Origin of the sequence: Gemmata palustris, assembly GCF_017939745.1 — a bacterium.
Lineage (GTDB): Bacteria > Planctomycetota > Planctomycetia > Gemmatales > Gemmataceae > Gemmata > Gemmata palustris.
The window spans coordinates 747,340-805,010 of sequence record NZ_JAGKQQ010000002.1 but is presented as its reverse complement, the minus strand read 5'-3'; the positions used below and the strand labels follow the sequence as shown (position 1 = coordinate 805,010).

At 66.0% G+C, this 57,671-nt stretch carries 44 protein-coding genes (2 of these 44 only partly in view); 23 read left to right on the top strand and 21 right to left on the bottom strand.

All coding sequences use genetic code 11. The features are described from left to right. Positions 1–2,347 carry the 5' portion of a hypothetical protein gene (locus J8F10_RS37745; RefSeq protein ID WP_210663568.1) on the bottom strand. 398 nt of this gene lie to the left of the window's left edge, so only the first 2,347 of its 2,745 coding nucleotides appear in the window; the start codon lies at positions 2,345–2,347; its stop codon lies beyond the left edge, outside the window. A gap of 218 nt (positions 2,348–2,565) precedes the next feature. Here J8F10_RS37745 and J8F10_RS37740 point away from each other — a divergent pair, with 218 nt between their 5' ends. The 5 genes from J8F10_RS37740 (at position 2,566) to J8F10_RS37720 (ending at position 7,914) form a co-directional block, all read left to right on the top strand. Beyond that, the gene (locus J8F10_RS37740; RefSeq protein WP_210663566.1) at positions 2,566–3,996 is read left to right on the top strand and encodes an MBL fold metallo-hydrolase; all 1,431 of its coding nucleotides are present in this window, start codon (positions 2,566–2,568) and stop codon (positions 3,994–3,996) included. A gap of 91 nt (positions 3,997–4,087) precedes the next feature. Then, the gene (locus tag J8F10_RS37735) at positions 4,088–4,690 is read left to right on the top strand and encodes a TIGR02996 domain-containing protein (RefSeq protein ID WP_210663564.1); all 603 of its coding nucleotides are present in this window, start codon (positions 4,088–4,090) and stop codon (positions 4,688–4,690) included. A 22-nt stretch (positions 4,691–4,712) separates the two neighbouring features. Continuing rightward, on the top strand, positions 4,713–5,465 hold the full coding sequence (locus J8F10_RS37730) for a TIGR02996 domain-containing protein (RefSeq protein ID WP_210663562.1): 753 nt from the start codon (positions 4,713–4,715) through the stop codon (positions 5,463–5,465). Between the two features lie 115 nt (positions 5,466–5,580). Next, positions 5,581–6,270, top strand: a complete 690-nt coding sequence (locus J8F10_RS37725; RefSeq protein ID WP_210663560.1) for a TIGR02996 domain-containing protein — start codon at positions 5,581–5,583, stop codon at positions 6,268–6,270. A gap of 51 nt (positions 6,271–6,321) precedes the next feature. After that, positions 6,322–7,914: a methionine--tRNA ligase gene (locus J8F10_RS37720; protein ID WP_246524798.1), complete on the top strand. Its 1,593-nt coding sequence runs from the start codon at positions 6,322–6,324 to the stop codon at positions 7,912–7,914. Positions 7,915–8,116: 202 nt separating this feature from the next. Here J8F10_RS37720 and J8F10_RS37715 read toward each other — a convergent pair whose 3' ends face one another. From J8F10_RS37715 to J8F10_RS37680, 8 genes are all read right to left on the bottom strand, one after another. Next, positions 8,117–8,698 carry a DJ-1/PfpI family protein gene (locus tag J8F10_RS37715; RefSeq protein WP_210663557.1) on the bottom strand — a complete coding sequence of 194 codons (582 nt, stop codon included), beginning with the start codon at positions 8,696–8,698 and terminating at the stop codon, positions 8,117–8,119. 23 nt (positions 8,699–8,721) lie between these two features. Continuing rightward, positions 8,722–9,069 carry a hypothetical protein gene (locus J8F10_RS37710; protein WP_210663555.1) on the bottom strand — a complete coding sequence of 116 codons (348 nt, stop codon included), beginning with the start codon at positions 9,067–9,069 and terminating at the stop codon, positions 8,722–8,724. 19 nt (positions 9,070–9,088) lie between these two features. Continuing rightward, positions 9,089–11,620, bottom strand: coding sequence for a YidC/Oxa1 family insertase periplasmic-domain containing protein (locus J8F10_RS37705; RefSeq protein ID WP_210663553.1), 2,532 nt, complete (start codon positions 11,618–11,620; stop codon positions 9,089–9,091). A gap of 195 nt (positions 11,621–11,815) precedes the next feature. Beyond that, a complete protein-coding gene (locus J8F10_RS37700) occupies positions 11,816–12,562 on the bottom strand; it encodes a metallophosphoesterase family protein (protein WP_210663551.1) in 747 nt (248 codons plus the stop codon). Positions 12,563–12,707: 145 nt separating this feature from the next. Further along, positions 12,708–13,637, bottom strand: a complete 930-nt coding sequence (locus J8F10_RS37695) for a dihydrodipicolinate synthase family protein (protein ID WP_210663549.1) — start codon at positions 13,635–13,637, stop codon at positions 12,708–12,710. A 138-nt stretch (positions 13,638–13,775) separates the two neighbouring features. Continuing rightward, positions 13,776–15,344 carry a GH3 family domain-containing protein gene (locus J8F10_RS37690; RefSeq protein ID WP_210663547.1) on the bottom strand — a complete coding sequence of 523 codons (1,569 nt, stop codon included), beginning with the start codon at positions 15,342–15,344 and terminating at the stop codon, positions 13,776–13,778. A gap of 115 nt (positions 15,345–15,459) precedes the next feature. Continuing rightward, positions 15,460–16,185: a class I SAM-dependent methyltransferase gene (locus J8F10_RS37685; protein WP_246524796.1), complete on the bottom strand. Its 726-nt coding sequence runs from the start codon at positions 16,183–16,185 to the stop codon at positions 15,460–15,462. After that, entirely contained in the window at positions 16,185–17,030 is an 846-nt protein-coding gene (locus J8F10_RS37680; RefSeq protein WP_210663545.1) for an alpha/beta fold hydrolase, read from the bottom strand. The genes J8F10_RS37685 and J8F10_RS37680 overlap by 1 nt, the downstream gene beginning before the upstream one ends. A gap of 353 nt (positions 17,031–17,383) precedes the next feature. Between J8F10_RS37680 and J8F10_RS40155 the strand changes: the two genes are divergently transcribed. Continuing rightward, positions 17,384–20,368, top strand: a complete 2,985-nt coding sequence (locus J8F10_RS40155) for a DUF1559 family PulG-like putative transporter (RefSeq protein ID WP_210663543.1) — start codon at positions 17,384–17,386, stop codon at positions 20,366–20,368. 130 nt (positions 20,369–20,498) lie between these two features. Here J8F10_RS40155 and J8F10_RS37670 read toward each other — a convergent pair whose 3' ends face one another. Continuing rightward, the gene (locus tag J8F10_RS37670) at positions 20,499–21,629 is read right to left on the bottom strand and encodes a Gfo/Idh/MocA family protein (protein WP_210663541.1); all 1,131 of its coding nucleotides are present in this window, start codon (positions 21,627–21,629) and stop codon (positions 20,499–20,501) included. 313 nt (positions 21,630–21,942) lie between these two features. On the opposite strand from J8F10_RS37670, the gene J8F10_RS37665 reads away from it, so the two are divergent. Further along, positions 21,943–22,659, top strand: coding sequence for a hypothetical protein (locus J8F10_RS37665; protein WP_210663539.1), 717 nt, complete (start codon positions 21,943–21,945; stop codon positions 22,657–22,659). A gap of 142 nt (positions 22,660–22,801) precedes the next feature. Continuing rightward, on the top strand, positions 22,802–23,386 hold the full coding sequence (locus tag J8F10_RS37660) for a hypothetical protein (RefSeq protein WP_210663537.1): 585 nt from the start codon (positions 22,802–22,804) through the stop codon (positions 23,384–23,386). Positions 23,387–23,634: 248 nt separating this feature from the next. Here the strand turns inward: J8F10_RS37660 and J8F10_RS37655 are convergent, their stop codons facing one another. Then, the gene (locus J8F10_RS37655; protein ID WP_210663535.1) at positions 23,635–24,351 is read right to left on the bottom strand and encodes an arginyltransferase; all 717 of its coding nucleotides are present in this window, start codon (positions 24,349–24,351) and stop codon (positions 23,635–23,637) included. Between the two features lie 243 nt (positions 24,352–24,594). On the opposite strand from J8F10_RS37655, the gene J8F10_RS37650 reads away from it, so the two are divergent. Next, positions 24,595–26,838 (top strand): inositol monophosphatase family protein, encoded by a 2,244-nt coding sequence (locus J8F10_RS37650; protein WP_210663533.1) that lies wholly within the window; start codon positions 24,595–24,597, stop codon positions 26,836–26,838. 141 nt (positions 26,839–26,979) lie between these two features. Here the strand turns inward: J8F10_RS37650 and J8F10_RS37645 are convergent, their stop codons facing one another. The 4 genes from J8F10_RS37645 to J8F10_RS37630 form a co-directional block, all read right to left on the bottom strand. Further along, complete coding sequence (locus J8F10_RS37645; protein WP_210663531.1) at positions 26,980–28,185, bottom strand: patatin-like phospholipase family protein; 1,206 nt, start codon at positions 28,183–28,185, stop codon at positions 26,980–26,982. Between the two features lie 213 nt (positions 28,186–28,398). Then, a complete protein-coding gene (locus tag J8F10_RS37640; RefSeq protein ID WP_210663529.1) occupies positions 28,399–28,896 on the bottom strand; it encodes a hypothetical protein in 498 nt (165 codons plus the stop codon). 337 nt (positions 28,897–29,233) lie between these two features. Continuing rightward, positions 29,234–29,980 carry a hypothetical protein gene (locus J8F10_RS39645; protein ID WP_246524794.1) on the bottom strand — a complete coding sequence of 249 codons (747 nt, stop codon included), beginning with the start codon at positions 29,978–29,980 and terminating at the stop codon, positions 29,234–29,236. 169 nt (positions 29,981–30,149) lie between these two features. Beyond that, positions 30,150–32,387, bottom strand: a complete 2,238-nt coding sequence (locus J8F10_RS37630; protein ID WP_210663527.1) for a DUF4139 domain-containing protein — start codon at positions 32,385–32,387, stop codon at positions 30,150–30,152. Positions 32,388–32,661: 274 nt separating this feature from the next. On the opposite strand from J8F10_RS37630, the gene J8F10_RS37625 reads away from it, so the two are divergent. Continuing rightward, positions 32,662–34,065 (top strand): hypothetical protein, encoded by a 1,404-nt coding sequence (locus J8F10_RS37625; RefSeq protein ID WP_210663526.1) that lies wholly within the window; start codon positions 32,662–32,664, stop codon positions 34,063–34,065. A 69-nt stretch (positions 34,066–34,134) separates the two neighbouring features. Here the strand turns inward: J8F10_RS37625 and J8F10_RS37620 are convergent, their stop codons facing one another. Then, positions 34,135–35,427: a beta-ketoacyl-[acyl-carrier-protein] synthase family protein gene (locus J8F10_RS37620; RefSeq protein WP_210663524.1), complete on the bottom strand. Its 1,293-nt coding sequence runs from the start codon at positions 35,425–35,427 to the stop codon at positions 34,135–34,137. Between the two features lie 356 nt (positions 35,428–35,783). Between J8F10_RS37620 and J8F10_RS39640 the strand changes: the two genes are divergently transcribed. Further along, the gene (locus J8F10_RS39640; RefSeq protein ID WP_246522717.1) at positions 35,784–36,953 is read left to right on the top strand and encodes a transposase; all 1,170 of its coding nucleotides are present in this window, start codon (positions 35,784–35,786) and stop codon (positions 36,951–36,953) included. Positions 36,954–37,040: 87 nt separating this feature from the next. Here J8F10_RS39640 and J8F10_RS37605 read toward each other — a convergent pair whose 3' ends face one another. Together J8F10_RS37605 and J8F10_RS37600 are read right to left on the bottom strand one after the other, a co-directional pair. After that, positions 37,041–38,360 (bottom strand): beta-ketoacyl-[acyl-carrier-protein] synthase family protein, encoded by a 1,320-nt coding sequence (locus J8F10_RS37605; RefSeq protein WP_210663522.1) that lies wholly within the window; start codon positions 38,358–38,360, stop codon positions 37,041–37,043. Beyond that, positions 38,357–39,181, bottom strand: a complete 825-nt coding sequence (locus J8F10_RS37600) for an acyl-ACP desaturase (RefSeq protein ID WP_210663520.1) — start codon at positions 39,179–39,181, stop codon at positions 38,357–38,359. The genes J8F10_RS37605 and J8F10_RS37600 overlap by 4 nt, the downstream gene beginning before the upstream one ends. A 1,074-nt stretch (positions 39,182–40,255) precedes the next feature. Here J8F10_RS37600 and J8F10_RS37595 point away from each other — a divergent pair. From J8F10_RS37595 to J8F10_RS37545, 11 genes are all read left to right on the top strand, one after another. Continuing rightward, positions 40,256–41,263: an HAD family hydrolase gene (locus J8F10_RS37595; protein WP_210663518.1), complete on the top strand. Its 1,008-nt coding sequence runs from the start codon at positions 40,256–40,258 to the stop codon at positions 41,261–41,263. 93 nt (positions 41,264–41,356) lie between these two features. Continuing rightward, complete coding sequence (locus J8F10_RS37590; RefSeq protein WP_246524792.1) at positions 41,357–43,066, top strand: arylsulfatase; 1,710 nt, start codon at positions 41,357–41,359, stop codon at positions 43,064–43,066. Positions 43,067–43,341: 275 nt separating this feature from the next. Beyond that, entirely contained in the window at positions 43,342–43,587 is a 246-nt protein-coding gene (locus J8F10_RS37585) for a DUF3302 domain-containing protein (RefSeq protein WP_261363282.1), read from the top strand. Further along, entirely contained in the window at positions 43,584–44,714 is a 1,131-nt protein-coding gene (locus J8F10_RS37580) for an HlyD family secretion protein (protein WP_210663514.1), read from the top strand. Before J8F10_RS37585 ends, J8F10_RS37580 begins: the two co-directional genes overlap by 4 nt. Beyond that, the gene (locus J8F10_RS37575) at positions 44,715–45,680 is read left to right on the top strand and encodes an AAA family ATPase (protein ID WP_210663512.1); all 966 of its coding nucleotides are present in this window, start codon (positions 44,715–44,717) and stop codon (positions 45,678–45,680) included. After that, entirely contained in the window at positions 45,677–46,624 is a 948-nt protein-coding gene (locus J8F10_RS37570; RefSeq protein ID WP_210663510.1) for a DUF58 domain-containing protein, read from the top strand. Before J8F10_RS37575 ends, J8F10_RS37570 begins: the two co-directional genes overlap by 4 nt. Next, positions 46,617–47,090, top strand: a complete 474-nt coding sequence (locus J8F10_RS37565) for a DUF4381 domain-containing protein (protein ID WP_210663508.1) — start codon at positions 46,617–46,619, stop codon at positions 47,088–47,090. Before J8F10_RS37570 ends, J8F10_RS37565 begins: the two co-directional genes overlap by 8 nt. Then, a complete protein-coding gene (locus J8F10_RS37560) occupies positions 47,084–48,100 on the top strand; it encodes a vWA domain-containing protein (protein WP_210663506.1) in 1,017 nt (338 codons plus the stop codon). Before J8F10_RS37565 ends, J8F10_RS37560 begins: the two co-directional genes overlap by 7 nt. Beyond that, the gene (locus J8F10_RS37555; RefSeq protein WP_210663504.1) at positions 48,100–49,026 is read left to right on the top strand and encodes a VWA domain-containing protein; all 927 of its coding nucleotides are present in this window, start codon (positions 48,100–48,102) and stop codon (positions 49,024–49,026) included. The genes J8F10_RS37560 and J8F10_RS37555 overlap by 1 nt, the downstream gene beginning before the upstream one ends. Continuing rightward, entirely contained in the window at positions 49,023–49,652 is a 630-nt protein-coding gene (locus J8F10_RS37550) for a tetratricopeptide repeat protein (protein WP_210663502.1), read from the top strand. The genes J8F10_RS37555 and J8F10_RS37550 overlap by 4 nt, the downstream gene beginning before the upstream one ends. Continuing rightward, a complete protein-coding gene (locus J8F10_RS37545; protein WP_210663501.1) occupies positions 49,649–50,935 on the top strand; it encodes a BatD family protein in 1,287 nt (428 codons plus the stop codon). The genes J8F10_RS37550 and J8F10_RS37545 overlap by 4 nt, the downstream gene beginning before the upstream one ends. A 9-nt stretch (positions 50,936–50,944) precedes the next feature. On the opposite strand, the gene J8F10_RS37540 is transcribed toward J8F10_RS37545, so the two are convergent. Continuing rightward, positions 50,945–54,214: a YncE family protein gene (locus J8F10_RS37540; protein WP_210663499.1), complete on the bottom strand. Its 3,270-nt coding sequence runs from the start codon at positions 54,212–54,214 to the stop codon at positions 50,945–50,947. Between the two features lie 1,013 nt (positions 54,215–55,227). Here J8F10_RS37540 and J8F10_RS37535 point away from each other — a divergent pair. Continuing rightward, positions 55,228–56,229 (top strand): DUF1559 domain-containing protein, encoded by a 1,002-nt coding sequence (locus tag J8F10_RS37535; protein ID WP_210663497.1) that lies wholly within the window; start codon positions 55,228–55,230, stop codon positions 56,227–56,229. Between the two features lie 246 nt (positions 56,230–56,475). Here J8F10_RS37535 and J8F10_RS37530 read toward each other — a convergent pair whose 3' ends face one another. Both J8F10_RS37530 and J8F10_RS37525 read right to left on the bottom strand, forming a co-directional pair. After that, positions 56,476–57,429 carry an inorganic phosphate transporter gene (locus J8F10_RS37530; RefSeq protein ID WP_210663495.1) on the bottom strand — a complete coding sequence of 318 codons (954 nt, stop codon included), beginning with the start codon at positions 57,427–57,429 and terminating at the stop codon, positions 56,476–56,478. A 6-nt stretch (positions 57,430–57,435) separates the two neighbouring features. After that, positions 57,436–57,671, bottom strand: partial view of a sulfurtransferase gene (locus J8F10_RS37525; protein WP_210663493.1) — the final stretch only. 730 nt of this gene lie beyond the right edge of the window; the window shows 236 of its 966 coding nt (coding positions 731–966); its start codon lies beyond the right edge, outside the window — the gene reads right to left on this strand; it ends in the stop codon at positions 57,436–57,438.

The window sequence follows — 57,671 nt, the reverse complement described above, 5'->3', positions numbered from 1 at the left end:
ACACCACCGAGGTGCGGTCCCCGAGGTTCCACACCGTGCCGTACTCGAGGAACGAGAACTGGTGCCCGAAGTTGTCGCGCTTGGCGTCCGGGAAGTACGACGCGGACACGTCGAACGTGAGGAAGTCCACCGTGTGCTCCATCCCCGGGTACCCGCGCTTCGTCTGGAACCGCTGCCGGGCGTCCACCTGGAGCACGTTCATGTTGTCGAGCGTGTCCGTGCGGCTCTCCACCAGGCGCCGGATCGCGTACTGCTGCGGGTCGAACACCGGCGAGTTCATGAGCGCCAGCCCGTCCGGTCCCGGCAGGACCTGTGACTGGATCGGTCGGAGGTTGCGGTACGACTGGTCCACCGCGTCGTCGTTGAGCCGGTCGAGCATCGGGAACCGCGTGTACGGCTCGTTCGAGCGGGCGTACAGGTAGTTGGCCCCGAAGACGATTTTGTGGTTCAGCCCGCGCAGGTTCAGCAGCTCGCTGCTCACGTCGCCGTAGAGCCGGGAGAACGGCAGGCTCGCGCGCGTGCCCCCACCGCCGTACACGCGGCCGATCTCGTTACCGTTAACGTCGCTGGTGTACTCGGTGAGGTCGAGGACGCCGTAGGGGGCGAGTTTCACCGGGCCGAGGGCGAACGGGACGCTCAGCTCCTGCCACAGGTCGAACCGGCCGGTGTCGACGCGCCGGTCCGTGGGGAGCAGCGCGAACGGGGCCGCTTCCGTGGGGCGCGCCTGGGCGTAACCCGCGCTCGCCCGCGCGCTGTACACGAATAGGTCGTCCAGGAACGTCTGCCCCAGCAGGTGGCCGTCGACCCGCGGGAGCCAGTTCGTCTCGCTCACCCACTGGCGGTTGAGCCGGTCCTGGAGCAGCGCAGTCGCGCCGTAGTTCTGCCGCTGCCACGTCAGGTACGCGAACGTTTCCTGGTTCGGACCCATGTCGAATTCGTTCTTGTAGTACTGCTCCAGGAAGTTCTTGTCGCTCAGGTACGCGAACTGCCCCTGGAAGTACATCCCCTCCATCACTTCCTGCTGGTGCCGCCACAGGGCGCGCCCGCGGAACGACGGCTGCGTCGGCTCGATCCCGCGCGGGCCGCCGAGGATGTCCAGCCCGTCGTCCTGGATGCCGTACAGTTTGATGAGGCCGGCGACCGGGTACTCGCCCGGTTCCGTGGACGGGATGCGGTACGTGTAGTCGGTGCCGCCCGCCGGACCGCGCCGGCTCAGGTAGTCCAGGTTGAGGCGCCAGTTGTGGCCCGGAGGCGCGCGCAGCGCGAGCAACTCGTAGATGTCGAAGGACGAATAGAACTGCGTCCCGAAGATGCGGTTCTGGCTGAACCCGAGCCCGGTGACCGGGCCGAGCGGGTCGGTCGCGTCGAACCGCATCTTGGGCAGGTAGAACACCGGGACGCCCCCGAGCCGGGTGACCACGTTCGTGCCCGTGACGATCTGCTCCAGCCCCTCCACCGGCTCGCCGGTCCGGGTGTCGCGGTACGGGATGCCGAAAATGTTCCGCCGGACCAGGCGCCGCTGGCTCAGCGTGAAGCGCTCCGAATCGAGCCGCAGCCCGGGGTCGCTGGGCAACTTGCTCGCGTTCGAGGAGCCGGTCAGGATCTCCCAGTTCTCCAGGTCCAGCCGGCGCACCTCCTCGCCCCTCAAGTGGAAGGCGTCGGGGACGCTCGGGAGCGCCATTTCGAGATCGGCCCGGAGCGCGATCGCGCGGTTCTGCGTGGCGTCGTAGTACACCTGGGCGGCCCGGAGCGTCCGCGTGATGGGCGCCTTGCCCTTGCCCCCCTGGGTCGTGCGGACGATGACGTTACCCGACAGGTAAACTTCGACCTCGGTCCTGCCGTCCCCGGCGGTGACGAACCCGTCCTTCTCGTCCTGTGTTTTGTTCCGGACCCACATCACCGCTTCGTCGGTCGCGAACTCGGTCGTCTGGTCCCCGTCTTCCCCGGAGACGTTGATGATGATCCCGCCGGTGAACAGGATGCGCTCGGTGCCGTCGGCCAGCTTGACCGAGTCCTGGGTGTAGGTGGTCGTCGCGTACCGCGGCAAGTATTTGACGTTTCGCTTCTTCGATTGCGGGGTGGGGATCACCGTGCCGCTGGGGAGCGGGTCCGGTTCGTAGGGGGAACCGGCGTCGCGGGGCGGCTGGTACGCGGTGCGCGGGGGCACCGGCTGGACCGGCGCCATGAGCCCGTCGGTGGGCAACGAAAACGTGCCCGACGCCGGGTCGTCGGGCAGCCGCACCGTGGGGCGCGCGGACGGAAACGGCTGGGCGCGGGTCGCCGGTGCGCTTACCAGGAGCGCGGAGACCACCAGCCCGGCCCAAATTATCGCTCGCCCGCTGAACACGCGGTGTCCCTTCAATCGGCGCGCGGCGGAATGAGTGTCCCACCGCGCGAAGCGGTCACGCCGAAACGGTTCGTCTGCACTGAAGGGCGGGACTATAAGCCGGGCGCCGGGCGAATCAAGGCTGACTGCGCGGCGCGCGGGCGCGGCCCGGCGGGCGCCCGCAACCTCACACCGCGCATCGGGTTTGTGCTTGTCGCCCCGCGGGTTAGAATGGGTGAATGAAACCCACAAATACACCCGCGCCGGGCGCCAGCGATCCCACGCTCACGTTCTGGGGGGCGGCCGGCGGCGTCACCGGATCGATGCACCTCATCGAAACCGGGAACCACAAGATCCTGCTCGATTGCGGCTTGCACCAGGGGCGGCGCGAAGAAGCGCGCCAGCGGAACGGGCACTTCCCGTTCCACCCCACGCAGATCGACGCGGTCATCGTCAGCCACGCCCACATCGACCACTGCGGTAATTTGCCCACGCTCATCCGCCAGGGGTTCGACGGCCCCATTTATTGCACCCCGCCGACGCGCGACCTGCTCCGGGTCATGCTCGCGGACTCCGCGAAGATCCAGGAAGAGGACGCGGCCCACATCAACATCGCCCGCAACTACGCGGAGCCGTGGGTCCAGCCGCTGTACACGGTCAACGACGTGGAAAAGGTGTTCGGCCGGCTCGTTTCGGTGCCCTACGCGCGCGACACCGACGTCACGAAAACCGTGCGCTTCCGGTTCATCGAGGCGGGGCACGTCCTCGGCTCCGCGATGGTCCACGTCAACGTCGCGGCCCCCGACCGCGATCGGACCCTCACGTTCAGCGGGGATATGGGGCGCAGGGGGTTGCCCATCTTGAAGCCGACCGGCACGATTCCGCCGGCCGACGTGCTGGTGTGCGAGAGCACTTACGGCAACCGCACGCACCGCTCGTTCGCGGACACGGTGGAGCGCCTCTACGCCGCGATCCGCGAGACCGTGGACCGCGGCGGGAAGGTGCTCATCCCGGCGTTCAGCCTGGGGCGCACGCAGCTCATCATCCACATCCTGCAGCAGGGGTTGCGCGAGCGGAAGATCCCCGAGATCCCGGTCTTCGTGGACAGCCCGCTCGCTTCGGAGGTCGCCGGGGTGTACCGCGCGCACCCGAACAGCCTGTCCGACGAAATCGCGCAGGCGCTCCGCGAGGGACACGGGCTGCTCGGCGGAGACGGCGTGACTTACGTGCGCGACTTCGAGCAGAGCACGCTGCTGGCCACGCGCCCGGGGTCGAGCGTCATCATCGCGTCGAGCGGCATGTGCGACGCGGGGCGCATTCAGCAGCACCTGAAGCAACTCGTGGACGACCCGCGCGGCACCATCATCCTCGTGAGCTACCAGGCGTCCGGTACCGTGGGGCGCAAGCTCCTCGATCCGAAGCCGACGGTGCGGTTCCAGGGGCGCGACTGGAACAAGTGGATCGAAGTGCTCCACCTGGACGGCTTCAGCGGCCACGCGGACAAGAACGACTTCCTCGCGTACCTGCAGCCGCTCGTGGGCAAAGTCGGGAAGGTGCGCCTGATCCACGGTGAGTACGAGCAGGCCGATGCGCTGGCCGGCACGCTCCGCAATCTGGGCTTCGACGACGTGGCCGTTCCCGCACCCGGCGACCGGGTGGCGATCGGGTGAGTGCGGCGCCCGGCGTTACACTTGATGGACCGGGTCCGTTCTCCTCGCCGAAAGGCGAGCCCGAACCGCACCCGGAACCGTTGTTCCCGTTATGACGCCAGACAACCCGTTTTTGACGGCGTTACTCGCCGAGCCGGGGGACGACACGCTCCGGCTCGCGATGGCCGATTGGCTCGACGAAAACGATCGGCCATCGCGCGCCGAGTTCGTTCGGGTTCAGATCGAACTGGCCCGGGGTGTGGCCGATCGCGACCGGCTCCGGTACCTCGAGCGGCGCCAGCGGGACTTGCTCGTCGCCCACGACACCGAGTGGGTCGCGCCACTCGCGAACGTGTTGGGGTGCCGACCGGGGCGGTGGGGCGGGTGGGTGTTCCGCCGCGGGTTCGTCGAATACTTCAATTTGCCCGCTGCGGCCATCAACAAGCACGGCCACAAGCTCGCGAAACTCACACCGATCTGCGAACTGTTCCTGCGGCCCGTGAACGCGGCGGCCGTTGTGGAACTGTGCAAGCGGCCGTGGCTGTCGTCGGTCACGCACCTTTATCTCCACGACCTGCGGGCGACGGACGCGGTCGCCACGGCACTACTCGGGAGCCCGTATTCGGGCCGCCTGCGCGTTCTGCAGTTCGGCGGCAGCGATTTCTCCCCGGCCACCCAGCGGATGTTCTGGTCCCGGTTCCCGGTGACCCCGTGACGCCCCAACATCGGACGACCTGATGAACGACACGGAAGCCGCACTCTTGCGGGCCATCGCCGCGCACCCGGACGAGGACACGCCGCGGCTCGTCTACGCGGACTACCTCGACGAGCAGGGCGGGCCGTCGGGCGCCGCCCGCGCGGAATTCATTCGCCTGCACGTTCGCGCCGACCGGCTCCCGGCCGATCACCCGGACCGAAAGGTCGTGGGGCCGCGCATCGACCAGTTGCTCTCCGCGTGGGACACGGTGTGGCAGTACGAGATGCCGCCGGGGTACAAGGCGCTCGCCCCTCAACGGCGCGGGCTCGCGTACCGCGGGCTCGCCACCGCGTCGCAGATCGAGGGCACCGACGACCCGCGGTTGCACCTGCTCGAATACTTGGAACTGGTGCCCGATGTGTCCGCGCGCCGGCTGGCCGAGATCACAAAGCAGGCCGTCTTCACCCGCGTGAAGACGCTCGTCGTGCGCGGGCACCGGTTGCTCGGGTGGGCCGGAGCTTACGCGCTCGCGGACGGTTCGTACCCGCGGTTGGAGCGCCTAGTGCTCGCGCGGCAAGGGATCGGGAACATCGGGTTGCGCGCGCTGTGCGAGTCGTGGGGCTTTCCCCGCTTGCGCGAACTCGACCTCCGCGACAACGACATTACCGACGACGGCGCGGCCGCGCTGCTCGGATCGGGGCTGCTCATCAAAGTGCGCCGGTTCGACTTGTCGGAGAACTCGATCAGCCGGGAGCTACTGGGCCGTATTCAGAGCGGGCGCTACGGGGCGTAATGATGCGGGTTCCGTTCGCCAGAATTCGGTTCCGGGCACGGGTCCGATCCGTTTAGGAGGGTGTGGTAGAATCCACTTTGAGAGTGGCGCGTGCGGAGAACGCAGGTCGCATCCGATGAACGAAGAAGACGCATTGCTTCGCGCGATCTGTGAGCACCCGGACGAGGACATGCCGCGGTTGGCGTTCGCCGACTGGCTCGACGAGCAGGGCACGGTGAGCGCGGCTTGGGCGGAACTGATTCGCGTGCAAATGGCGCTGGCACGCGGGGCCGGGGACCCGCGCGAACGACTCGTCGCCCGCGAGCGCGAACTCGCGCCGGTCGTCGTCGAGTCGTGGCCGGAACGAATGGGGCTGCCGGTCGGCTTGATGTGGCAGAACTGGACCCGCGGGTTCCCGTTCACACTCGCGGGACCGGGCGAACTTATCCGCGCCGCGCACCCGAGGTTCGCCGGGCGCGTCCCGCTCTGCGAGTTCAACTTCCGCGGTGCGACCGATGCGGACCTACTCGCGCTCGCGACATGGACCGAAGCGCGGCTCGTGCGCAAACTCGGCGTGTGGACCGATACCGAGAGGATTACGGAACGTGCGTTCATAGCGATGGTCGATTGCGAGCACCTCGGTAAGCTGGAACGACTCCGAATGGAACGGGTCCAGCTCACCGAGCGGGCCGCGGTCGCGTTCCTCGATTCGCCGTTCATGGCCGGATTGCTTCACCTCAAACTGCTCGTCGGCGGACTGGGCCACCTCAGCTCCGGCACCCGGGAGCGGCTCCGCGGGCGGTTCGGTGAGTACGACGTGTACTGAACCTGCTCCGCGCCGACCGCGTCTGTAGAAAGGCTACATCGAGCCGTGCAGATGAAGGAGTTGACCGTGACGGACAAACCCCGCTGGTTCCAGACGACCGCAATCGACTACCCGAACAGCCGGCCGCACATCGGTACCGCGTTCGAGAAACTCGGCGCCGACGTGCAGGCCCGGTACCGGCGCATGGAGGGGTTCGACGTCTTCTTCCTGATGGGCAACGACGAGAACACGGTGAAGGTGTCGAAACGCGCCGCCGACCTCAATCAGGACACGCAGGCGTACTGCGACGACATGGCCCGACAGTTCCGCGAGGTGTGGGACGCACTGGACATCAGCTACGACACCTTCGTGCAGACGAGCAGTGAGCGCCACAAACAGTGCTGCCGTAAGTTCATCCAGAAGGTTTACGACAACGGGCACATCTACAAGGGCAGTTACGAGGGCTGGTACTGCGAGGGGTGCGAGGAGTTCAAGAGCGAGAAAGATCACAAGGAGAACAACGGTCTGTGCCCGAACCACCGGACCCCGCTCGCGCGGCGGGCGGAGCCGTGCTACTTCTTCAAACTGTCCACGTTTCAGGATCGGCTACTGAAGCACTACGAGGAGTACCCCGACTTCATTCAACCGGAGAGCCGGAAGAACGAGATCGTCAGCCTTATCAAAACGGAGGGGCTGCGCGACATTCCCATTAGTCGATTGAATCAGACGTGGGGCGTTCGCATCCCGTTCGACCCGGAGTTCACAATTTACGTCTGGTTCGACGCGCTACTCACGTACATCACCGGCATCGGGTACGGTGACGACGAGGCGACGTTCAAGAAGTATTGGCCCTGCGATACGCACTTTATTGGGAAGGATATTACCCGCTTTCACTGCGCCCTCTGGCCCGCGATGCTGTGGGCCGCGGGCGAAGCCGCCCCAAAGAAGGTGTTCGCGCACGGCTTCGTCTACGTCAAGAACGAGGAAGCGGGCACCGTCGAGAAGATCAGCAAATCACTCGGCAACGCCATTGAGCCAATGGAGATCATTCGGCAGTTTAGCGCGGAGGCGTTCCGGTATTTCTTCCTGCGTGAGTGCCCGTACCCGTCGGACGGTGAGTTCGGCTGGGGGCGGTTCGCGGAGGTTTACAACTCCGAGCTGGCGAACAACCTCGGCAACCTGTTCTCCCGCGAGATGACGATCACGTGGAAGAACTTCGGCGGGGTGTTCGACGAGACCGCCGGTCGGGTGCCGGAATCGGTCGTGCCCGGGTTGAACCTGGAGTTGTTCGTTGGGGAAGTGCGCGAGCACATCGAAGCGTGCCGGTACAACCTCGCGCTCCAGAAGATCGTGCAGGATTTCCTCACGCCGACGAACCAGTACCTCGAATCGAACGCCCCCTGGAAGCTTGTGAAGACGGACAAGGACGCGGCCAAGAGAGTGCTGTTCAACGCGGTGCAGTCGCTCCGCATTGCGAGCATCCTGCTGAAGCCGTTCATCCCGAAGAGCGCGGAGACGATCTACACGAGCTTCAACTTCCCGACCCCGTGGGCCGAAGTGAAGTACGCGGACGCGACCGCGCTGACGGCTCAGCCCGATGACCTTCGGGTTACTGCGGAGCTGATCGAAGGTAAAGTGAAGCCGCTGTTCCCGCGGATCGGATAACAAAGATGCACAGGGCGGAAGCCCTGTGCTACGAACGCCGGCCCCTCCGGGGCGGTAAGGCATTGGCCTTCGCCGCCACATCGGGAACGAGATGAAGGTACCGGACTGCGGATGGGTTCGTTGTTTTCGCCCCGGAGGGGCCGGCGTTCGTAGCACAGGGCTTCCGCCCTGTGTTCCTTTCGCGCCCGAATTCGGGCGCGGGTCACATTTCGATCTTGGTCCCGAGCACTTTCAAGAACGCGCGCAACCAAGTGGGGTGAGCCGGCCACGCTGGAGCAGTCACGAGGTTTCCGTCCACGTGCGTGCCGTCGATCGGCACGTCCGCGAGCACGCCGCCGCACAACCCGATGTCTGGACCGACCGCGGGGTAGGCGCTGCACGTCCGGTTTTTTAACACGCCGGCTGCGGCGAGGAGCTGCGGGCCGTGACAGATTGCCGCGACCGGCTTGTTCGCGCTGAAGAAGTGCCGGACCGCGTTCAGCACGTCCGCGTTCAGGCGGAGGTACTCCGGGGCGCGCCCGCCGGGAATCACGAGCGCGTCGTACTTCGTAACGTCGATTTCCGCGAAGGTCGCGTTCAGCGCGAAGTTGTGGCCGGGCTTCTCGGAATACGTTTGGTCGCCCTCGAAGTCGTGGACCGCGGTGCGCACTTTGTCGCCGGCGCGCTTGTCGGGGCAGACCGCGTGGACGGTGTGCCCGACCATCTGGAGCGCCTGGAACGGGACCATCACCTCGTAGTCTTCCACGAAGTCGCCGACCAGCATCAGGATCTGCTTTACGGGCATGGTAAGATTCCGGTTGCAAGAGATCAGAGGTGGCCGAGTCCGACCGTACAGGGTGCGAGCCACGAGAAAACGACGATGGCGACTGCAGCCCCGAAGACGACGCACCCACGACGGCGGAACAGAAAAGCACCAATAGCCGCGTAGCCAATTGAGCCAAAACTGAGAAGCTCCCACAACGCATTCAGCCGGACGCCTTTAGCGTAGGGGGTGTCCGGTCCTGGTACGTGCCCGACGTATTGGAACGTCAACTCGGCCGAGTAATCCCACCGTAAATCCGCGACGTACCCGGTCGCCAGTACCCAGACAACACCACCCACCGCCCACAACCCGAAAGCGAGCCAGACGAACCGCTCTCGGGTCGTGGGGTGCATGGGGCCTCGAGTTACGCACTCACTTCTTGCGCTTCTTCTTGTCGCGGCGCGGGGCGTTCGGTCGGTTGTCCGGGCCGGTTCCTGGCGCGGGCGTCGTACCGTTGGGACGGTTCGGGTCGTTGCGGATCTGGCGCTTCGCCTGCTCGTCGGCCTGCCGCTGCATCTCCTCCATCTTGGCCTGGAGCCTTTCGCGGAGGCGCCCGAGTAGCCCCTTACTCTTCTGTTGTGCTGCGGCCACCGCGTCCGCAGCGGTCGGCGATTTGCCGTTCGGCGAACCGGCCTTGGGGTAGGTGTTCGCGGTCGTGCCGTTGCCGTCGGGGTTGAAGCCGTCGATCTTGGGCTTGGGGATGAACTGGCGCTCGATGATGGCCCACCCGGTGCTCACGATGAAGTACAGCGCCAGACCCGCCGCCACCTTGTAGAAGAACACCGCCATCATCACCATCATCATCTTCATCATCATCCGCTGCTGTTCCGCCTGCGGATCGGTCGAGGTCGGCATCATCTTCGCCTGCTGGTAGAGCATCAGCCCCACGGCCAGGATCGGGAGCAGGTTGAAGTACGGCCCCAGGTAGATGAAGCTGCCGATGTCTTCGGGAGTGCTGATGAACGGGATGTTCTCGCCCCACCAGACGAGCATGTCCGGCGCGGCGAGGTTGTCGATCCACAGGGCCGAGTCGAGCCGGAAGAAGATGCTCTCCTGCAACCCGAAGTAGAGCCCCATCATGATGGGCATTTGTGCCACGAGCAGGAGGCACCCGCCCATCATCGCGAACGGGTTGGCCCCGTGCTGCATCATCAACCGCGTCTTCTCGCGGTTGTAGGAGTGCATGTCGTCCTTGTACTTTTCTTGCAGCTTCTCGAACTCGGGCTGCAGCCGCTTCTGCACTTCCATCATCTTCATGCTCATCGCGGTCTGCTTGCGGCTGGGCATCAGCAGCACGAGGCGCACGCACGCGGTGAGGAGCACGATGGACAGCGCCCAACTTCCGACGGCGCTGTTGATGTAGTAGAGGAACATGTGCATCAGGTTGGTGGTCGTGATGACGAGTTCCGTCCAGTAAATCGAGCTGGCGAACCGACCGATCCACGTGTCGGAGCGGAAGTCGGTGAGCGTGGAGAGGATCAGCTCGTCCTTGTAGCGCTTCACCAAATCCTTGCTCACGGCCGGCTCTGTATTACCCTCCCTGGGCATGAGTTCGAGGAGCCCGACCTTCGAGGGGCCGTTGTAGATCAGGTAGCTGTGGCTGACCTTTTCACCGGGTTTGAGGTCGATCGTCTCGGACGCGGCTCGCACGGTGATGTCATCGAAGTGCGTCAGGTTCGGGTCTTGCTTCTTGTCGAGCGGGATCTCGGTCGTGGCACGGACGTAAGCCCACGGGTTCTTCGCCGGGCCTTCGGCGGTGTCGTCGATGGCGACACCGGACGCGAAGTATTGGTTGGCGACCACCATGTATTTGAAAGTGTTCTCACCGCGTGTGACGATCTCGCCCCCGCGCTTGAGGCCAATGGAAGCCGAGTCCTCGTACTGGCGGCGGGGGGTGTTCTTCGCATCCTTCCATCCCGTGATTGCCACGCGGTATGTGCTGGTGTACCACTCGCCCTCAATGGGCAGCCCGCGCGGACCGGAGAGTTGGTACCGCAACTGCCCCCTGCCCTTCACGGAGCCGGGAACCTCTAACTTCTCGATCTCGACGCGCAGCCCGACGTGGTAGTCCTTTGGTCCGAGTGTGTAGGTCTTCCGCAATTTCACGAAGTACGGCTCGCCGAGTTCCTTCTCGAACACGACCTTGTGATCGCCCTCGTTGGGGCGCTCTTCGGACACAACGGTCCAGTTCGTGGTGCCCAGGAACGGGTCCGGGTTCTTGTCGTCGGGCGTGGGATAGTGGAAGACGGTGTAGCTCGGCTCGGCGAGGCCCGACGGGTCGGCGACCTTACCCGGCACGAGGTCCGGGACGCGGTACTCCTCGCGGAGCTGTTTGGACCGCGTGTACGTCACGCCGGGGACCAGGTACAACGGAACTTTGGTCGGGGTGCCGTTCTCGTCCTTCCGCTTGACCTCGCGCCCGAGGCGGTCGGCTTGCCAGAACTTCGGCAGCACGACCTGCTGCACGCCGCCGCCCTGCGTGGTGAGTAGGAAGTGGTTGTAGAACGTGTCTTTCCCGAGGGCGATGAGCGTGGGGCGGGCGGTGTAATCGAAGATGCCGTTCGTGATCGCTTCGGCCAGAACCCGCGGATCGACCCCACCGAACTTGGGCGCGGCGATCTTCGGCGGTTCCGGGGGCTTGGGCTTCGGGAGTTCGCCCGCGACCACGAGCCCGCCCCCGGCCGCGGTGAGCGACTTCTGCGCGGCCTGCTTCTTTTCGGCGGCCTCCGCGACGATCTTCGCGTCCTCCTCGGCCCGCTTCTTCAGATCCTCAACGAACTTCTCCGCCAGATCTTCCTTCTTGGCGGGTTTCGGAACCCAGTTCTTTTCCGCGTACTGCCAAAGGAAGACGAGTCCCCCGGCGAGGAATATGAAGACAACGACGTTAAGAGCGTTCTTGCGCATGTGTAAAAATCGGTAGGAATCGCGAACGGCCCGGCCGCAGCTATCTTAGAAGTTCTGCACCCGGTTTTCTGTAGCCCGCGCCCGGTATGGTGCGGGGCGCGAACCGGCGCCCGAGAACGACCAACAAACCCGAAGGCCCACGGACGAAACCTCATCCGTGGGCCTTCGGGTTATTCGCGGGTCGCGGCCGGAGCTTTAGCGCCCCTCGCCGAGTCGGTCGCCGAGGAAGTTGTCGAGGTCCGGGATCTCGTAGATCTTGTCGCGGGTCTTCTGCCAGTCGTACTCGACGCGGCGGAACTTGATGACGTCGTTATCGAGCACGACGTAGCACGCGCGCCAGTTGCCGTCCCGGGGTTGGCCCACCGAGCCGACGTTGCAGAGCGTCTTGCGGCCGTCGAGCTTGTGCGCGAAGTCGACCTCTTCCGGACTGAGGAACTGCATGGTCTCGGTGAAGATCCCGGGGACGTGCGTGTGGCCCTGGAAGCAGTACCGGTCGACGAGGGCGAAGATGCGCTCCATCTTGCGCTGGTTGTACACGTCCTCGGGGAACACGTACTCGTTGAGCGGGTTGCGGGCCGAGCCGTGGACGAAGAGGTGCCCGTTCTCGCGGTGGCTCCGGGGGCGCTCCGAGAGGAACTCCCAGCGCTTCTCGCGCGACGGGCGCGGTTCGCTGGGGGACTCCAGTTGCCCGCGGGTCCAGAAGATGGCGCGCTCGGCGGACTGGTTGAACCCGTCCGGGTCGAACATCGCGCCCTGGTCGTGGTTCCCGAGCAAGACGAGCTTGCTGTCCATGACGAGGTCGATGCACTCGCGCGGGTTCGGCCCGTAGCCGACCACGTCGCCGAGGCAGTACACCTCGCGGATGCCCTGCTCTTTGATGTCCGCGAGCACGGCTTGGAGGGCTTCCATATTGCCGTGGATGTCGCTGATAATCGCCTTCACGCCGGAATCTCATGAGCACGCGGGCCGGGCTGTGACCCGTGTTAACTGTAAACTATAGCTCACACTTGCGCCGCGGTAAACAGCGGACCGCGGGGCGATTACGGAAAGCCGGGAAGGGGCGCCGTTAAACTACCGGGACGGCCGTTCACATCCCGGGCGTTCCGAGCAGTTCGGCGAGATCCAGGGCGTCGAGGTCGCGGCGGAAGTTCGCGGCTTGCTCCGCAGTAAAACCCTGGTGCGGCAGGCGCACCGAGCCGAGATCGACGCCCCGCACCCGCATCACTTCTTTCGCGGCCGGTAAGTAGCTGTGGCGCATCAGGAGGGCCACCAGTTCGACCGCGCGATATTGCTCGGCACGGGCGGTGGCGAAGTCGTTCGCGTCCGCCGCGGCGAGCAGCCGGTTAAAGAGCGGAGCGGCGAAGTTGTACCCGCTCCCGACCGCGCCGCGCGCCCCCAGCACGACCGCGGCGAGCAGTTGTTCGTCCATTCCGAACAGCACGTCGAAGCGCCCGTTGTCCGCGCGGAGCATGCGCTGGAGCGTCATCAGGTCCGGGTTGGTGAACTTCACGCCTTTGAGCGTCGGGATGCGGGCGGGCGCTTGTTCGAGGAAATCCGCCATCGGGAACGCGACGCCGGTGAGGACCGGGATGTCGTAAAAGTAGAACGGCGTGTCGGGCGCTGCGGCCGCGAGTTCCGCGCACCACGAAATGAGCACGTCCAGCGACTTCGGCTTGAAGTAGCTCGGCGCAACGGCCGCGATTGCCGCAGCGCCGAGCGCGTTCGCGTGCGCGGCGAGGTGCTTGGCGTCCGCGAGGCAGTTTGCCCCGACGTGAACGACCAACCGCGTCGGGCTGCCCTTTGTAACAGTGGCCCAGCGCGCGGTGAGTGAGAGCCGCTCTTCCAGCGTGAGCGAACTGAACTCCCCGGTGGTGCCGCCGACGAACACGCCGGCGACGCCGTCCCGCGCGAGCAACTCGGCGTGCGGTTCGACCGCGGCGAGGTTCAGTTCGCCGGTCGAATCGAAGGGCGTGAGTACGGCCGGGACCAGCCCAACAAACGGTGTGTGCGGTCGCATGGGTTCCGAGCGCTAAGAGGAAAACGCCGTGTTTTGGTGCGGCCCGCTCGCTCCGCGAACGGTGTCATTGCGCGGGTGTGCGGGGGAACCACCTTACTCTAGCAACCGGCGCCCCAACGCGCCACGGGCGGACCGCGTTTAAACGTACCCGTGCTCCGCGAACCACGTCGCCATGTCCTTTGTCATCGTGCCGCCATTGTCCATGCGCGGCACCTTGTTCTGCCCGCCGTACTTTCCGCGGGCCTTCATCCACTCGTCGAACCCGCCGCGCTTCACGACGCGCACTTCGGGCACCAGCATCGCCAAGTCGCCGACGCGGTGCGGCCCGTAGTCCTCGTTGATGCGCGTAAGCTCCGCATCAATTTCCTTGGCGAAGCGGGCGGTATCGGGGGCGCGGTCCGCGAACTCGATCAGGTACAGGTGGTGCCCCGGTGTGCCGGGCTGCGACGGGAACACCGGGCCGACGTGGAAGTCCAGCGCGCTCACCCCGCAGACGGTCGCGGCGTGGGTGACGGCCTTTTCCACTTCCTCGCTGATGAGGTGCTCGCCGAACGCCGAGAGGAAATACTTCGTGCGCCCGGTGAAGCGGATCAGCGGCGGGTTCCGCTTCTCGAACGCGACCGTGTCGCCCACGAGGTACGACCACACCCCCGCGCACGACGTGATGACCACCGCGTACTGCACCCCGATTTCCACGTTCGCGAGCGTGTGGCGCGTGGGGGACTCCTTGCCCACTTCTTCAAGCGGGATGAACTCGAAGAAGATGTCGTGATCGGGCACGATCCGCAGCAGATTGTACCGCGGGTCTTCGGTCGCGATGAACCCTTCCGAGCACGGGTACACCTCGCAGAACTTCACGAGGTCGCTGCCGATTTCTTTCTTAAACAGGTCGCGGTACGGGTCGAACTTGGTGCCGCCGTGGATCACGAGGCGCAGGTCGGGCCACGCCTCGGCTACCGTCTTCTTGCCGGTCACGTCTTTCAGGCGCGAGAACAGGACGTACATCCACGCGGGTACGCCGCTCAGGGCCGTGATCGGCTCGCGCGCGCTCAGTTCCGCGAACCGCCGGACCTTCTCTTCCCAGTCGGCGATGAGCGTCAGTTCGGCCGGCGGGAACGTGTACGGGCGGAGGAACTCGTACAGCTCCTTCGCCGCGATCCCGCTCAAGTCGCCCGCGAGACTGCCGTCGGCCTGCTTCCGCAAATCGGTGCTGCCGCCGAGAAAAAAGAACTTCCCGGTGAAGAGTTTCGCAGCCGGGTTAACGTGCCGGAACAGCGAGGTGGTGGTGAACGCCGCCTTCTTGTTCGACCGCACCATGTCCCACGATACCGGAATGTACTTGGTCGCGCCGCTCGTCGTGCCGGACGAGAGCGCGTAGTACGGGATCTTGCCCGGCCAGGTGACGTTGTCGAGGTTCGGGTAGGCGTCCTTCCAGTAGGTGTTCCAGAACCACTCGTAGTCGCGCACGGGCACGCGGGCCTGGTAGTCGGCCACCGAGGTGATGCGGGAGAAGTCGTGATCGTGCCCGAACCGGGTGCGCCGGGCCGCGCGGACGAGGCGCTTCAGGGTCGCGTGTTGCACGGCCCCGGCGTCCATCTGGTCGAGCTGAACGGTGCGGTAGTGCGAGTACCGGAGGAGCGCGGCGTCGGCCGCCTTGCGGACGAGCCGGTTGTTCGCGACCGGCGCGAGAAATTTGGTGCTCGGCATGGATCGAGTCCTCGGTCATCGGTCAGTAGTCATTCGCCCCGGGCCGCCCGACATTGGTTCGGGCTTTGCGCGAACCGGGGAACACGACCGGGACCGAGGATCCGCGATCCGAGACTTACGGATTCACCGCGCCCCGGAACCCGCGGCACACGTACACGCCGCCGGGCGGGAGGTTGAACGGGACGAACCGGAACCGCACCGCCTCGAAGTACCGGCGGTAGAGCTTGTAATAGACCAGCGGCATCACGGTGAGCTGGCGGAACGTTCCGCCGGACGCGATGGTGCGCGCGGCCGTCGCCAGGATGCTGTCCCGGACCTCGGCCGGGAACGACGGGAGCGGCAGCCCGGAGAGCACGTGATCGACCTTCGGGATGCCGCGCTCGGCGAGCAACTCGCCGAACTTCGTCGCGTCACCGAGGATCACTTCGACGTTGGGAGAGCCGCGGAACCGCTCACGGAGTCGGCCGCAGAGCGTGGGGTCGAGTTCGATCACCACGAGCCGGGTCTTCGGGCTCGCCAGCCGGACCATTTCGGCCGTGATCGGGCCGGTCCCGGCCCCGAGCTCGACAATGGACCCCGCGGTCGCCCAGTTGATGCCGTCGAGGATCTTGCGGGCCATGAACCGCGAGCTGGGCGCGAACGACGCGATCCGCTTGCCCTGCGTGAGGAACGCCCGCATCATGAGCCACCAGTCCGGCCCCTTGGGGGTGCGGTTGGGGCCGGCCGGCGGGTGCGGGTTGGTCTTCGCGGTGTCCGTCGGACCGGCCGCTGGAGTGTGCAGTGCGGTGGCGGGCGCCACGGGCGAGGTGGCGACCGGTTGCGGCGGCACGGTTGATGGCATTATTTGCTCGCTCGGGTTGGCTTCGCCAGGATGAGTTTGGTCCACGACGGGTGTGCGGTCGGTTCTGTCGAACTGAGGAAGTCTACGACCAGTCGGTTGATCAGCCAGTGCTTCTCGATCTGCGGGGCGTGCCCGCACCGCTCGATCTTGCGGAAGTGGCCGTTGGGCAGCTCGCGGGCCGCTTCCTCGGCCGTGACCGGGCTGCACACCTTGTCCCCGGACGCGGTGACGAGCAGGGTGGGCGCCAGCACGTGCTTCATCTTGTCGCGCACGGTGTGCGCGAGGGTCCCGCGCACCGTGCGGATGAACCCCTTCTGCCACTTGCGGTTCGCGAACTTCGATCGGTAGTACCGCTCGATCTCGCGGTCCACGAGCCGGGGCTTGTGGAACACGCTCTTCACCATCATTTCCGCGTTCCGGCCCACCACGCCGTCCATGATCGGCAACTGCTCCTCGTCCCCCATACCCGACGGGCACAGCAGCACGACGCGGCCGATCATCTCCGGGTAGCGCGCGGCGAACTCGACGGCGACCTTCCCGCCCAGGCTGCTCGCGACCAGGTGGTAGGGCGGCGTCTGCACGAACTGGTCGAGGTAAATGTGGAGCTGGTTCACCAGGTAGTCGACCGTGATCGGCTCCTTGGCCGCGATCAACCGGTGGATGGTCTCGCCCTCGTAGGCGAGGATGTTCGGGGTGTGGACGTCGAAGAACCGCGACCAGAACTTGCGGTTGCGGTACCACGACTCGGCCTGTTCGGCCAACCCGTTGATGAGCACGAGCGGATGCCGGCGGCCGTAGTGTCGCGGCCGGAGCCGGTCGATCAGCCCCTTAATAGGGGAACGCATGGCGAGAGGACTCCGCGCCGCCGGCAGTGGCGCGCCGTGCCGGCGAATGATGTTACAGGATAGTGTGAGCGGTTCCCGTGTGTAGAGAAAAAGTACAACCCGCGAGAGTTTCTGTTCTCGGTGAGTATCCCGTCGGTACAAGTGTCCGATTTTCCCCGGTTCCCCGGTCTTCACGAACCGTAACGGGACGCGCCTGCCGTGCCCGCTCGCCGCGCGGCGCCCGATTGACCCGCGCCGCGCACGGATTTCACACGGTAACGGGTTCAAAAACCCTTTGCACCGCCGGCGCCCGGGCCGCTAGTATGATACTCACGACATTTCACGCCCTCATAACGGCACCGCGGGAGCGCTCCATGCCGAGTTTCAAGGTTCCCTGCCCCAGTTGCGAGGCGCCGGTTCTCATCAAGAACCCGGACCTCGTCGGCACCAAGGTGGAATGCCCCAAGTGCAAGTACCGATTCAAGGTCGAAGAGCCGCCCCCGGAATCGTCCGGGGGGGCTGCGGGCGGGGCCACTGCAACGGCGACCGCCAAGGACAAGAAGACCGATAAGGCGGACAAAAAAGACAAGAAGGCCAAGGCCGCGACCGGCGGGAAGAACAAGAAACTCGTGCCCATTATTGTGGGCGTGGTCGCGGTGCTGGTTCTCGGCGGGGTCGGGTTCGCTGTGCTCGGGGGTAAAAAGCCCACCAAGAGCCCGTTCGATAACCCAAAGCCGTCGGTCGCAAGCAACAATAATCCCGACGAACAGAACCCGGACGAACAGAACCCGGACAAGAAGGACAGCCCGCCGCCCAAACCGACGATCCCGCTGAGCACCAAGGTTGCCACCAACCTGCTCCCGAGCCAATCGGTGGCCGTTTATCGCTTCAACATGGATCCGTTGCGCGGGAGTCCCGTTCACGGGGCGCTCGTGGACCAGTCGGTCGCCCAGATGTTCCAGCGGACGCTGGGCGTTGAGCCCGACGGCGTGCAGACCTACATCCACTGCTTCGCGGGCGACGGGCGCGACCCGTTCGGGGTCATCAAGCTCAAACTGCCAGTGAAAGTGCCGGACCTGCTTGTGCGGATGCCGGTTCAGGCCAAGCCCAAAGCGGTCAAGGGGCGCGACCTCTATTCGTTCCGCTCCGCACCGTTCCTGCACGCGGTCTCGAACGCGCTCGCGATGCGGGCCATTTTCGGTGACCTTTACGCCACCATCCCGATGCCCCCCTCCGCGGCGCATAAAGACAAGCCGTTCGGCGTGTGCGTCTACGACACGCAGCACGTGTTGGTTGGGGACTATGCCCTTTTGGAGCGGTTCCTCGGCGAACTCGGGGCCGACGGGTACCCTCCGTTCAAGAGCGAGCTGGACACCACGCCGCCGATCACGTCCGATCCGGGCGCGGGGGCTCCTGGAACTCCTCCCGGGGCGCCGCCCGCAGTACCGCCGATCGCTCCCCCCGTTCCCCCGAAGCGACCCGCGCCGCCCGCGGCCGGTGACAAGGCCTACACGACGATCGACGCGTACCGCACGCTCGATTTCCCACTGAAACGCGCGCTCGACGATTTGGAAGCCGACCCGATAGCGCGCCCGCTCATGGTGTACGCCGAGAAGTTCGACGCGCGGCAATACAATCCCAAGCTGATGAAGAAAGATTACCAGATTCTTTCCACCACGCTCGATCCGATCGCGAACCGCACCAAGTACCTCAGCGGAAACATCACGACCTTCAGCCAGCGCCAGGTGGTCGCGAACCTGCGGCTGCGGTTCGGGGACGCGAACGACGCGCGCGAGATCGCGAAGGATACTCTCGGCCCGGGCCTGACGACCGTTGTGGACGTGCTCAAGCTCCTTCTCACGACGACCATTGAGTTCCGCGATTACACGGTGCCGGGAAGCGTGCCCCCTAATAGCGGGTTCCCGGGCTCGGGGTTCCCGCCCGGTAGTGGGTTCCCGCCGGGGATGCCCGGACTGCCGGGTGGTCCCGGGTTCCCGGGCTCGCCGCCCGGGATGATTCCTCCGAAGGTCGGTTCGGGTGGCGGGCCGCCCGGACTGCCGGGGGGTAGTGGCAGTGGTATCAAGGGCGGGCAACCGCCGCGCAAGCCGGGATTGGGGATCGGGATCGGGGCGCCCGAAGGCGGTCCCCCCGGTCCGGGGGGACCGGGTTTCCCAGGCGGTCCGGGTTTTCCAGGCGGTCCGGGTGGTCCGGGTTACCCGGGCAGCCCGACCGACCCGAACGTACCGCAAGAGCCCCCCGTGTCACACGTTGATCTCGCGCTGGTCGATGACCAGTTGCTCATTGCCATCGACATCACCTGGACGGACACCGTGTTCCGCACGGCGATCGCCCCGCGCATGATGGGTGTGGTGAACCAGATCAAGGGGAAAATGGCCGTGTACTCGGCCGAGTCCGGCCCCCACGTGATCGCGCTGGCCGGGCCGAAGGCGCTGGCCGCGAACAAAGTGTTCCCGCGCGGGACGTGGAACCGGGCCAAGACCGATCCCAGTCGGTTGGGGCTCGAGTACCCGCCGGTGCAGCGGGTCAGTCTGTTCGTCGACCTGCTCCCGCACCTCGGGCGCGGGGGACTGGCCGCGTCGGTCAACAAGAACGCCGCGTGGTACGATGAGAAGAACTTGGCTGCGGGCGGCGCGTGGGTGCCGGAACTGCTCGTGCCGAGTTACCCGCAGTCCGCGTGGCGGGCGACCTCGCCTTACGCCCCCGATACCGTGTTCGGCGCGACCAACTACGTCGCCATCTCCGGCGCGGGGCTCGATTCCGCCCGGTACGACCCGGCGGACCCGGCGGTGAAAACCAAACTGGGGATGACCGGGTACGGGTGGGGGTCGAAGGCCGAGGAGGTGACCGACGGCCTGGCGAACACGATCTACCTGATGCAGACCCCGCCGGGCTTGCAGCAGCCCTGGATCGCGGGCGGCGGTGCGACGGTGCGCGGGTTCGACGAGACCGACCCGATGGCGGGGTTCAAGTACACCCAGGGCGGCAAGCCGGGCAGCTATGCCCTGATGGGCGACGGGTCGGTGCGCTTCATCCCTGCGACCATCGACAAGAAGGTTCTGCTCGGGATGGCCACGCGCGCCGGGGGGGAAGCGCTCGCCGATATTGATGCGCAAGCCCCGCGCGTCGAAGGCCCGAAGCCCACAACGACGGATCTGAAGAGCGATCCCGTTACACCGGTCGTTCCCACGCCCGTCGCCCCGCCGAAGGCGGACGACAAGAAGCCGGCCGATAAGAAACCCGATGACAAGAACGCGGACGACAAGAAGCCTGCGGACCCGGCGCCCAAGACCGAGGGTACGAAGCCCGAAGGGGCACCGGTACCGGGCGAGAAGAAGTAGTCGTCGGAACCGATCGGAAGCAAAAACGCCGGGTGGCGGTTGCGGAACTTAATCCGCAACCGCCACCCGGCGTTTTTGCTTCCGATCGGCGTTCCGGCCGTGGTGACCCGCGGTTCCGGTCGTTCGCGCGTTACCACATCGGGATCTTCACCCGGTCGCCGCTCAGCGCGCTCTCGTGGGCACAGATACCGACCAGGGTCCAGTTCGCGCTCGTGGGCGCGTCCGGGAACGCGGGTTGCTGGCCGGTCACCGCCATCAGGAAGTTGTGGACCAAGTGCGGGTGGCTGCCCCCGTGCCCGCCGCCCTGCACGAAACTCAGGTGCGTCGCGTCGTGGATCGCACCGGTGAATTTACGGATCGGGTCCGGCAGGCGCCCGGCGAAGTCCGGCACCTTCACGCGGCGCGGGATCTGGTGCTCGGGCAGCCCGCGCATGTGCAGCACCGGGTCCTCGCCCTCCAGTTGTTGCCACTCGAAGCTGGCGTTGCTCGCGGTCACGTCGAAGCTCTCGCGGTACTGCCGGGCGGTGTCGTACAGGCTGCGGGTCACTTCAGCGCACACGTCCGAGTCCTTGATCTTGAACGTCGCGGTCTCGATGGCGAACGAGGAGCCGTAGATCGGGATGAATTCCTCGCGGATGCGCCCCGAGCCGTGGCACACCACGCTCTCGGCCAGCGCGATTTTGCCCTTCGCCGCGTCCGAGAGGATCGCGAGGCACGGGCTGACGCAGTGGGTCGCGTACCACATCGGCGGGAGACCCGGCCAGTAACCCGGCCAGCCGTCCATGTCCTGCTGGTGGCTCCCGCGGAGGAACTGGATGCGCCCGAGCACGCCGCGGTCGTAGAGGTCTTTGGCGAACAGGTACTCGCGGGCGTACACGACGGTTTCCATCATCATGTACACTTTGCCCGTCTTGCGCTGCAGCTCGATGATCTCCTTGATCTCCTCCTTCTCGGTCGCCATCGGCACGGTGCAAGCGACGTGCTTGCCGGCCTTGAGCGCCGCGATGGTTTGCTTGCCGTGTTCCGGGATCGGGCTGTTGATGTGGACCGCGTCGATGTTCGGGTCTTTGAGCATCGTCTCGTAATCGGTGAACCGGCGCTCCTTCGGGATGCCGAACTTGTCGCCGCAGGCGTCGAGTTCCGCCCGGTTGCGCCGGCAGATGGCGTACATCTCGGCGTCCGGGTGCGATTGGTAGATGGGGATGAACTCGGACCCGAACCCGAGGCCCGCGATGGCGACGTTCACGCGCTTGTGGCTCATGGAAAGAGACTCGTCGAGTGAGAGAGGGAAACTGCCCTGAGATTACGAGTGGGCCGAATCGCGGGCAACACAGAAAGGACGCGGTATGCGCGGGCGCCCGCGCCGGGGCGCCAACGCGCACGGCCCGCGCCCGTTATTACGGTAACCCGGAGGGCAGCGATGAACGCGATCCGTTACACACTCGTGTGAGGCGATTCAGTGCTTCCGGATCGCGGCGCGGTGTAACGTGGTCGCGCTCCGCGGGTATCCTCTCGCGGTGAGGTTGCCCCGGTCGTTCCCTCGTGAACGGCGTTCCTCGTCACTGGCTCGTCCCATGCCCCGACGCACGTTCGACCACATCCCGGGATTGTTCCTCGACACCGATTACTTCGTGCCCGAGCAGTGCTCGGAACTCGTGCGCCAATCGCTCCAACTGTACGAGCGGTTGGAGGCCACTGTCGGCCGCGCTGAAGGACCGTTGGAGAAGGCCCACATCCCGCAACCGGCCTACGTGCGCAGCGCGGAACACAACCTCAAGAGTGCGGAGCACTTCGCGCGCGTCGCGCTGGTCGAAGAGAAGCAGCGCGCGATCCGCTGCGAATACTTCCCGCGGTACGGCGAAGACGGTCACGCGCTCGCGTACTTCCAGCGCAACGCGAACCTCCCCGATTTCGTTGCGCGCGACCTCGTGCCCGGCGTTCACGGGATGGTCGCGGCCGAAGGGTTCGTGGGGCTCGACCAAGAGTTGACGTGGAAGCTCACGATGAACTTCTACAAGCGCGTGAACGGCAAGGTCGCCGGGTTCCCGTTCCACGTCGATATCCCGGCGAACGGCGTCGTTACGATGATCCTCAACGTCCAGCGCGAGGTGCTGTTCCAGATCGCGAAGGAGGAGGTGGTGACCGACATCCCGCTCCCGGTCGGCGCGCTGCTCCTGCTCAGCGGCGAGAGCCGGTACGTGTGGAAGCACCGCGTGCTGCCGACGGACGCGCCCGCCGGCGGCACCGCGAACGCGATCGAGCGCGTCTCGCTCGTATTGGGGTTCCAGTAACGTGCCCGCGGGTGCCGCCCATTTTCTTTCGCGTCCCGCGCGAACCAAGTGTTATCCGACGCCTCTATCCGGGTGAACGTCCAATTCTGCGGCTCGATCCGGGTTTGCACGTCGCGGACGCACCACACCAAGGAAGAACACCATGAAGAAGCTGATTGCGCTCACGGGCGCGGGCGTCGGCGCCGCCATCGGTACGATCTACACCGTGGAACCGGTCGCGTTCGCGCGGTTCCTCGATCAAGCGGCGCGGGCTGTCGCGCGGGTGTCTGACGGCATTGAAGCCAACTCGGTTCCGGTGTCGGCCGCGCTCGGCATGTTCCTGCTGACAATCGTGTACCACAAGGCGCGGGGCAAATCGTTCCGCGAGTCGGTCGAGGTGGCCGCGACGCGGGTGCAGGTGGTCGCGGTTCCGGCCCCGGTTAGTGAGACCGAGAACCAGGTCGTGAAGCGCGCCCAGGCGCGGGCCACGCGGACGCAACTGATCGCCGACCAGATCGCGCTCGAGAACCAGATCCGCAAACTCCCGGCCGACGTGAAGCAAGCGGAGAAGGACGTGTGTTACACCGAGCAGGCGGTGGTCGAGGCCGAGAAGTCGCTCACCGCGAGGCGCCAAGCGCACGTCGAAGCGGCCGAGAAACTGGGCACGCTGCGCAAGGAACTGACCGTCGGCCGGACCGAACTGTCCGCGATCGCAACCGAGCTGAAGCGACTGGCCGAAGTGGTGTAAGACACAACGACCGGAGATTGGCGAACGGCCGGTGTAAGCCGGCCGGTGTTTGATGCCAGCCGATTGGTGAGATTCAGAAGGGTTTTGACAGGATTCACAGGACCAACACGATTTGAAACGGACTCGGAGTTGGAGCTTCATTCGGCTCCGTGCGCTGTGCTGAGTTTTACTACCACCGGCCGTTCGCCTTGCTATGCGCGGGTCTGCGCTGAATCCTGTTAATCCTGTCAAAAAACTTTGCAACGAGATCACCCTTCCCGAAACGCCTTCCACTCTCCGCCCGCCCCGAGCGCTTCATTCGGGCGGAAGCGGGCCTTGTACTCGAGCGACCGGCACCCTTCGACGAAGTAGCCCAAGTACACGTGCGGCAGGTTCCACTGCACTGCGGTGCGAATAATCGAGAGCACGTTGAACGTGCCCAGCGACCGGTGCCGTTCGGCCGGGTCGTGGAAGAAGTAGATCGCCGATAACCCCTCCGGGAAGTTGTCCACGAACCCCACGCCGACCAATTTTTCGCCCAGGTAGTAGCACCACTCCTGCGTCACGAACGGGTTGTCAACGAACGACTCCGCGTAGTCGCTCGCGTTCTTCGGACCGTGATCCGACCAGCCGATGTGTTCGTGCTGGTACGAGTGGAACCGGTCGTAGAGATCGAGTTTCTCGTCCGTCACCTCGGGCAGTCCGATCACCAGCTTCACGTCTCCATCGTTCGCGGCTAGGCACCGGCGCTGGGACCGGTCCGGCTTGAACGACGCCACCGGGACGCGGAGCGGCTGGCACGCGGTACAGGCCGGGCACGTCGGCTTGAAGAGCGAGAACCCGAACCGGCGCCAGCCCGTCTTCAGGCGCTCCTGGTATTCGGTGGGGGTGATCCGCGCCACCATCTCGTAAGTGAGCGCCCACTGCTGGTCCGGTAAGTAGCTGCAGGTGCTCGGTGCGGATGTGAAGACGAACAGCGATTCCATGCTCACCCCGGTTGGTGATCGAATTTGTGACGGACCGCGTGTCTGGTGTTCGGGCCGAGTTTTCGAGCGGAGCCCTTCAATCTAACTCACACCGCGTAGCGGACGAGAGCGTGTTCGACGGCCTGCCCAGGGAAATTGTAATTGACGCGCGGCGGGCCGGTTCGCGAAATCGGTACGGTGGACTGCGCCGGCCCGCGGCCGCATACTACTCGCACACGTCCATCGTAACGGAAGGGCCGCTTCATGTCGTTCGACCCGCAACTCCCCGTGCGCGCCGCGACCCTCGCGTACTTCACGGACCGTATCGCGCAATTCCCCGGCCTCGCGCCGCGGATCGAAGAGTTCTTCGCGAGCCCGACGCTCGATACGGGCAAGCGGATGCTCCGCGCGTACTTTCGCAACCACCGGATCGGGGACGTGACCGCCCTGCGCACCATCACGGCGAGCTTCGCGGACAAGCGCGTGGTGCGCGCGATCGTAACTTCGATTCTGGCCGATGAGGGGGCGCTCACGGCCGTCGCCGCGCGGTCGTACCCGCACCCCATCGGGTTCGACAAACTCGTACTCGACGACGACCGCGCGACCGGCTTCAAGTTCCGGCTCCACGTGTACTGGCGCGGGGCGAACTTCGCCGCGCTCGAACGGCTCCACCTGCACCGGTTCGAGATGGCGTCCGCCATCGTCACGGGCGAACTCACGAACCACACCTGGCGCGTGGTCGGGTTCGCGCCGGCGAACGAACTGGTAAGGGGCGTGGACCTCGCCCCCGCGGTCGCAGAACTGGCGCACACCCGGCGCATCATGCCGGCTTACGCTGGCTACATGCGCGACGCGAACGGCGACCTTCGGAAAGCCTTTCTCGGAGAAGCGGTCCTCGAGCGCGGCGCGTCCGAAACGTTCACCTCCGGCGACGCCTACGCCCAGATTCTGGAAGACGCGCACTTCGTGGAAACGAACGCGGAGACCGGCTTCGCCAACGGTGATTTCTGCTCCACGGTGTACATTCACGGTCCGTCGCTGACCGATAAGGCGGGGCGCGTGCTCCCGGTCCTGTTCGAGGACAAGGTGCTCGCGGACGATAACCAACTCGTCGCCACAATCCCCGCGATCCCGGTAGACGCACTCCGCGAGTGCTTGCACCGCTACCGCAACACGCTCGACGAGATCCTGAAGTTCTACGACTGGCTGTACCACCCCAAGCACGGGCGGAACCTTTCGGTCGGGATGATCGCGGGCTACCTGCTGTGCGAGGCGTTCAAGACCCCGCACGCGATCGACGCCTTCGAGCGCCGGTACGACGAGTGTAAGGACGTGCTGGAGCGGTCCGAGCGCGCGGTGCGGGATCTCATCGATGGCAGTGCGAGCCCCGCGCATCTCAGCGACGATGATCGGAACACGCGGTACGTTCGGTTGCTGCTCGCGAAGGCGAACTCGCACTCGAAGGGGCCGCGCGCGTGGGTCGAAGATTACGGCTCGCTCACGAAGGAGATGTGGCGCTACTTCGGGGCCATTCGCGGCGAGATGAACCCGCGCATCACGGTGCTCAAACCCATCTGGGACGGTGTGGTGAAGCGCAAGCTGCCGGGCGGGATGCACTACGGCCACGTCGGGGCGATGATCGAGGCCGCGTTCGAGGCCAACGGCATCGCAATGAAGTACTTCGCCGCGCACCTCCGCGGCGGGGGACTGGTCGCGAACCACAAGGACGAGCACAACATCGCCAGCGTCGTGGACGACGAGATCGAGGCCCGCATTTGTGCGGTGCTGAAGGGGCATTTCCCCGCGCACCGCTTTTACGGCGAAGAGCGCGGCGATCTGAACCTCGCGCCGCCGAGCGCCGGGGAGCGCCGGTTCCTGGTCGATCCGCTCGACGGCACGCGCAACTTTCTGTGCCGGCGGGAAGAGTTCTGCGTCGCGCTCGCGTGCCAGGAGTGGAACGGGGCCGCGTGGGTGACGACGGACGGCGTCGTTGCGCACCCCGCGTCGGGGCGCATCTTCTGGGCGGAACGGGGACAGGGCGCGTTCGTCATCGAGCGCACCGACCTCGAACAGCACGCGGTGGTGTACGCCACCGGCATCGATGATGCGAACCCGCTCAAACACCAGTTGATCGACTACACCGCGCGCGGGCTGGACCAGCCCGCACAAACGGAAGTCTTCTCCGAACTCGCGCGCCGCGGGGCCGCGCTGCGCAACAGCGGGTCCGTCGCGCTAATTCTGGCACACATGGCCGGACGCGGGGGAACCGGCGCGATCATCACGGCCAAGGACCACGACGTGGAAGCCGGTCGGTTGATCGCGCACGAGGCCGGCGCGTGGGTCACGCAAATCGGGTTCGCGTCCGATGGCGAAGAGCGCACCTGTACCATTGTGGGCGTCGAAGCGCGTATCCACAACGCGCTCGTCGAACTCGTGCGCGAGCAGATCGCGAAGCACGGTGCCCGACTCCTGGACGAGGTACTCACGCCCCCGCGAACGGGAACGTAGCTCGTTCGCTTCGGAGTGTGGTCCGCTCGCTCCGCGAGCGTGCGGCTCGCAGTGTTAATCGACGAGTGCTTTGTCTTTTCACCTACACGCGATTGCCGAACCGCTCGCGGAGCGAGCGGACTACATTCAAGAGACCGTGACTCACGGTACGGGGACCGGCACCGGCGGCATGGTCCGCAGCCGGAGGCCGCCGCGCGCGTAGTTGCCGTCGCACGGACTGAGGGCCGGCGGAATGTACTTCCAGTTCGGCCCGGATTGCCCGTCGTTCAGCCCCTCTCGGTAGAGCTTCATCATGATTTCGCGGTCGAAGCTCACGGCCGTGTTCACCTGAATGTCGGTGTCCTGGCGGAGCGCGACCATGTGGTACCGCATCCCCGCGAGCTGCGACTGCCAGTACGTGTTCGCCAGTTCCGCGCGGCAGTGCGCGAACAGCACCGCGCCCGTACTCGCGCTGAGCACGGGGAGGATGCGCCGGCGGACGATCCCTTCGTCGGGGTACAGCTTGCCGGACACGATCGCGTAGAAGTTGGCTTTCGTGAGCATCGGGTCCGCGCCGGCGCCGGCCCCCGCCCCCGCGCTCTCGAACACGCCCGGGGGCATGAACAGCGGCGCGGTGATCCCGCCGTCGACGTGGTACTCGGTTTCGCGGTGCCCGTCGATCGCGATGCGGAACGGCACCGGCGGGAGCACCCCGGGGATCGAGGACGACGCGAGCAGCACGTCGCGGAACAGCATGCACCCCTCGGGGCACGGGCGGCACGCGATCGCCCCCATGTCCCAGATCACCGCGCGCCGGGTGCGCAGATCGGTGGTGCCGACGTAGAGGCGCCGGCCCTTGCGGTGCTCCTCCGCGATCCGCTCCAACAACTCCTGGGTGATTTGAGAGTCGATCAGCTTCTGGAGCGGGAGCGAGGTCGCCAGCGCGTCGCGGAACGGGATCGTCACCCAGGCGCGCACGCGGAAAATGTCCTGGGTGCGCACGCCGGTGTAGAGCTTCATCGCTTGCGCATCGTACTCGCTCCCCAGGAACGCGAAGGGGGCGATCAGCGCGCCGGTGCTGGTACCCGTCACCACGTCGAACTCGGGGCGCGTCCCGGCGCGCGTCCACCCGTCGAGCACGCCGGCCGAGTACGCGCCGTACAACCCGCCGCTCGACAGCGCGAGCACGTGTTGCGGCTTGCGCAGCCCGTCCACGAGGTCCGCCGGGGACATGAGCACCACGCCGGGCGGCACGATGGGCGGCCCGTCTTCCGACGCGAGCACCCGGTGCGATCCCGTTCGCGGGCGCTCCGACTGTCGTGGGGTGTGGCACCCGACCAGGATCGCGAGGCCGATCAGCGGCCCCACAAGCACCGCCCGGTGACCGGCGCAAGAGCGCAACGTAACCATGCGGCGGGATGTACCCACCGCCCGCGGCAGTGTCAACGGCAGTTGCATTTGATGCGGAAGCGGCAAATTACACCGACCTGTGCTGTGGGAATCCTTCACTGCGCACACCGCACCATTAAGCGTTCGCGGCCCAGAACGTTCGGGCCGCGAACGCACAGCCGGGTCGCCGTCCTAATTCGGATCGACGGGCGGGGCCGGCGGAACCGGGGGCTTCGGTAACTGCAGTTCCACGAATACGGTCTTGTCCTTGAACAGCGCGCGGTGCTTGTCCGAAATGAGGCCGGACACGAGCACGACCGGCGCGGGCTCTTTCAGCAGCTCCGCGAGTTTGTCGGCACCGATGACCTTCCCGTTCGCGTCCGTGGCCGTGAGCCCCTTCAGGTCTTGGCCCTGGGTCGTGGTGGTCGCCGCGTACTCGATCACCGTGCGCTTCTCGACGACGTTGACACCGTTGACGTTCACGGTCACCTCGATCACTTTGGCGACCGGCACCGCCTTCGATTCGCTCCAGATGAATTTGCCCTTTTCGACTTTCGCGTCCACGATCTGGAACCCGCTCGTACCGGACCCCTGCGCGGGCGCGCGACCGGGCTGGAGCACCAGTGCGAGAGCCGCGAGTAACACGACGATCGGCCGCATGTTGAAACCCTCGAAAACAAGGAACCGCATTCGACCGTATCGCGGGCGCGGACCCCGGTCAACTGAGGGACCGGGGGAGCAGGCTAACATTTGCTAACATTTTGGGACCGGGGGCGGCCGCCCGTCGCGACTCACGCGCGAAAGACTAGTATTTCCAGTCTTTTGACAATTCCCTCTCCAAATTGTCCCGCGTTTGAGGCTAACAAACGCTGACATTTTCGCACTTTGGGTAGGTATCGGGCTAACATTTCGCTTCCATCCTCGTGCCTCTCCTACCCCACCTCTTGGGACACTTGGTCCGCGTGTGCGAATTGTTAAATTGTATACTAGTGAACGTAAAAATACAAATGATTTATCCCCTCGCCCACTATTCTTTGTCCAATACCAAGTCGACGACCCAGCACCCGCGCACATGTGGCCCCGGTCCGCGGCAGTGGTCGAGCACCTCGGCGCTGTTGCAGCCCGCGTCCTGGAGCGCGTCGGCCAGGATCGGCATCGCGCTGAAGTCGCGCGACTCGTACATTTGGGACGCGAGCGCCACAGTGGTCGAGGTGCGCCACGAGGGGGAGAAGGCCACGGGGCGGAACGGGTTCCCGAAAATGTCGCGGAGAAGTGCGACTTGGGCGGATTGTTCGGCGCGGAAGGTGCCGAACACTTTCTCCCGGAATTCGCTCTCATTCGTGGCCGTTTGAAGCGCGAGGGCGGTCCCCGTGGTTGTGTCCCGCCCGCTCACGTGGAAGAGCCGCGCCTCCACCAGCGCCTCACGGAGCCCGCGCAGCACGGGCAGTTCCGCCCCGGTCTGCCCGGTCTCGCAGTGTATAGGTCTGCCCTCATCGATGAAGCGCCGGTGGACCACACTCACACTGTCGCGGATGCGGTGCGCGCTTTCCTGGTACTCTTGGTCCGAAGCTAGCCCATCCGCGGACTGCTCGACCGTATCCGGTTCGGCCCGGTTCCAGAAGTTCGGGAGCATCACTTCGACGCGCCGGCAGCACGCGCATAAGAACAACTGCGCCCGGCGCGTGTCGGCAGCCGAGAGCACCTTTTCCCCTTCGCCGATCGCCCGGAGCATCGAGGTTGGGGCTTCGCACGCCAGCCATTCCGCTTCGGTCATCGGTTGCCCTCTGGCTCCCCAGCATGACTGTTCCGGCACCGGCCGCAAGCCCGGGGCCGCGTTCGGATTTCCGCGTAGCTCGCGCTGGGTGTTGCTGAGTTAGCGGATATGAAACGAGCTGGCCCGCGAGCAGAAGCTCGCGGGCCAGCTCGTTTCGTGGAACCTCGCATCAGTCGCCGATGTTGGCGAGGTAGTCTTCGTACTTCTTACGCGCCTTGAACTCGGCCGCGGTGTGTTCCTTCTCCTTGGCCGTCAGTGCGTCGATTTCCTTTTCCTGGGTCGAGAGCTTCTTCAGGTAGGTCGCGTACACGTCCGCTTCCTTCGGGGTCTCACGCAGGTTCTTTCGGATGCGGTCTTGGTCCACGCTCAGGCGCTGGAGGTCGGACTGCACCTGGCGCAGTTCGCGCAGGCTCGTGTCCCAGTCGCCCTTGATCTTCAGGGCCTCGTGGAGCTTCTCCTTGAGCCCCGGGCTCGCTTCGGAGAGTGAGATGAAGTAGCGGATCTGGTTCTCGGCCCCGTTGGTCAGACTGAAGGACTGCGCGATGTCCTTCTCTTCCTTGACCGTGAACGATTTGGTCTCGCCGGCCTTCACCTGGGTCTGGAACCGGAGCACCTCGGGCGTGTCCTCGGCCGGCTTATCGGTGTCCACGAGCTTGAACTGCTGGGTCGTGCGGTTCGGGTGCTCGATCAACAGCGTGCGGTCCGTCTGCGAGCGGTTGATCGCCTTGTACGTCGTCTCTTCCGTGATTTTGGTCACGGTGGTGACGATGCCCTTCACGGCCTTGACGCTCGTAATCTTCTGCTTGCCCGCGCCGGCCTTGGGATCGACTTCCGTTCCGAGGTCGATGGCGTAACTCAGCAAGCGCTCTTCGTTGGGCTGAACGTCCAGTACGCGCGTGTCGCCCGCGTACACGCTCCCCTCGAACACGGTGATCGGCCCCTGGTTCAAGTGCGCGCCGCTCGTGTTCTTGAGCCGCAGACCCAACAGCGGGTGCTTCCCTTGCACGCTCGCGTTGTAGATCGAAACCCGCGTGCCTTCGATGTCCTTCCCGACGATGGGGAGCAGCGCGCTCTTCTGCCGGGCCAGCGTGACCGGGTGGTCGATCGTGTACTGGAAGAAGTCCCCCAGCGCACCCGCCGTCGCCGCGTTGCCGACCGTGCCGGCGTTCATCTTGCCGGCGAGTTCGCGCCCGAAGTCTTGCGCGTACCGTTTGCGGTCGACTTCCCTCTGCTTGTCTTGGGGCTCGGCCAGCTTCATCCTGCCGTCGCCGCCACCGAACCCACCGGAACCGCCCCCTCCGGGGATGCCGCCGGCGCCCCGGCCCGGCGCACCGAAGCCCGGACCACCAGGGGCCGGAGCCGCCATTGGCGCACCGCCCATCGGCGCGCGTGCGAGGTCTTCGACCTGCCGCAGGTCGTTGCCGAATTTAGTACCGTTGAACCCGCCGGAGTAAGTGACGGGGCGGAGCGAGGCGAAAAGTTCGGGCTCGACGGTGGGTCGATCCACGTAGAGCGGGTTGTACAGGTCCATCTTGAACGAGATCGGGCGCCCGGAGACGAGCGCCATCTTGACCGTGGACCAGTCCTCGTCGGTGGGGTTCTCGACCATCGCCCAGCCCTGCAGGTACGGCTTCTCCTTCTCGTTCATGAGGAGTCGGTAGCTGGTTTTCCAAATGGGAGCGTCGATCACGTAGCCGACCTGGACCCTGCGCTTGCCCTCGCCCGCGAAGTGTAGTTGCACGGCCTTCTTCTGGCTGTCGTGCGAGAGTGCCAGCACCTCCAGGGCGCGCCGGAACTCGCTCTCGATGACCGGGTTGCTGAACCGCAGGGACTGGATATCGGCCATCTTGATGGCGCGCATCCCCTCCGCGCACCACATGTTCAGCACTTCGGCGTCGATGGTCTGGGTGCCGGCCGGAACCTTCTGCTTCTCGACCCCGACGATGGTGCCATTCAGCTTACCCGGTTGGTTGGCCGCGGTCGCGCTAACGGCAACCTCGATGCGCTCCCCGCGCAACTGGCTGATGATCCCGGCGAACGTCGGGTTCCCGTTCAGGTTGATCGCGAACGACGAAAGGGTGCGCGCGATGGGCTCGCGGGAGTCGTAGGAGACGGCGCTGATGCGCCCGTTGCCGAAGTCTTCCAGGACCATGCTCTTGAGCAGGTCGTTCACATCCGATTCGGGGAACGTGAGGTCGACCCGGGCCTCGCCTTCCACCTCACCGCTTCGGGAGAAGTACCCGACCCCGCTGTTGAATAGCACCACGCGGGTGATTGGGAGGGTGGTCGCGGGTTTGAGGTCTTGCTTCGCTTCGCCCGCCGCGCTGAGCCATTGATCGACGCCCACACCCAGGCCGACCGCGCCCGCGACCGGAACGCCCCACAGCAGCCACTTCGCGCGAAACATGCCCAGCCCTCGTGAAGAAGCCCCGGATGGGGCGGGAAAGGTCGTAACGCAAATGCACCCGATGGTACCGTATTCCGACGTTCTGGCGGCACGAAGAGTTTGCCGCGTCGCACGAATTGTTACATTCTGTTACCGCGAGCGGCTCATTGAAGCCCTTGAACTGGCGCGCCACGGGTGGCGTCATTTCTGATAGCGGGCACGAGCGGGGAAGCCGTTCTCACATCTTTCATCTCCCCGACTCGTTATTCTGGCCCGTAGTTTCGAGGGTCGTACCATGTCGTCGGCTGATATTCCCGTTCCCGATGTTCCCGATTCGACCCCACCCGCGAGCGGGCCACCTCCGCTTCTCCAGTGGGTGTCCACGAGCAACCCGCTTTACGTTATTAGTGCGGGGTTGTTCCTGTTCGGGCTGCGCATGTCGTTCGGCGCCCACGCACGCGACACGGATTCCTGGGCACTGATGGGCGGGCTGGCGGGGTACACGCTTCTGCTCGTGCTGGCCGCGCTGGTGCTGGTGCGGTTCGCCCGCGTGTGGAACGACGTCCGCACCGTGCTGCTGCTCGTGGTGCTGATGTTTCTCGCGACGTCGGTGACGTTCGACGAACTGCTCATGCTGAACCCCGAGCGCGGGCGCGGGTACTTCATCGGCGGGTTGGTGTTCGCGGTCGCGCTGACGGAGCTGGTTTTGCGGGGCATCGGGCTGCGGTTCCCGCTCCGCTTTCGCTTGCCGTATCACTTCGCGCTGGCGCTGTTCTTCCTGTACCCGCTCGCGCTCGCGCCGGTGGTGAGTGATCCGCACAGTGAGGCGCTGATGTGGGGGTTGTGGGGGTTCGCGCCGGTCGCGGGGTTGGTGTTCCTCACGCTTATTCCTGCTATTCGCCGAAGTCGAGAATACGTGCGCGGCAACGGTAGCCCGTGGCCGTGGCCGTTCTACCCGTGGTCGGTGTTTGTGTTCCTCGCGGTCGCCGTGTGCGGGCGGGCGTTTCTACTGTGCTGGTCGTTTCACCTGCTGCCCAACGCCAGTGACCAACTGATTTTCGGGCCTTACTTCCTGGTGCCGTTCGGGTTCGTGATCGCGATTTTGCTTTTGGAACTCGGCTTGGTTGAGAATAGCCGAGGCACGCGCTGGGTCGCCCTCGCCGCGCCACTGGGGTTGGTCGTACTTTCGGGGATCGGTCACCGGAACGACGCGATCTATACGGAGTTCCTCGGGCACTTCGCGGCCCGACTCGGCGGGGCGCCGCTGTTCGTTACGCTCCTCGCGGCGAGTGCGTTTTACCTCTACGCATGGGTTCGCGGGGTCGCGCTGGCTCCAGACGGGTTGAGTGTGGCACTCGCGGCACTGGCGTTCGTGAAGTCCGGTGCGCTCACGTTCGAGGATCTGACCGCGCCGCAGCCGGCGCTTCTGGTGACCGCGGTCGGTCTCGCGGTTGGGATTTCGTTGTGGCGGCGCGACTGGTGGCGCCGGGCGATCGGCGCCGCCGTCGCAATCGGGTGGGTGGGTACGATCGCGTGGCGCGGGTACCGCGCACTACGCGAAGATGTCCCCGGACTCGATTTCCTCGTATTGGGGGTGGTGCTGCTGCCGGTCGCGGTGTTCGTCAGTTTGGCGCGGGCGGGGGTGTTGTCGCGCTGGATCGAGCGCTGGACCGGTCGGGCGCCGAACCCGACCGGGTGAGTGCGTTGTGGGGCACAGCGCTCGCCTGCGCGCTTCGCGGGCGAGCGCTGTGAAGTGGCCGCTTGTTTGTCACCCGCGGTAGCGGCTCACCGTGAGGGACACGTTCTGGCCGCCGAACCCGAAACTGTTCGAGAGGACGTGATCGACGCGCGCCTCGCGCGCGGCGTTCGGGATGTAGTCCAAATCGCAGACCGGATCTTTGGTCTCGTAGTTGATGGTCGGAGGGAGCACGCCCGCGCGGATCGCCATTACCGAGATCGCCAGTTCGACCACGCCCGCGGCGGCGATCAGGTGGCCGAGCATGCTCTTGCTGCTCGAAACGGGCACCTTGTGGGCGTAATTACCGAACACCGACTTGATCGCGGCCGTTTCCATCGCGTCGTTCGCGGCGGTGCTGGTCCCGTGGGCGTTGATGTACCCGATGTCGATCGCGCGGAGCCCGGCATCGGCGAGCGCGTTCGCCATGCACCGGATCGCGCCCCTACCGGCCGGGTGCGGGTCGGTCATGCGGTACGCATCGGCCGTGGACCCGTAGCCGGTCAGTTCGGCGTAGATCGTGGCCCCGCGCGCCTTGGCGTGAGTCAGTTCCTCCAGCACCACGACCCCCGCGCCCTCGCCGATCACGAACCCGTCGCGCGTGAGATCGAACGGCCGGCTCGCGGTCTGGGGGCTGTCGCTCCGCTGCGAGAGGGCACTGAGGCGGGTGAACCCGGCGACGCCGAGCGGGTGCAACATGCTCTGCGACCCGCCCGCGATCATCGCGTCCGCGTCGCCGGCGCGGATCAGTTCCGCCGCCTCGCCGATCGCCTGCGACCCGGCCGCGCACGCCGTGAGGCAGGACACGTTCGGGCCGTCCAGTGCGAACTGGTTCGCGAGGTGGCCCACGGTGGTGTGCGTTTCGACCTCGGACTCGCCCCGCGCGTCGAGGGCCGGGCGCAGGGCGGCAATAAATCGAGCGGGGTCGGCGCGGTCGCCGTCGCCCGTGACCGCGGCGGCGATGCTGTTGATGAGGGCCGGGAAGTTCTCCGGCCCTTCGCCGACGCCGAGGTACACGCCGATCCGCCCCCGATCGCCGTGCCCCTCGTCCAGCAGTTCGGCGTCCGCGAGCGCTTGCTGGGCCGCGCCGAGCGCGAACCGGGTGTTCAGCCCGCTGTGGGCGTACCGGGTCGCGTCCTTCAGGTACTTCGCGAGGTCGTAGTGTTTCACTTCCGAGGCGAACGTGGTGGGGAGCGCGGAGGCGTCGAAGCGCGTGATCGGCCCGACGGCCGTGCGCCCCTCGATTTGTGCGGCGAACAGCTCGCCCACGCTGTGCCCCAGCGGGGTGACGACGCCCATTCCGGTGATGACGACCCGCCTACGCATTGCGCTTACTCTGTTGGCGAACGGCCGGTGCCAGCCGGCCGGTGGGGTCCGGCAGTCGAAGAGATTGCCTCTGAACCCGTCCGACGTCGCGAACCGATTGCTCGCTTCAGTTTCGGATTTTTGTAACGAGCCGCGACCGCAAGGGAGCGGAAACAGTGACCCCCAGCGTATGGCCCACCACACTGTGTTGACAGCACGACTGTTTAGTGCCGTTGCCCAAACGCCTCGGCTCAACAGGGTGCTACCAGGGGCCGGTTGCGCCTCCCGCTCCCTTGCCAGTAGTTTCAAGTGATTTGGCAGTGCCGCATGGGAGTTCCTAAGTTCAAGGTTCTCAGGCACTTGAACGGGAGCCTCCCATGCGACGTGGTTACTCTACGATCACCCCGGCGGTGGTCCACGCACTGACGCGCCGAACGTTGGAACGGGCCCTGGGTTGGACCGACTACAAGCGGTCGGTCACGCGCACCCAGTTGCTCGACCTGGTGCTGTTGATCGCGGGCACCACCCGCACGTTGTTCGCGGTAGTGACCCGGTACTTCGGGTTCTCCCACGAGACCGCGCGACAGGCGATGCACGCCAACCGGGGTTCCCGGGACCAACTCACGGCCCGGTTGGTGGATGCCCTTCACCAGGTGGCGGGGTTCACGCGCCGGGACCGGAGGCGCCGGTGGACGTGTGCCATCGATGTGCATTACGTCCCCTTTTATGGGGATCGCAGCACCCCGGGGATCATCGGCGGACCCAAGAAGGCCGGGACCTCGTTCTTTCACGCGTACGCCACCGGGGTACTGATTCACAAGCACCGGCGGTACACCGTGGGGCTGATGAGCGTGACGAAAGGAACCAAGCCGCACCAGCAGGTGCAGACCCTTCTGGACCAGGTGGCGGCCCGCGGGCTCACGGTCCGCGGGGTGGTTCTGGACGCCGGGTTCGACAGCGGGGAGACCCTGTTGCTGTTGCAGGAACGGAACCTGAGCTACACGGTCCCGATGCGCAAGAAGGGCACCGGTACCAACCGCCGCAACGCCAGCTACACCCAACCCCACGGCACCATCACCACCATGGAGTGGGTCACCGAGAAGAGCCGCAAGGCGGTATCGACTCGGGTGCTCGTGTGGCAACGGAAGGGCGAATCGCACGCCCGGGTGTACGCGTTCCGCGGGTGGGGCGATGCGACCGCCGTGTCGGAGGCGAACCGGGCTCGGTTGGGGCGCCGGCGGTACCGAGAGCGGTTCGGGATCGAGACCAGCTATCGGCAGAAGAACCAGGCCCGCGGGTGGACCACCAGCACCAACCCCGAGTACCGGTTGCTGCTCGAGGGCGTGGCCCTGCTGTTGCGCCAGGTGTGGGTGTACCTGACGCTCCGGATCGCTCGGGCACGCGGGCTCGCGCCGACCGCCTGGGTCGCCCAGTTCCCGTTGGCCGAGATGCTCGACTGGCTCACGCAACGGATCCGCTCACGATACCCACGCACACGATGTATTACCCTGCCACACAATACACTTACAACCAACGCAACGCCTTGAAACTACTGTTGCGGTCGCGGCTCGTTCAACACGCTACGATTTAACTCGACTCACCGGCCGGCTGACACCGGCCGTTCGCCCGGATCGCTACGTTTCCCACCGTTTGATTACGACGGCCCCGCACTGTCCGAGGTCCGTGGCGGTCACTTTGATCGCGTAGGGCTTGGTCACCGGGCGCGGGGGGCCGGTGTGGACGGTGATCGGGCAGTCTTCGTCGGGGATGGCGTGGTTGAGCGTTCCCGGGAGCTGCCCGTGTTGCAGTGCGAGGACGCTGCACGCCAGTTCCAGCGCCCCGGACGCGGCGCCCGTGTTCCCGAACCGGCTCAGCGGCGCGAACACCGGTACGTCGCGCCCGAACACTGCGGCGATCCCGCGCGCCTCGAAACGATCGAGCTCGGGCACGCCGACGCCGTGCGCGTTGATGTGGTCGATGTCGCCGGGCCGGATTCCCGCGTTGGCGAGCGCGTTGCGGATGATGCGGGCGAGCCCCGCGCCGGTCATCCCGCGATCGACCCCGGACGCGAAGCCGACGACTTCACCCAAAATCGGCGCGCCCCGTTTTTGTGCGTGGGCGAGTTCCTCTAACGCAAATACGGCCGCGCCTTCGCCCAGGCAGGTGCCCGAGGCGTCGCGGTCGAACGGGCGGACGGCGCGCTCGGGGTGCTCGTGTTCGCGCGTGAGCGGCGCGAACGTGTCCATCCGGGCGAGCGTGACCGGCGTGAGCTTCGATTCGCACCCGCCGGCCAGCATGACGTCCGCGGTCCCGCGCTGGATCACGCGGAGCGCTTCGCCCACGGCCGCGGCCCCCGCGAGGTCGTCGGGCGTGAGCGAATTGCTCGGCCCCTGCGCGTCGTGCATGATGGTCGCGTGGCACGCCGGCATGTTCGGCAGGTACTTCAGCATCCACATCGGGGGCATTTGCGGCACCCCGGCACGCGCCCACGCTTCCATGTCGATCGGCCGCCCCGGGCCGCTCGAGCACGCGGTGCTGAGCCGGGCTAGGTCGTCAATTTCGGTCTCGTTCATCACGGACGCGAACACGACGCCGAACCGCTCGGGCGGCACCGTGCCCTTTACCAGCCCGGCGCTCTGCACCGCCAACTGTGCGGCCACGACGCCGAGCTGAACCGGCCGCGACATCGCGTTGAGCGACTTGCGGTAGCCCTTGTCGATGAGTGTTTTCGCGGCGAAGTCGGGGATCTCGCCCGCGACCCGGCACGAGAGCACGGAAGGATCGAACCCGCGAAGGGTGCGAATTCCGGACGTGCCCGCCCGGAGCGCCTCCCAGAAGGTGGCGGGGTCGGAGCCGATCGGACTGAGAACCCCGAAGCCGGTGACGACGGTCCGACGGGAGTGTATTGGCATATCGGTCGCGCGGGCGCGGTCCTGCGTGTGAGGGGCCGTCATCGGGGCGTCGTCGGGGGCAGGCTCTTCTTCTGGAGCGCCCGGTTCCGGAGCTCCGCTTTATCGATCCCGAGCGTCGTCAGGATGGGCACCAACACGTCCGAGTAGAACAGGGCCTCGTTGAAGATGTTCATGTTCTTCACGGCGGCGGTCCGGCGCGCGCTGTCGGCGAGCAGGTGCGTGACCGGCATCGCGAACCCGTTGAGCACGCGCTTGAGTTGCTCGAGCGTGCCGGCCCGGTCGTCGGCGAGGTGCAGTTTCATCACCTTGACGTAGAAGTCGTAGTGCGCGCGCTCGTCGATGCTGATGAGCGAGAGGATCTTGTTCAGTGCCGGGTCGGTGTTGCCCAAGAGCAGTCGGAGGTTGCGATAGTGCAGCCAGGTGGCGAGTTCCTGACACATCGTGTAGCAGGTCATCCCGCGCACGTCGTCTTGCGGCAGCTCCCACTCCCCGACCACGGCCCAGTTCGCGACCGCTTCGAGCTGGTTCTCGGTCCGCGCGCCGGAGCGGAGGAGCCACTCCTGGAGCACGAGGGAGTGCTTCGACTCTTCGTACCCCCAGTTCGCCAGGAACCACGCCCGCCCGCGGACGGTGCGGGCCATCGGGAGCGCCTTGCCGACGAAGTCGGGCAGGAACAGCTCGACCGCGCAGAACGACTCGACGACGTCGGCGATCTCCGGCGGCGTGTTCGGGTTGCACTGGTCCCACGGGATGTCGCTCTCGAGCACCCACCGGCGCCGGCGCTCGGCGAGTTCAAAGAACTCGCGATAAATCTTCCAGATCCCCGCGTTGAGTACGGGACCATCGGGAACGGTCGCGGCCATAGTGCTGGGGTCTCGTGTGCGGGCAATCCCTGAATCCACGGCGCGGCCGGGGTGCCGGCGGCCCGCTCGGGCGCGGAGCGGGACTGGAGAGACGTGTCGTGGGTGAAGTCACTTTATCGCTGCGTTCCCGCGCGGACAACGGGCATTCGGGTCGTGGCGCTCGTAGTGAATGCGCGGTATGCACCTACGGTTTTAAAATTTGTTGTTCTTGTTCCCGTGCGCGGGTGCGTAGAGGTGTTGTTCTAGTACGAGTGCGGATTTCGATACGGGCAAATCGCCCAATCTTCGCCCAGGCCACTTATCCGAATATCGCCCGCGGCGCGGCGAAGGGCGTTGCGTCGAGCGGCCCGCCGTTGGCGCGGGTCAACAGGTACGGTGTTTCGCCCCCGTGGGCCGGTGTTCCCGAAGGTGTACCCGTATCTGTGTGAAGCGCTTGAGGCCGCAGTTGGGGGCAAGTTCGCGCCATCGCGAAGAACTGCGGGGACCTACCGAATGGGTCCGACGGCAGCACGTCTCGAACACGGACATCAACACGCCCGGACGCCCTCCGCGACACCTTCCCCGGCGAAGCGTTGGAAGAGCGGGATGGGGCCGGTTGAGCCGCCCCCCGTTGACCGACGGCACCCAAGAGGACCGTGCGGAGGAACTCGGCCGCGACCGGAGTGATGCGCGTGTGGAGGGCTTAAAGCGTGAGGGCCGCGACCGGCGCTCGGACTCGCGCGGTGAAGGCATTCAGTAGTCAGAACGGTTCGGAGCGAGCGAGGCCGGGAATCGGGGCCGACATGGGAGTCCGACCGTAACCGTCCCCAAGTTGGAACGCATGGGATCAACTCCTCGCCCTACATCCGTTCATGAGAGTAGGCAGTCTCTGAAACCATACTAATGCCTTAAGATTCGGGCCGAGATCGATTTTGATTTTCTCGCCGGCTTTTCGCTTGTCACTCTCGATCGATCGGCGCATCATCTACCTCGCACTTCCCGAACGGATCGCCCACGAAGCCCAAGGATTTAGGGCCGCTCGCGGACGGTAACCGGCCGACCGTTAGCACCGTTGTCCGGTTGTCAGGACGCGCCATGCGGTCCGCGATCCTCCTGCCCCTCCTGCTCGTGGCGGGGGGAACTTTATTTCCCGCTCCGTCCAAGGGCGCCCGGACTGCGCCCGCAGACCCGCTCCCATCGTGGAACGACACGGCCCCGAAAAAGGCGCTCACTGCGTTCGTCGCGAAAGTCACGAACGACGGCTCCCCGGACTTCGTCCCGCCCGCCGAGCGCGTCGCGGTGTTCGACAACGACGGCACGCTCTGGTGCGAGCAACCGATCTACGTTCAGTTCGCGTTCGCAATCGATCGCGTGAAAGCGCTGGCCGACAAGCACCCGGAGTGGAAGGATCAGCAGCCGTTCAAGGCGGTCCTGGAGGGCGACCACAAGGCGCTCGCCGCGTCCGGCGAGAAGGGATTGGCGGCGATCCTGATCGCCACACACACGGGAATGACGATCGAGGAATTCGAGGCCACCGTAACGGACTGGCTCGCGACCGCGCGGCACCCGAAGTACGACCGGCCGTACACCGAGTGCGTCTACCAGCCGATGCTCGAAGTGCTCGCGTACCTGCGGGCCAACGGGTTCAAGACGTTCATCGTGTCCGGGGGAACGGCCGATTTCATGCGCCCGTGGGCGGAGAAGGTCTACGGCGTGCCGCCCGAACAGGTCGTCGGAACCACGTTCAAGACGAAGTACGCCGCGAAGGACGGCAAATCGGCCGTCGTCATCGAGCCGCACATCGATCTGATCGACGACCATGCGGGGAAGCCAGTCGGGATCGCCCGCGCGATCGGGCGCCGACCGCTCATGGCGTTCGGCAACTCGGACGGCGACCTCGAGATGCTCGAATACACCACGACGGGCAAGGGGGCGCGGTTCGGGCTGCTCGTTCACCACACCGACGCCGAGCGCGAGTTCGCTTACGACCGCAAGTCGCCCGTCGGGAAACTTGATCGTGGGTTGGATGATGCGCCGAAGCGCGGGTGGGCGGTCGCGAGCATCAAGGACGACTGGAAGGCGGTCTTCCCGCCGAAGAAATAGTCGCCTGTCAGAGCACGAAAAGCGTCAGTGAAAGAGCGACGGCCGCGACTCACGCGGGCGTCCGAGTTCCCGTACTCAACAGAGAGGGGCACCATGTTCCGCATGTCGAACCTCGCCGTCCTGATCGCGCTGGCGGTCGGGGTGGTGAGTGGATGGGCCGGGGCCAGTGGGAAGTTCGATTCCCTGCTGCGCGCCGAGCCGAAGGCTACGAGCGCGACGACCGAATCCGGGGCGTGTGCCGAGGACGGTTGCTGCGCAAGTCCCGACAAAGCTGCGGCACTGACCGCGATCAACGCGCACAACGCAAAAGTGAGCGCGAACGCGCAGAAGGACGGCAAGAAGCCCAACATTCTCGTCATCTTCGGCGACGACATCGGCCAATCGAACGTCAGCGCCTACAGCCGCGGGCTGATGGGCTTTACGACGCCGAACATCGATCGCATCGGGGCGGAAGGCGGGGTGTTCGTCAACTACTACGGCCAACAGTCCTGCACGGCCGGGCGCGCGGCGTTCATCCTCGGACAGTGCCCGTTCCGCACGGGGCTGACGAAGGTCGGCATGCCCGGTGCAAAGGTGGGGCTCCAGAAGGAAGACCCGACTATCGCAGAATTCCTCAAGCCCCTCGGGTACACGACGGGTCAGTTCGGAAAGAACCACCTCGGCGACCGCGACGAATTCCTACCGACGGCACACGGATTCGACGAGTTCTTCGGCAACTTGTACCACCTCAACGCCGAACAGGAACCGGAGAACGAGGACTACCCGAAAGATCCGGAGTTCAAGAAGAAATTCGGCCCGCGCGGGGTGCTGAAATGCACGTCCGACGGCAAGATCACCGACACCGGACCGCTCACGAAGAAGCGGATGGAGACGGTGGACGAGGAGTTCCTGGCCGCGGCGAAGGATTTCATCGACCGCAGCCACAAGGCCGACAAGCCGTTCTTCTGCTGGTTCAACAGTACCCGGATGCACATCTTCACGCACCTCAAGCCCGCGTCGAAGGGCAAAACCGGGCTCGGGACTCAAGCGGACGGCATGACCGAACACGACGGGATGGTCGGCGAGCTACTGAAGCAGCTCGATGACCTCAAGATCGCGGACAACACGATCGTGGTCTACACCACCGACAACGGCGCGATGAAGAGCATGTGGCCGGACGGCGGCGCGTCGCCGTTCCGGTCCGAGAAGGACACGAACTGGGACGGCGCGTTCCGCGTCCCGGCGCTGGTCCGCTGGCCCGGGCACATCAAGCCCGGCACGAACTTCACCGAGCTGTTCTCCGCGGAAGACTGGCTGGTGACGCTCGTCGCCGCGGCCGGCGGCGACCCGAACCTGCGCGAGAGCGCCACGAAGGGGGTGACTGCAGGAGACAAGACGTTCAAGGTCCACCTGGACGGCTACAACCAGCTCGATTACCTCACCGGCAAAACCAGCAAGGGCCCCCGGCACGAGTTCTTCTACTTCAGTGACGACGGCGCCCTCGTGGCCTACCGCGACGACCGGTTCAAGTACACGTACCAGACGCAGAACGCGAAGGGCGTGGAGGTCTGGGTCCAGCCCTTCACGGTGTTGCGGACGCCGCAGGTCATCGATCTGAAGAGCGACCCCTACGAATACTCCATCGACGCCTCGGCCTATTACCACGGCTGGCTGATCGACCACGCCTACCTGTTGCTCCCCTCGGTCGAGAAGGTCGGCGCGTACCTCAAGACGTACAAGGACTTCCCGCCGCGCCAGCGCCCGGCCAGTTTCTCGATCGACCAGGTCATCGAGAAGCTCGAATCCGGTCTCAAGGGCAAATAACATCGGTACGGGTCGGGAGCGTGTCCCGGCCCGTACTGCCTCACTCTGAACCGGAGTCATCCATGCGCTCGCGATTCCTGATCTCGGCCGTACTCGTTGCGGCCGGCCCTTCGATGGTCGTGGGAGTCGAGTTTTGAAGAAGTAAAGTGAGGCCGGATCTCGTGTGAGATCCGAGGGCATTCCGTTCGACCCGCGGTCGTTCGCGTTGGCGAGCCGACCGAGCGCCCGCGGGTACGCTCCGAGAGAACAATCTCATGCTCGACAGCGTCGACTGACTGTTCGACATCATTGCCGCGATCTTCCTGGTGGTGATCTTGACCATCGCGGTCGTCGGACTCGTCTGGCTCGGGTCGCTCCCCGGCTCGATCGCGCACAAGCGGGCGCATCCGCAGGCCGAGGCGGTCACTGTGCTCGGGTGGGTGGGGCTACTGTTCGTGATCCTGTGGCCGGTCGCGTTCGCGTGGGCGTTCGTCCGCGTGCCCGGGCAGTCGGTTCCGGACAACGGAGGGACGAAGTCGTGATCGTTATCATCACCCTGACCTACTTCGCCCTGGTCTGGCTCGTCTACTTCCGGCTCAAAGTGCTCCCGTTCAATCTGGCGAACAAGATCGGGGTCGCGCTGGCCGGTGTGACCATCGTGTTCGGATTGCTGCTCGCGACTAATTACAGCCACCCGCACTCGTCCGACGTCCGGGTGTTCCGGTACGTCGTCCCGATTTCGACGTACCTGCCGAAACCGGCCCAGGTGGTCGAGGTCGCGGTCCGCCCGAACACGCCGGTGAAGAAGGGGGACGTGCTGTTTCGGGTGGACGCGCGGCCCTACGAGTACGAGGTCCGGCGCCTGGAAGCGGCTCTCGTCGCGGCGAACACCGATTTGCCGAAACTGGAGGCCGATCTAAAGGTTGCGCAGGCCGGTGTCGCCACCGCCGAGGCGACATTGGAGAACGCCAGGAAGGATTTCGACCGACAGGAGCAGTTGCGGGCCGCCGGGTCAACGTCTGAGTCCAACTACCTCGACGCCAAGACTCGGTTCGACAACACCACGTCCGCTCGTCGAGAGGCGCTCGCCCGCCGCGACCGCGCGCAGCTCGCGCTGGAGTCGAAGATCGGCGGGGAGTTCACCGCGGTCGCCGAGGTACGCCAGCAACTGGCGACTGCCAGGCTGAACCTGGAGCAGACCACAGTCACGGCCCCGGACGACGGGTTCGTGACCGATCTGGCGATCCGTCCCGGGTTGATGGTCGCACCCGCAACCCCGGCGATGGTGTTCGTCAGCACCGCCCAGCGCGGCATCGTGGTGGCCACGTACTCCCAGCACCCGCTCCAGAACATTGCCCCCGGCAGCCGGGCCGAGGTGATTTTCGCCATGTACCCGGGTCGGGTCTTCAAGGCGGAAGTCGAAACCGTGATCTCGATCACCGGGCAGGGGCAGATCACCCCGACCGGCGACCTGCCGGAAGTCGTCCAGGCCCAACCGCGGGGGCGCTTCGCCGTGCGCCTCAAACTTTCCGACGAGGACATGGCCCTCCTCCCCGGCGGCGCCGGCGGGTCCGCGGTGGTCTACACGCACACGCTCCGGCCGCTCGGCGCCGTCCAGAAAATGAGCATCCGGATGGAAGGCTACCTGAACTACGTCACGGGGTTCTGAATGTCCGCACGCGACTCGATCCTGGAACTGAAAAAGCGCATTAGCACGTCGATCATCGGTCAGCAGGCCGCGATCGACCGGCTGCTCGTCGCGCTCCTGGCCGACGGGCACGTGTTGATGGAGGGGTTGCCCGGGCTGGCGAAGACGCGCACCATCAAAACGCTGGCCAAGAACCTCGAAAGCGAGTTCCGCCGCATTCAATTCACCCCGGACCTGCTCCCGGCCGACGTGACCGGTTCGGAGGTGTACTACGACGAGGGCGGGAAGGGGACGTTCAAGTTCCAGCCGGGACCGATTTTCGGCAACCTCGTGCTGGCCGACGAAATTAACCGCGCGCCCGCAAAGGCCCAGGCCGCACTCCTCGAAGCGATGGAGGAGCGGCAGGTGACCGTCGCCGGTACGACGCACGCGCTGCCGCCGCTGTTCCTCGTCATGGCGACGCAGAACCCCATTGAGCAGGAAGGGACGTACCCGCTGCCCGAAGCGCAAACGGACCGCTTCCTGATGAAAGTCATCCTCGGGTACGGCACGGACGACGAGGAGCGCCAGATCCTTCGGCTCGTTCGCGGCGAAGAGGGCGCCCCCAAACCGGCCGAGGTCGCGAAGTTGCCGCAACAAGTAGTGGTCGATGCGCGGGCGGAAGTTCACACGGCGTTCGTGTCCGAAGCGCTAGAAAAGTACATCGTCAGTGTGATCGCAGCGACGCGGCGCCCGGGCGACTTCTCGGCCGATCTCAAGAAGTGGATTCAGGTCGGGGCCAGCCCGCGCGGGACGCTCGCCCTCGACCGCTGCTCGCGGGCCTACGCCTGGCTCCAGGGGCGCGACCACGTGACCCCGGACGACGTGCGGGCCGTCGCGCCGGAGTGCCTGCGGCACCGGCTCATCCTGAGTTACGAGGCCGCTGCGGACGGCACCGCGCCCGATCAAGTGGTGGCCGAAATCATCAAGAAGGTGGCCGTACCGTGAGTGCCCCCGATGCCAGTGCCGGGGTGTACGTCACCCTGGAACAACTCGCGGCCCTCCGGCACAAGGCGCGGGGGTTCAGCTTCCTGCCGCGCCAGCCGGTGACGAGCCTGCTCGCGGGCGGGCACACTTCCAAACTGCGCGGGCGCGGGCTGGATTTCGAGGAGATCCGCAAGTACCAGCCCGGGGACGACCCGCGCACGATCGACTGGAAGGTGACCGCGCGCATGCGATCACCGCACAGTCGCGTGTTCACCGAGGAGCGCGAGCGCCCGGTGCTGCTCGTGGTCGACCAGCGGATCGGGATGTTCTTCGGCAGCGTGAGGGCGATGAAGTCGGTTGTTGCGGCCGAATGCGCCGCACTCGCCGCGTGGCGCACGGTTGCGGTGAAGGACCGCGTCGGCGCGATCGTGTTCAACGATTCCGAAATCACGGAGATCCGCCCGCAGCGCACGCGGTCCACCGTGATGCACCTGTTGGGCACGGTGGCGCAGCGGAATCGCGAGCTTCGGGCGGACTCACCCACCAAGCCCGGTCCCGAGATGCTGAACGAGGCCCTGCGGCGCGCGGTGCGCGTGGCGACACACGACTTCCTCGTGGTGCTGATCTCCGACGCGGCCGGATCGGACCCGGATACGCAACAACTCGTCACGACGATCGCACGGCACAACGACGTCCTGATCGCGTTCGTGTTCGACCCGCTCGAAACGGACCTGCCGGCCGCGGGGAACCTGGTCGTTTCGGACGGCGCGCGGCAAATGGAAGTCGATACCGGCAGCGCCTCCGTGCAGAACGGGTTCCGCCGGGAGTTCGATGAGCGGTTCGCCACAGCGAAGAACTTCCTGTTGTCGCGCGAGGTTCCCGTATTGCCGGTTCGCACGGACGCGGACGTGACCGACCAGGTTCTGCGTGCGCTCGGTGCCCGACCGGGGGGGCGTCGTGGCTGATACTGATCCGGGCAGCCTTGATCGACTACACGACATCGCCGTTCCGCCTCCGGTGTCGTGGTGGCCCCTCGCACCGGGGTGGTACGTGGTCGCGGGGGTCGCACTGGTGTTATTCGGTGTCGGCGTGTGGGCCGCGGTGGATCGCTGGCGCCGCAATCGATACCGCCGCGACGCGCTACGAGAACTCGACCTGATCGCGCACCAAGCGCCCGTAGCTGTAATCGAGATCGCAGAGCTGTTGAAGCGGACGGCGCTCGCGGCGTTCCCGCGCGAGCGCGTCGCGTCACTCACGGGCGCGGCGTGGCTCGGGTTCCTCGACGCGACCGGTGGAACGGACGCTTTCACCAGCGGCGACGGGCGGCTCTTGGGGGACGCGATCTACCAGCGCGCGCGGCCGGGCGCAGCGCCCGATGTTCCGAAACTCGCGGCCGTCGTTCGACACTGGATCACGCACCACCGATGCTGACACTCGCCTATCCCTGGCTGCTTGCCGTGTTACCGCTGCCCGTTCTGGTGCGGTGGGTGGTACCGGCGTACCGCGAGCACCGCGAAGCGCTCCGGGTACCGTTCGTTCCGCGCCTCGCGCGCCTCACCGGTCAGGAGCCGACGACCGGCGCGGTCGTGCTGCGCGGCGGGTGGGGGCGCGGGTTCGCGCTCGTCGGTGTCTGGCTGTGTGTCGTGTTCGCACTCGTGCGCCCACAGTGGCTCGAACCGCCGATCAACCGGACCATACCGGTCCGCGACATGATGCTCGCGGTGGACCTGTCCGGCTCGATGGGGACGCGCGACTTCACCGATGAGGCCGGAAAGACCACGGACCGGCTCACCGCAGTGAAACAGGTGCTCGCCGACTTTTTGACGCGGCGCAAGGGCGATCGCGTGGGGCTGATCGTGTTCGGGAACGCGCCGTTCGTTCAGGCGCCGTTCACGCAAGACCTCGATGTGTGCCACGAGCTGCTCGCCGAAACGCGCGTCGGCATGGCCGGGCCGAAAACGGCACTCGGTGACGCGATCGGGCTGGCGATCACGGTCTTCGACCGGAGTGATGTGCCCGAAAAGGTGCTGATCGTACTGACCGACGGCAACGACACCGGTAGCCAGGTGCCGCCCGAAAAGGCCGCCGCGGTCGCGAAGGATAAGGGGATCGTCGTTTACACGGTCGCGGTCGGTGATCCCAATGCGGCGGGCGAGGACAAGCTCGACGAAGAGGCACTCAAGCGGGTCGCGGGCACCACCGGCGGAACGTACTCGCACGCCGGTAACCGGGCCGAACTGGACGCGATCTACAAGCGACTCGACGAACTGCCCACGCGCGAGGCCCAAACGATCTCGCACCGCCCGCGGCGCGACCTGTTTCACTGGCCGCTCGCGGCGGGATTCGCGCTGAGCTTCGTGCCCGCGGTTGCTGGAATGCTGGCGAACCGTTTGCGTGCGCCATCGAGCGCGCGTTCACCTGCCCGAGTCGCGAGGGTGTGATGGCGGAGTTTCACTTCCTCCGCCCGTGGTGGTTGCTCGCGGTCATCCCGGCCGGGGCGCTGACGTGGCGATTGTGGGCGACCGAGGACGCGGGGCGCGCGTGGCGGCAGCTCGTTGCGCCGCACCTGCTCCCGCACCTACTCATCGGGCGCGCGGAGCGCGGTTGGTTCCGGCCGGTGACCGTACTGCTCGTCGGGTGGGTGCTCGCGGTGCTCGCGCTGGCCGGGCCGACATGGGCGCGCGAGCCGGCGCCGTTCGCGGAGGACACCGCGGTACTCGCGATCGTCGTGAAGGTCACGCCGTCGATGAAATCCGAGGACGTGCAACCGAACCGCCTCGCCCGCGCGACAGAGAAGGTGTGCGACCTGCTCCAACAGCGCCCGGGGACGCGGACCGCGCTCTTCGCTTACGCGGGCAGTGCGCACCGGGTCATGCCGCTCACGACCGATGCGGGAATCGTTACCGCGTTCGCTGCGGAACTGTCGCCGGACGTGATGCCCGTTGAAGGGGCCAACGCCGGTGCTGCGCTGACCGCGGCCGACGAGACGGTGAAGAAGTCCGGCCGAGCCGGGTGGGTGCTGTGGATCGCGGACGGCGCGTCCCCGGACGAACAGAAGGCACTGGAGAAGTACCGCGCGGAGGGGCGCGCGCCGGTGAGCGTGCTGGCGGTGGCCGGTGAGGGGCCGGAACTGGAATCGCTCAAACAAGCGGCTTCCGTACTCGACGCGCCAGTGGTGCGCGTGTCGCCGGACGACGCGGACGTGCAGCGCCTCAGCCGCAACACGCGGTTCTCGACCGTTTCGGAGCAGGCCGGGGGTGAGCGTTGGAAGGACTTCGGCTACTGGCTCGTTTTCCCGCTCGCGCTCGTGGCACTGCTGTTGTTTCGGCGCGGGTGGATGGTGCGGTCCGCCGGGGGTGAAGCATGAGCACGCGCCGACCGCTCACGTTATTTGCGGGAGCCTTGGTAATCGCGGGGGCGGCTCTCGCGCTGGCTTCCGCGCGCAACCCGGACCTCTGGTCCTCACCGGATCAGCGTGCCGATCGCCTGTTTCGAGCGGGTCAGTTTGAAGTCGCTGCACAAGATTACGTCGACCCGTACCGGCGTGGTGTCGCGCTCTACCGCGCTGGCAATTTCAAGGACGCCGCGACCGCGTTCGCCACAGTGGGCACGCCGGAAGCCGCGTTCGATCGCGGAAACAGTCTCGTGATGCTCGGCAAGTACGACGCCGCGATTGCGAGCTACGATCGCGCGCTGAATCTTCGTGCGGACTGGTCCGAGTGCATAGAAAACCGCGCGGTTGCTGTGGTGCGGCGCGACCGGTTGAAACTCACCGGCGGGGACGAGACCGGGGGGCAGGTGAAGGCCGACAAAATCGTCTTCGAGAAGGGGGAGAACGCGAACCGCGGGCAGAAAACCGAGGTCGCGGGCGACGAACCCCTGAACGATGAGCAGTTGCGCGGGCTGTGGTTGCGGCGCGTGCAGACGAAACCGGCCGACTTCCTGCGCGCGAAGTTCGCGTTCCAGGCGCAATCGGGGGAGAAGGCGCCGTGAGGTTCATCGTTCCGCTCCTGTTGTTCGCCGCGCCTGTAACGGCCGCCGATCCGCCTCCGCGCGCGAAGGTGGAACTGGCCCCAAAGGACGGCGCGTGGGTCGGTCAGCGGGTCACGCTGGCGATCACGCTTTACACCCCCGATCTGTTCGCGGGCGTGCCGTCGTTCGATATGCCGCCGATTCCAGGGGCGGTCGTGCTGCCTCCGAGCGGCTCCATCGTCGGTTCGGAAACGATCGGTGACACGAGTTTCACCACCCAGCGCCACGAGTTCACCGTTTACGCGCAACGACCGGGAACCGTCCAGATCCCGGCATTCGCGATCCGGTTCGAGTCGAACGCCGGGTTCGGCAAGCCTGTTGTTCAGCGACAGGTCACCACGGAGCGCGCGTCATTCACCGCGAAGACTCCTCCGGGCGCGGAGGGGCTCGGGACCGTGATCGCTGCACGCGATCTCAAGGTGACAGATGATTGGAAACCGAACCCGAAGGCGCTGAAAGTCGGTGACGCACTCACGCGGACACTCACCGTGACTGCGGACGGCGTGCCCGGGATGGTGTTCCCTCCGTTCCGGCTCGACGAGATCGACGAACTGGCCGCGTACCCCAAAGAGCCGGTCGTTAACGATCGCACCGAGCGCGGCGCACTAACGGGCCAGCGCACCGAAACGGTTACCTACGTGTGCAAAGAAGCCGGTACCGTGACCGTCCCGGACCGAACGCTGACGTGGTTCGACCTCGGGGCCAACGAACTGAAAACCGTGAAGTTACCCGGCAAGACGTTTACGGTAGCGGCCGTTCCAGTGTCCGCGCCCGAGCCAACCACAATTTCCACTGCCTCAAATGCACGCGGCCGGTGGTGGCGTTGGGGGGCGGCACTCGTCGGGGCGATCGCGCTGGGCGGGTTTCTGGCCGTGCGTCTGTGGTCGTGGGGTACCCGGCGCTACGCCGCGTGGAGCGCGTCCGAGTCCGCTTACTTCACCCGATTTCAACGCGCGTGCCGCTCTCACGACGCGCACACCGTGTTCGTGGCTTTGGAACAATGGCTCGATCGGTTCGGTTTCACGTCTCTCGCCGAATTCGAGCACCGAGCCGCCGATCCCGAGCTGTCTCGCGCGATTGCGGACCTGACAAGTCGCGTCTACGTTCGCCCGGGGGCGGGCGCTCCCGGATCGTGGGACGCGCATCAGCTATTCGCCCGCATCAAACTTGCCCGTCGTACACTGCGCCCCTCAACGACCCGGCCCGGGGCGCGGGCACTGCCGCCATTGAACCCGGTCGGGTGACCCTGCGGTTCACTTCGGCAACCGGGCCACCTCTGCGGCCGTCAGGTTGAGCCGGACCCGGCGCAGCGACCGCTTCCCGTTCTCCTCACACTCCAACAGCAGGTGCCGACCGTCGGGCGAAAAGAACACCCGGCTCACCGCCGGTTCCCCGAGGAACGGGTACGTGAGGTCCGCCCGCTTCGGTTCGACCTCGCCCGTCTCGCGGTCGTAGCACACCGCCCCGGCTTTGGCCGGCGCCGCGGCAATGTCCAGTACCGGGTGGTACGCGACCCAGAGGGTCGACGCCTTGTCCGCCTTGGTCGAGTACCCGATCGGGCGCTTGTCCAGGGACGCGGGCGACCACGCGGGGATCTGGTCGGAAGAAATCGGGTACCCGGTGTGCGACAGGTACGTCAGGCGCTTCCCGTCCGGCGACAGCACCAGCCCGGTTCCGTTCCCGCCCGGCTCCTCCTTGAGGTGCCGCATCACCGGCTTGGCGCGGGTAATGTCGTAGACCAGCAGGGCGTCGAACGTCCCGTACTCCGGGACGACGTGGATCCGGTCGGGGTTGAACAGCAGGCGCGCGCCCTTCTGGTACAGTTCCCGGTAGCCGGCGTAGAGGTTGCGCCCGTCGGGCGACACCACGGCCCAGGAGCCGAACAGACCGGCCGGCTCCTGCACGTCCCCGGTGTCCTCTTCGACGATCAGAACCCGGGCCGGCGGACCCTCCCCGCCGGTCACGACGCACACGTAGCAGAGTGCCCGGGTCGGGTGCGGGGCCAGGTCGGTCCGGGCCGGGTAATCCATCTTGACGCTCCGCCGAACCTTCAGCGTCTTCTTGTCGATCACGTGCAGGGCCTTCTTCTCGTCCGACAGCCCGACGAAGTAATCGGCCCGCTCGAACAGCCGCTCGTAGCGCGCTGGCAGGCGGATCTCCTCCTTCACCGTGATCCCCCCGCCGGTCAGTCGCCGCAACCGGTTCCCCTCCACCAGAAGGAGGGATTTCCCGTCGAGCCCGGGACCGATGTGGGTCGGCCCCGCGGCCAGCGGTAGTTGGTACAGGCTGTCGATCCGGGCCAAGTTCCCGTTGACGGCGGCCGCGTCCTCGGCGGAGACGACTTCGACCGCGAGAATCGCTTGGGCCGTGTCCTTCGGACCGGCGACGTTGATCCGGACCTCGTGGCGCCCGAGTTGTTCGGCGGTCGGCACCCAGGAGACCTTGCCCTCGGTGCTGACGGTGAGCCCCTTCGGACCGGACGCCACCGCGAACTTCTTGCCCCCCGGGGCCGCGACCAGAGATTGTCCCAGTGACCGACCGGCGACCACGCGGGCCGGGAGGTTCAGTGCCAGATCCCGGGACTCGATCGGTTCGCTATCGACCACCAGTCGAACCGACTCCACCACCCCGTCCGCGCCGATGAAGAGCCAACTGTTCGATTTGGTCAGGAACGGGGCAGCCGCCTTCAGGTCAGTGATCGACCGCTCGATGTGGGCGGTAAACGTACCCTTGAACTCGACGCACACGGCCATCGTGAGTACGTTGCCCTTCTTCCGGAGCCGGAACATGTGCGGGCCGGCCGACTTGTACGCGCCGAGCGGGCGCTCCTCTTGTCCGGAAACGCTCACCGTTCCGTACCCCCCGTGCCCGGGGCCGTGGAGCCGGGAGCACACGCTGTCCTTCAGGTCCATGCCGCCCCCGGGCCGCCGCTCCGCGGCCCCGAGCCCGACCAGGCAGATCGCTTGTTCCTTCTCTTTGAATCGGAACACCACGTCGAAGGTGAAGTCCTTGGTGGCGAAGTCCGCCGCTGCGGTGCGAATCAGGCGGTCGTGAAGCACCAGTCCGCCCGCGGGTTCAAAGGTGAGGCCGGGGTGCGCACCGAGGTACGACGGGAGCGGCGCCCCGGTCAGCCGGATCAGGTGCTCCCGGCCCTCGATACCGTTATCGGCGGCCGCGGCCGGGCGCTTGGGGTCGGTCGGCCTGGGCTCGGTGCCACCCTTCGAGCCGCCGGCCACGTTCCCGCCGTGCGCTTCTCCGTTGACCACGAAGCGCACGGCCTCCAACTTGCCCCCGTTCCCGGACACGAACACCGCACACTCTTTCGGGGTCAGACACGGGGCCGTCGCCGTGAGTCGCGGGATCGTTTTCGTTACAATTGGAGTAAACGTCCCGTCCTTTTCTGTGCCGATGGCGAGCGTCAGCGTCGGGCCGCGCTTCTCGATTCGGAAGGTGTGCGGGCCGGCCGTCTTGAACGCCCCCAACCGGAACTCCTCCTGTCCGGTGATGGCCAGGGTTGCGTACCCGCCGTGCCCGGGTCCGTGGACCCGCGAGCTGATGCCTTCTCCCTTCGCGCCGGCGAGCCCGATCGTGAAAATGCTCTGCTCCTCGTCCTGGAACCGGAACCGCACGTCGAAGACGAAGTCCTTTTCGACGAGCCCGGTCGTCTTCGTCCGGTACGCGGAGTTGTCGAGGCGGAGCCCGTCCTTGTCCGCGACCCCGGCCGCGTCGGTGCCGAGGTAGCTCGGGAGCGGATTGGCCCCGCCGAGCGGAGTGAGCGGGATCTTCGACAGGTCGGCCGGGGGCGGGGCCGGCTTCCCGGGATCGACCACTTTGCCGTCTACGGCCAGGCGCACCCCCAGGAACGTGGCCTCGTTACCGAAGAACGGAACCCCGCCCGATTTGAGAACCGGGGTGTCCTTCGAGATGGTGAGGGCCTTGACGGAGTACGGGCTGAACTTGCCGTCCTTCCACTCGCCGATTGCCACCGTCAGCGCGTCCCCCTTCTTGTCGATCCGGTACAGGTGCGGGCCGTCCGTCTTGAACGTCCCCAGTCGGAACTCCGTCCCGCCGGTGCTGCCGAGGGTCGTGTAGCCGCCGAGCCCGGGGCTGTGAACGGCCGAAGAAACGCCCTCGTCGGCCGCCCGGGTCACGGGTGCGGCCGCGGTCACTCCGATCAGGGCGATCGATTTCTCCCCGTCGTTGAACCGGAACAGGACGTCGAAGGTGAAATCCTTGCTACCCAGGTCGGGGGTCGTGACCCGGGCCTCGCCGCCGCGCAGCCCGCTGGCGTCCCCGAGCATGGTCGGCGACGCCTTCAGGTAACTGGGTAGTCCGGCCCCCTTCGATAGGTCGAAGAGCGGCACCTTGTCGAATTCGGGCGCGACGGCCGGTAGTTCGGCCGGCTTTGCGTCGCCCTTGGGTTGGGAGAGCGGGGCGGCGTGCAGCGGCCCCACGAGCACCACGGCGACGGCCGACAGCAGCCAACGGGCGGGCACCGGCCAACAGGAGAGCGGGCGTGGCATACGATTTTCCTCGGGAAGCGGCACGCACCCGGAGAACCGGCGGAGCGCCGACGCTGACGCGCCGGGAGCGGACATCGTTCGGCCCGCTCCCGGCGCTCACATTTCACACCACAAGCACTTGCTCGGCAAGCGCTTCACCGGAAACACGTGGTCGAACTATCAAATTTTTCTCTATTCCGTCTGTGTTGCGATCTTAATCTACTAATTGGCAGTCGGATGCGTGACTGTTCCGTTGTTACCCCGGACAGTGCGGGAACGGCCCCGAAGGGCGCGGCTGCTAAAGACCGTCCGTGTGACCGCAGGGCCGTATAAGTCTTGAGGCCAAGGCCCGCGCCTCACTCACTACACCCGCTTGCCCCATCTCCCGTAGCCGTTTCGTTGAAACGGTTCTCGTGGCGCGGCGCCTTCTTTCGGCCGCCCTACTCGGGTCCGCAGTAATTGTTCGCCAGTGGCGCCAGCGACGGGCCGCACCACCGAGCACCCCAACCGCGGTTCAATACCGGTCCCGGGATCGCGGTCGCGTACCCGATCGACCCGTTGAGCCAACCGCGACTCGATCTGCGGAATTGGAATGCCGATTCCGTACTTTCCCGTGATGCACTTCGCCCGAACTTCCACGGGGCGAGATAGCTCAAGGGCGACGGCCCTTTTCTTAACGCGCAAATTATTGACTCGGTGACATGAAGGCGCGATGAGCGGGGCCGCGGCACACAATGTGCGAGCACGTTCCGTGCGCGGCGACCCGAGTGGCCGCGGCCCGCGCCCGCTGCTCGAAGAATATCACGCGAGAATATGCAGCGATACGATCTTTGACATCGGCTCTCATATCGTAGCGCATTTATCACGGCTGCTAGCAACGCATGAGAACTATATTAGATCAAGTCGATACTAACTTGATTGTACTTGACTGGCTCGTCGGAGAAGTTTAGAAGTGATTTTCGTGGTCCCATCTCAATTGTTCTTGCTGCTCATTACTCCCGCCCGAGCGAGTGGCTCCTTCTCCCGAGGTGTCAATGTCTGTCCCTTCTCTCTCTCGATCGAAGCGCGGGTTCACGCTGATCGAGTTGTTGGTCGTGATCGCGATCATCGCGATCCTGATCGGGCTGCTGCTCCCGGCCGTGCAGAAGGTCCGCGAGGCCGCGGCCCGGATGAAGTGCCAGAACAACCTCAAGCAGCTCGGCCTGGCGCTGCACAACTACCACGACTCCAACGGGAAGTTCCCGGCGGCCGGCGTGCTCACGGTGGCCAAGCCGGTGCCGTCCTCGAGCGCCCCGCCCAACCACCACACCTGGCTCACGCACCTGTTGCCGTTCGTTGAACAGGACAACCTGTTCAAGCAGACGAACATCAACGCCCCCGCGTGGGGGCAACCGATCATGAGTACCGATGTGGGGCTCCTGCGCTGCCCCTCGGACCCCGGCTACGCCAAGTCCGACGAGACGCACAACCTCACCGTCACCAACTACGCCGGGAGCGAAGGGTACCACTGGTGGTCGACGGCCGTGTTCAACCCGGGCACGGGCACGACGGGCGACTACTCCGGGCTGTTCACGGTCACCCGGACGTTCAAGTTCGCCGACGTCACCGACGGCACGTCGAACGTGGTGGCGATCGCGGAAGCTACGAGTTACGGCTTCAAGAACGGTCCGTTCAACGCGCAGGGCGGTGGCACACTCCGCGCCCGCGGCGGCGAAGCGGTGTTCCGCTCGGCGTTCGTGTTCACGGGGTACGCGGGCACCTCGAAGTTCCCCCCGTACATGGGCGCGGACGGCTCCGCGACGCCGAGCGTCGACGGGCAGTGGCTCAGCGGGCTCACCGCACCGTACAGCTTCCCGCCGACGTACCTGACCGCGTGGGGCATTAACTGCGACTGGCCCGGCGCGAGCTCGATGCACGGGAGCTCGGTCAACGTGGCCCGTGCGGACGGTTCGGTCGGCAACATCAGCACGAGCATGTCGTGGCCGATTTGGGTCGCGGTGAACGGTGTCGGCGACGGCTCCGTTGTGAGCGAGTGACGTCCGCCCTCGTCCCTTCGGGTGAAGAGACGAGGCCCCGGCTGCTGGGCCGCGGGGCGGGGGATCATCTCCTGTCGCCCCGCGGCCCGTTTCGTTGATACGAATTAGTCCGTTCCGTGAGTGCTCGTATCTGCGTCCTCGGGACGGGCGGGCGGCCCGCTCGGAGCCGGCAGACGCTACACGTCTTCCCTCTTCCGGGAAGCCTCCGATTTTTGCGCGCCCCACGACCCGCTTGGTGCCCGCGATCTAAAATCGGATCATCAGCCCGTATGCCAGTGCCGCGAGGAGCGCGCCGCAGGGCACCGTGCTGACCCACGCGAGCAGGATCTCGCCCGCCTTCCGCCAGTGTACCTGCCGCGAGGCCACGCCCATTCCAAATAGGGAGCCCACGCTGACGTGGGTCGTGCTCACGGGCAAGCTGTGCAAGCTCGCCGTCGTTACCAACCCGGCCGTAACCAAACTCGCGGCGAAGCCCTGACCGGGGTTCATCCCCGTGACTTTCTTGCCGAGCGTTTCCGCGACCCGATCGACGTCGAGCACCCCGCCCATCGCGACGGCCAGAGCGACGATCAGAACCCCCCAGTGGACTTCCAATCCGGGCACGGCGAGCATCAGCGCGGCCATCTTCGGTGTGTCGTTGAGGCCCCGGGCGAAACTCGCGGCACCGGTACTCAGAAAGTGCAACACGTCCAGCGCCGGCGTGCGGCGGTCCGGCATCAGGCGCACCGACTTGAGGATCAGAAATGCTCCGGCGCCCGCCACCGCCGCGACGACCGGGCTAAAAAACAGGGGATAAAAGAACAGCTTCCCCAGCGCGGCGAACCGCACCTCCCCGCTACCGGCCAACCCCGCACCCGCCAGCGCGCCCACCAGGGCGTGTGTGGTGGAGACCGGGAAGCCGAAACGAGTGGCCAGGAAGCTCGTGAGCGCTCCGCCGGCGGCCACGGCGCAAACGAACTCCCGGGACGCGACCAGCTCGTCCGGGACGATCCCGCGCCCGCGGAACGAGGCGAGCAGGCCCCCGGCCAGGAACAGCGCCGCGATCGAACCCGCGAACGTCGCCGCCGTTCCCCAGAGCGCCGCCGTGCGGAGCGTCGTCGTTCCGCTGCCGTACAACGAGGCGACGCCCTTAAAATTGGCGTTGGCCCCGTTCGTGAAAGCCACGAAGCAGACCGCGAGAAACAGGATCGTGATGGTCATGTGGGGCTACTTGGGCTTGTTCTCTTTCGTCTCGGCCGGGTGCTGCTTGAGCGCGGCGTACTCCTTCCACGAGCCCTCGTAGAGGCGCACGTTCGGGTACTTCGCCACGTGCTTCAGGTAGAACCGCAACAGGCTGCCCTCGCGGGACGTGCCGCAGTACACCAGGATCTCCTTGTCTGCCGTCAGGCCCGCGGCCGCGAGTTGCGCCTTCACCTTCTCGAAGGGCAGGAACTGGTGGGTGT

Bases quoted from the DNA above. Each gene is read 5' to 3' on its own strand.
- J8F10_RS37630 (WP_210663527.1), bottom strand. From the start codon at position 32,387: ATGTTTCGCGCGAAGTGGCTGCTGTGGGGCGTTCCGGTCGCGGGCGCG.
- J8F10_RS37540 (WP_210663499.1), bottom strand. From the start codon at position 54,214: ATGCCACGCCCGCTCTCCTGTTGGCCGGTGCCCGCCCGTTGGCTGCTG.
- J8F10_RS39645 (WP_246524794.1), bottom strand. From the start codon at position 29,980: ATGACCGAAGCGGAATGGCTGGCGTGCGAAGCCCCAACCTCGATGCTC.
- J8F10_RS39640 (WP_246522717.1), top strand. From the start codon at position 35,784: ATGCGACGTGGTTACTCTACGATCACCCCGGCGGTGGTCCACGCACTG.
- J8F10_RS37535 (WP_210663497.1), top strand. From the start codon at position 55,228: ATGTCTGTCCCTTCTCTCTCTCGATCGAAGCGCGGGTTCACGCTGATC.
- J8F10_RS37730 (WP_210663562.1), top strand. From the start codon at position 4,713: ATGAACGACACGGAAGCCGCACTCTTGCGGGCCATCGCCGCGCACCCG.
- J8F10_RS40155 (WP_210663543.1), top strand. From the start codon at position 17,384: ATGCCGAGTTTCAAGGTTCCCTGCCCCAGTTGCGAGGCGCCGGTTCTC.
- J8F10_RS37695 (WP_210663549.1), bottom strand. From the start codon at position 13,637: ATGCGACCGCACACACCGTTTGTTGGGCTGGTCCCGGCCGTACTCACG.
- J8F10_RS37600 (WP_210663520.1), bottom strand. From the start codon at position 39,181: ATGGCCGCGACCGTTCCCGATGGTCCCGTACTCAACGCGGGGATCTGG.
- J8F10_RS37590 (WP_246524792.1), top strand. From the start codon at position 41,357: ATGTTCCGCATGTCGAACCTCGCCGTCCTGATCGCGCTGGCGGTCGGG.
- J8F10_RS37605 (WP_210663522.1), bottom strand. From the start codon at position 38,360: ATGACGGCCCCTCACACGCAGGACCGCGCCCGCGCGACCGATATGCCA.
- J8F10_RS37735 (WP_210663564.1), top strand. From the start codon at position 4,088: ATGACGCCAGACAACCCGTTTTTGACGGCGTTACTCGCCGAGCCGGGG.
- J8F10_RS37680 (WP_210663545.1), bottom strand. From the start codon at position 17,030: ATGCGTTCCCCTATTAAGGGGCTGATCGACCGGCTCCGGCCGCGACAC.
- J8F10_RS37705 (WP_210663553.1), bottom strand. From the start codon at position 11,620: ATGCGCAAGAACGCTCTTAACGTCGTTGTCTTCATATTCCTCGCCGGG.
- J8F10_RS37685 (WP_246524796.1), bottom strand. From the start codon at position 16,185: ATGCCATCAACCGTGCCGCCGCAACCGGTCGCCACCTCGCCCGTGGCG.
- J8F10_RS37550 (WP_210663502.1), top strand. From the start codon at position 49,023: ATGAGCACGCGCCGACCGCTCACGTTATTTGCGGGAGCCTTGGTAATC.
- J8F10_RS37655 (WP_210663535.1), bottom strand. From the start codon at position 24,351: ATGGAATCGCTGTTCGTCTTCACATCCGCACCGAGCACCTGCAGCTAC.
- J8F10_RS37640 (WP_210663529.1), bottom strand. From the start codon at position 28,896: ATGCGGTTCCTTGTTTTCGAGGGTTTCAACATGCGGCCGATCGTCGTG.
- J8F10_RS37595 (WP_210663518.1), top strand. From the start codon at position 40,256: ATGCGGTCCGCGATCCTCCTGCCCCTCCTGCTCGTGGCGGGGGGAACT.
- J8F10_RS37650 (WP_210663533.1), top strand. From the start codon at position 24,595: ATGTCGTTCGACCCGCAACTCCCCGTGCGCGCCGCGACCCTCGCGTAC.
- J8F10_RS37715 (WP_210663557.1), bottom strand. From the start codon at position 8,698: ATGCCCGTAAAGCAGATCCTGATGCTGGTCGGCGACTTCGTGGAAGAC.
- J8F10_RS37690 (WP_210663547.1), bottom strand. From the start codon at position 15,344: ATGCCGAGCACCAAATTTCTCGCGCCGGTCGCGAACAACCGGCTCGTC.
- J8F10_RS37575 (WP_210663512.1), top strand. From the start codon at position 44,715: ATGTCCGCACGCGACTCGATCCTGGAACTGAAAAAGCGCATTAGCACG.
- J8F10_RS37725 (WP_210663560.1), top strand. From the start codon at position 5,581: ATGAACGAAGAAGACGCATTGCTTCGCGCGATCTGTGAGCACCCGGAC.
- J8F10_RS37660 (WP_210663537.1), top strand. From the start codon at position 22,802: ATGAAGAAGCTGATTGCGCTCACGGGCGCGGGCGTCGGCGCCGCCATC.
- J8F10_RS37670 (WP_210663541.1), bottom strand. From the start codon at position 21,629: ATGAGCCACAAGCGCGTGAACGTCGCCATCGCGGGCCTCGGGTTCGGG.
- J8F10_RS37560 (WP_210663506.1), top strand. From the start codon at position 47,084: ATGCTGACACTCGCCTATCCCTGGCTGCTTGCCGTGTTACCGCTGCCC.
- J8F10_RS37720 (WP_246524798.1), top strand. From the start codon at position 6,322: ATGAAGGAGTTGACCGTGACGGACAAACCCCGCTGGTTCCAGACGACC.
- J8F10_RS37530 (WP_210663495.1), bottom strand. From the start codon at position 57,429: ATGACCATCACGATCCTGTTTCTCGCGGTCTGCTTCGTGGCTTTCACG.
- J8F10_RS37620 (WP_210663524.1), bottom strand. From the start codon at position 35,427: ATGCGTAGGCGGGTCGTCATCACCGGAATGGGCGTCGTCACCCCGCTG.
- J8F10_RS37555 (WP_210663504.1), top strand. From the start codon at position 48,100: ATGGCGGAGTTTCACTTCCTCCGCCCGTGGTGGTTGCTCGCGGTCATC.
- J8F10_RS37740 (WP_210663566.1), top strand. From the start codon at position 2,566: ATGAAACCCACAAATACACCCGCGCCGGGCGCCAGCGATCCCACGCTC.
- J8F10_RS37625 (WP_210663526.1), top strand. From the start codon at position 32,662: ATGTCGTCGGCTGATATTCCCGTTCCCGATGTTCCCGATTCGACCCCA.
- J8F10_RS37710 (WP_210663555.1), bottom strand. From the start codon at position 9,069: ATGCACCCCACGACCCGAGAGCGGTTCGTCTGGCTCGCTTTCGGGTTG.
- J8F10_RS37665 (WP_210663539.1), top strand. From the start codon at position 21,943: ATGCCCCGACGCACGTTCGACCACATCCCGGGATTGTTCCTCGACACC.